Below are 51,426 nucleotides of genomic sequence, written 5' to 3' on the forward strand. Positions count from 1 at the left end.
TTGTAACGGGCATTTTAAGGCGAGTTGTCATAATTATTCAAAACAGAGGTGTAACTTAAACTTTACGGAATTCTTTAACCAAGCATTTTTGAGTGAAAGTATATCGTTTATCTAGAAAATTAATGTGCATAGTGAACAGACGGATTGATATGTTGAGAATAATTTACGATTGGATAATAAAATTAAAAAATTAAAAAGATCCTCGAATTTTAAAATTCATCAATTTTTTTTTACTACTTTTATTTTTTGATTTTAATCAGATTTAGATTAAATTAAGTGTCTGAAAAAATAGTCAATCGTTTTTTGAGCGTTTTGGAAAAATTCATCTGTTTTTTCCTTTACTATCTTAGGAATTAGTTGTTCCCAGGTTAAATCCAATAAATCTGAAGGAGTTTGAATTTGTCTAGCTATTTTTTTTATCTCACTTATTGCTTTATCTACATCAATTAAAGATTTGTTTGAAGATGATTTTTCATTTATCTTATCTTTCTGCGAAATAGAAAAGTTATTGTTATCCATGATTAAAAACCTTTAATTTAAAGTGATTAGTAAACCGCCCATTTACCGCAACGATCTCCCCAGCGGGCAACTAATTCTTTCTTCTCTTCTCCAGTTTCTTCGTCTTTTTTATGCATATATACAGAAACCACTTCACAACGATTTGGGCAACCTTGACATTGAAATGCTTTTGTTTCAAAATCAAAATGTAAAAGATCGAATCCTCTGAATTTAGTTTCCCAAGTTCCTATCATTTTTTGAGTTCGTTCTGCTTCTTCTTTAACTAATAACGCCGCACCGTAAGCTCCCATCATTATATTCAAACCATTTTCTGGAACAATTACTTTTTTATGTAATTCTTCTTGAAATGCTTTAATCAAACCTTTATTAAATGCTACTCCCCCTTGAAATAGAATTGGTTCTTTTATTTCTTTACCTTTTCCAACATTATTTAAATAATTACGAACTAACGCATCGCATAATCCGCGGATGATGCTTTCTTTTGAATATCCCATTTGAGCTTTATGAATCATATCACTTTCGGCAAAAACACCACAACGACCCGCAATTGTAACGTTTTCACTCGCTCGAAGTGCAAATTCCCCAAATTTTTCAATTGGAATACCTAATCGACTAGCTTGATGATCAAGAAAACTACCTGTTCCTGCTGCACACACAGAATTCATTGCAAAATCTGATACAATCCCATTTCTAAGTAAAATTATTTTTGAATCTTGTCCACCAATTTCTAGAATCGTTCGAACATCTGGATTATAATGAATGGCTGCTACAGCGTGAGCAATAATTTCAGTTTTTGCAATATCACCACCAATGACACTTTTGATAAGATATCGTGCAGAACCTGTAGTTCCTACTCCAATAATTCGAATTTTATTTAAAATCCCATGTTCTTCCAATTGTCTTTTTAACTGAGCCAAGCCCTTTTTTGAAGATTCAATTGGGCTACCTTGATTTCGCAACCACAACCGTTCAATAATGTTTTCTTGTTCATCAAGTAGTAAAATTTTAATGGAAACAGATCCAATGTCAATACCCATATATACATTACGAATTTCTTTAAATTTTGAGTCTTGATTTATTTGTGCTTTTACTGATTGTGTATCAAGACTTACTGTAGTAATTTGTTTGGTTTCTTCCAATTTTTGTTTTTCCATTAAGTATTTCTATCTCCCTTTGTATTTTGTTTTGTGGCTTTCATATTAAAAAGCTCCGATATTAAAATATTCAAATTATTAGCAAATGGGGTGAGAATCTCAGAAAATAATGGCGAAGGGTTGGTCAAAGAGATATTATTATCAAAAATTGCTTTGATTTCTGGTGGTTCTCTATATCTCTTTTGAAATTTTGGATTTCCTTGTCGATTTGAGTTCATTAAGTCAATAAAGCTTTCCAGGCGGGTTCGCATACCTTCATAACCTGTATGTTCATCAATACTGTAAAATTGAATTGGTAGATAAAAAGGATCAGGACTTTGTCCTTCCAGTATTCCTCGGGCAGTGTTTTCAGGCATACAAGTAAATGGATATAAGTGAATAAATCCGTCAAATCCCTGGTTTTGACCTTCAATGTAATGTCCAACCACCCATATTGCCTCACCACCAATATCCAGTGGAATGTATGGTTTGGATAGTTTCTCCAATTTTTTACGTTCTGCATTTATGTGAAGTTTATGTAAAATCCAACCATATAAACTATTTGCCAAATGAACTTCTACACCCTCTTCACCAAATTTTCGGACAATATCCATATTGATAAAAGGTTCCATAACGATATGATTTTCTCCTGTAACTATTACCCGTAAAGGTTCGATGTCGCGTTTTATTCTAATTTTTGCAAAAGCTGTTTGAATTATCTTATCAAAATGATGAAGAACTTGAAGATCCCATTCATTATCAAGTTGATCCATTAGATTTTTTACTACACGAGTTGTATCTCCCTTGTGTATTTCTCGACATCGGATTAAACCTTCTAATCGGGTAATATCTGCAATATAACTCATTTTTACTAAAGCAAGACGAGTGCAACGGATAACGTCGTAGTATTTCATAATTGGGTTTGTTACATTTGACAATTGAAGTAAAGTTTTGGTCCACTTGAAATTGAGTAAATCATCTTGTTGAATTGGAATGATTTCCACATCATAACCCAAATCCTTTAAGATTTTCTCTTGGATAGGTGCATAAAAACCCAAACGGCAAGGCCCGCAATCTATTGACATTACAAACGTATGAATATCATGATTTTCGATCATATTAACAAATTCGCCAAGAGTTACTTTAAAGGGAAAACATACGAATTCAGGAGAGATTTTGGCTCCCATCTTAACAATATCACGGGTAACTGGAGGAGGAGGAAATACGATGACGCCAGGTAATTTTTCAAACAGCGCGCGAAAAGCAATTCGACTCCATCCCATAGAAGGAAAACTAATAATTTTTGTCATTATCTGAAAATCTCCCATAATTTTTAAGAAGGTGATAAAGAATCATATTTTTTACGGCGAATCATATCAACCAAGGACTCTATTCTGGTAACCATTCCTGATTCCCCAGAATGTTCGTCAAGTATCAAGGTTAAAAATGGAATTTTACGTGTTTTCATATCCCGCATAACCAATTCTTCGATTAAACTATCTGGTCCACAAGCAAATGAGATAAGAAAAATCACTCCATCTATTTCTTTCTTTCCCTCATTCAAATAATATCGGGCAGTTTTCAAAATTTCATCTTCACTCTGCCAGTATTGCTCGTATATTTTATTAATTTTCACCGGTTTTTTGAATTGATCTGAGTGGGTATCTTCAATTGTAAGAATATGGCAATCTAATGTCTTCAATCGCTCTATTAGATGCATATTTATATATGATTCGTAAACGTTGTAAGGATGTCCCAAAATAAGGATGGATAACGGAAATTTTCCTCGAATTTTTTTTGGAATAACTTCGCGAAATTTCCTTTTCTTTACTACATGATTCGGATTTTTATCAAGACTTGCTAATATATCAATGTAGTTTGAAGAATTCATTTTGGATTTCAGCTGATTAAACTTTTTAAAAGCAACCATCCAAGCTTTTCCAGAATCTTCAAGAGAAAATCCAAGAGTTTTACCCATTTCGATTGCTCCTTCGATCCCATAATGTTTCTTTGCATTAACTTCTAAGGTCAAGATTGGAACCGATAATTTCATACCGTACTTAATGGTTTCGGGTAAAGTAAGGAATTTTGGACAGTAATACTGGTTTTTGTGGATAGAAACATATCGAGGAATAAAAATATAGTCTAAATCTGGATATTCATCTAAAAGGGCTTTAACATGTCCGAAGTAAAGTTTCATAGGAACACATAATTCTGAAATAGCTTGTTTTGCCCCATCTTCGACAATTTTTGCTGAAGTTGGTGCAGAAATGACTACATCACATTGAAATTGACGTAATAGATATACCCATAGTGGGCCATATCGATAAAAATAAAGTGCCCGAGGAATTCCTACTTTTATTTTTCTGGTGGGAATATTCGATTTGTTCATTTTTCTTCTTTTAAGCTCTTGTTCTTATTGGTATTATTAAGAATTATCTTTCTTTTTTTTTATCTTCTTCTTCCGCCCAAATATCTGACCAAAGATTTTTCACTTTTCGTTGAATTTTTTTGTTAACTTTTTCCAATAGGCGAAAATCTAAGGAGATCACATCTTTAAATAAGTTTTTATAAAATAATGGCTTACCAAACCGAATTTTAATGTTTCCCTTCATGGCTGGAATTTTCATTTTTGGTCCGAATACACGATCTGTTCCAAAAATGGCCACTGGAATCGTTGGACATTTACTTTCAAAAGCAACTTGAATATATCCTGGATTAAATGGTAAAAAAGCACCATTTCCTAAATTTGGTTGCATTTCAGGATAGAAAAAAATTATTTTCCTTTGTTCTAATGCTATAAGACATTCTTCTATTGTTTCCTCTTCTAAACCAGATGTGCGCGAAAATATTGTTTGGTTCATTCTAACTAAATTCATTATTGGAGAATCTACACCCAATTTTAATGGTAACACATGATTGGGAATTTTCTTTGTAATATGCATTACAGATACTCCAGAAATAAGTGGATCTATTGCTGATTGGAAATTTGATATTAATAGGCAACCATTTTCCATGTGTTGTTTTAGATTTTCAGTTCCTGAGATTTCAAACTGATAATTGCTGGTGAGGAGCTTCAACATTAGTGGTTCTTCTATCCCTCGAAGAAATAGACCATCAATTGCTTCTAAATAGCCGATTTTTTTAGTAACTTGGCGCAATCCATAAATACTGTTATTTATCGGCTCAATTATGAATTTTGAAATAAAATTTTTTTCAGAATTTTCAGTAATCGTCAATCTCCTCCAGATGAAACTAAACCAATTTTTCTATTATTTTCATGCTAATTTTCTAAGATTAACTGTGATCCAGATGAAAGTTTAGATTTTCTTTGAATATTACAATTATCACAATTCTTGAATTAAATTAAATAAAATAGAAAACAACAAAAAACTTTTGATTATAAAGCGCAACCCAATTATTTTTTAGGAAATACTTAAATTGTCTGAATTTGCTTCTAATTGCATCCGTTCTTCTTTAGAAATCGAGTTACTTATTCGATCCACTTGTATTTCTTCACGAACTAATGAATTAAGATCTGGAATCTGTTCAACTGGTGCAATATCTTTTCTTGTTCTCAATACTCTGGATTTATTCATCAATCCTGCTTTTAATAAGATAATATCATGGCGCATTGCATCTTTCACCATTTCAGCATTTTCAAAATTCGATTCTAAAGAAGGGTCAATATAAACTGGGTTTCCAATTACAACTGATATCTTATAACCCTTATTCCAGCGTATACCGGTTACATTCACATGCTTAGGAAAAACTCGATATGCTCCGAAAATTGCACAAGGAACATAAGGTACACCTGTTTCTAAACATAATCGTGCTGCACCCTTATGAAAAGGGCCTAATTTTCCATCAGGAGAACGGGTTCCTTCTGGAAACATACCCACACATCCTCCTCCTTCTAATACAGAGCGAACTTTTGCTAAAGCTTTTTCATCACTTTGTCCTCGTCTTAATGGAATAGTACCAAATGGTTTGATAATTGAACGAAAAATAGGGATTTCAAAATTTTCTGCTTTTGATAACCACTGAACTTTACGATGCACTGCAGATCCTACTAAAAATGGATCAAATTCTGATTGGTGATTGGCTATAACCAAAGCGCCCCCATGTTCTGGAAAATTCTCTTTACCTCGAATATCATAACCCCAAAATGTTCGGAAAAATTGGATAAAATTAGCTCTTCCAACATTCCAGTAAATAAATTCATCGTAAATATCCAATATTCCTAAATCTTGCATTACTTTCCGAGACCAATCGCAAATTGGATCAAAAGGGTTGTATTTTAGAAGCATTTTTAATACTTTCGAACTAACAGATGATAACGAGGTAGAAGAAGAAGGAGAAATCAAAGATTTGGATGTTTTTAGAGTTTTAATTTTAGAATTTTGTAAAGAATTTTTATTTTTTTCAGTCATATATTCAATCACTTAGTAAAATCATGTAGGAATTTTTCAAACAACTTAACGTTGGGTTTGCTTAGATAATTATTTGATCAAGTGCGAGTTAAAATTTAAAATTCAAGGTAATTTATAAATTTCGCTTAAGGGTGTTAAAACTTCCAAAACTTCTTGAAATTGAAAATCAGAAAAAAAATAACATTTTAATTATGGTGATATCGACTACATTGCAAGGATGAATGTGATAAAAGTATTAGATTTGGATGAATTCACTTTTTGTTAGAATTTCTACCTTTCCATTCACGATTGCCACATCGTTCTCCAAGCGTTGTCCTCCGAATCCCTCTTTATAAATTCCAGGTTCGATAGTAAATACCATTCCTTCTTCCAATTTCACCTCTTTCCAATACTTCAATGCATATTCACTGCTTGGTTTTCGACTTATAAAAGGTGAATCATGGACTGTTAATCCCAAACCGTGACCTAATGAGTGAGGCATATCAAACCCACCTGCTTTAATTACATCAATGGCAGCTTGATTTACTTTCCATAAGGGAACTCCTATTTCTAACATGTCAATGGCTGCTTGATAGGCTTTAAATGTTAATTCGTGCATTTTTTGCTGAGTTTCGTTTAGTTCTCCAAAACTAAATGGGACTGTAATATCTGAGTGATAACCCTTATATTTTGCCCCAAAATCAATTAATCCTAAACCTGGAACGGCCAATTTTTGACTTGATGCCCATGGATGGCAGTGTATCATATGTGCTCGATTTGCATTTCCAACTAATGTGGGAAAAGCTAAATCTTCTGCTCCTTTATCTGCCATTTTTTTATGAACATAAAAAGCTAGATCGTTTTCAGTTTCATCCACGGCATTTTTCAAGAAATGTTTGATATCTTGAACTGTTTCAGTTCCAATTTGAGCTGCTTTACGTAAAATCTCAATTTCCTTATGTGATTTTGTTGAGCGTAAATCACTGATAAATTGGGATATTTTAGGAATTTCTCGGTAAAATGAGAGATTTGGAATGCTTTCTTCATATCTTATCACACTTGAATAAGGAAAATTATCAGTAACAGCCATCACAACATTTGATTTATTATAGTGCTTCTCTAAATATTCTTTTACTGCTTGAATATAATTGTATTTATAATTAATTGGATTAATTATTTCATCAACTTGTGCTTCTTTTTGAGCCAAAGGAACATCCCAAGGAATTAAAGCGTTTTCACCAGAGTTAGTTACAATATATAATGCATCCATGGGATGGCCGCTGAGATATTGCAAGTTAACATTTTTCGAACCTTCATTGTCTACAATCATTAAAATATCAATTTTCTCATCTTGCATAAATTTCAATAAATAGTCAAATTTTTCATTTGTAATTGAACGCATGATAATTCACTTATCCTTGAAAATCAACATTCTTTAAAAAGCCTTCTTTACCAACTTTGAAATTGTTCAGAATTCTTTGCTCTTAGCTAATCAAGATTAAGTGGCTAAATCTATCAGTTGTTAATTTGTCTCAAATCGAAAATTTTTTTTTAAATGTCGGATTTTTCTTCATATTACGATTTAATTAAGTTGAGAACTATGGTTAAACACAATGGATACAGAGCCAAAACAAGACGGATTTTTCGAAAAAATATCCGAAAACGCGGATTACCCGGATTATCCCGTTTTATGATTGATTATTATCCAGGTATGAAGGTTGATATTTTAGGAGATCCTTCATTTCAAAAACGAGGTTTACCTCATCGAAGATTTGTTGGAAAAACAGGTATTGTTATCGGTCAGCGAGGACGATGTTTTGAAGTTCAAGTTAAAGACCAAAATAAACTTAAGACTTTATTTATTGGTCGGGAACACATTCGAATTAATAAAGACTGGAAATTGAAAAACCAACCAGCAGAAGTATAATTTGAACTTTTCTAACAATTTCAATAATGAAAATACTTATACTACATCCGTGAAAACTAAAAAACAAGCACAAATTGTTATATGATATTCTTTTTTTTTAAAAAATTATATTATAATAAATAATCATCATTTTCAATGTTCTTTAACTGCACAAAATTATCAAATTTAAATTTCAGAATTTTCACTAAATCAAGAAAATTTGCAAAAATTCAATTCTTATACTCTTCTTTACTCAACAAAGGTGTAAAAAACATTGGTAAAAAAAATACTAGAAGAAAAAAAAATATCTATTCCTGAAGTGAAAGAAATTCTTGACAAAGTATATGCCCAAATGGAAAAACTCGAAACACCAGTTGATCCTTTTACCGAAGCAACCTATGAATATTGTCATAATTTCAGCAAAATGCCTGCAGATGTCGCACGAAATGTCATTAACATGCTTAAAGATGAGTATGATATGGATGATTCTCATGCAATTCAAATAGTTAATATCGATCCTAATTATCCTCAAGAAGTACGGGTGATATTGGAGAAGGATCCAGTTCTTCGAGATTTATCTGATGAAGATATTGTGATCATGATTCAAAAAATTAGAGAATTGCAAGCTTAATCAAATAAGAACTTAATAATTTTTGATTGAATTAATAAAAATCGACAAAAATTATTCCAATGATTGATCAGCTTATTCATATTTTTCCATGAAGAATGATCACTTTTTCATTAATTTTATTAATTCGTTTTGAACTATATTAGGTATAACTAAATTTCTTCGAGTGAATGCATAATGAACCTCAGTTCCAGTTCCAGTCCTCCATTTCGAATTGATTCAACATTATTCATGGGATAAATCAAATACCATAAATCTTGTAGATTGGTTCCTTTTTTTTAACTGAGGTATTTTTCTACCCCCAATAGACCCTAAATCTTATAATAATAGATATATATAAAAAAAAACAATTGTGAATGTAAAAATGAGCGGTCCAGAGCGAAGATATCCAAAACAGTCAAGGGATTCTCATTCAAGAAATTCACCTCGAAAACCTGGTTTTCGGGGCCCTCGTCGAAGTAGTCGTCGATCTCATCCCCGTCCGAATGTATATATCAAAAAAGGGACACAATTATATCTTCTTGATATTTTACAACACGGTGGGGTGGATAAAGCAGGTCATTCTTGGCACCCCATTTGTCAAGTGATTGAAATACCCTCTTTTCGCCTCTTAGAAGTTAATTTAAATAAAAAACTGATTCCTAATCTCGAAGTTCAGCAGAAGATAATTTATGAAGGAAGCGAAGAAAGTCCTCTAGGACGAGTTAACAAGGTTTTACATTATGATGATCTTACTCCCACATCGATAAATACATTATCTTCAGTTTTAGAATCTTATGTGAAGGAAAATGAGGCAAAATTTCTTCATTTCATAAATAATGCTGGACCTATTACTTTGAAAAGACACTCATTAGAAGTTCTTCCAGGAGTTGGAAAAAAATTAATGTGGGAGATTATTAAATATCGCGAAAAGCATCCATTTCAAAGTTTTAAAGAAATTCACGAAAATGTTCCTGGATTCAAACCAGTTGATGTATTTGCGAAAAGAATCATTGAAGAAATCAGTGATCCTGATCAAAAGCATTTTCTGTTCGCGAAAAGACAAAAGAAGCAATCTGGATATAGACGTCAAGAAGATCATAGGCGTTATCGCCCTGATGATCCACGTCGCCGTCGATGATAATACTATTTTCTTTTTTTATCTTTTTTTTAATAATAAATATCTTAGGTGTTTCTCTTGCCATATTTTACTCCCCAAGATTTGAGAGCGATGCAACAAAAATTGGGAATAAAGTTGGATAAAAATCGTGGACAGTGCTATTTAATTGATAAAAACATTATACAGCTTATTCTTCAATATGCTAAATTAATTCCTAAAAGAGATTGTGTAATTGAAATAGGTGCAGGTCTTGGAATTCTCTCTGATTTTTTAATTCAAAATAGCAAAAAAGTATTTTTAATTGAAAACGACCGAAAAATCGCTAAATTTCTATATTCTGCTTATAAAAATATTTATTTATGTGATTATTACGATATAGATAAATTAAACGGCGAATTTGAGTCACCTATAGCACATATTTCTACATCTGAAGCGAGAGTAGTTATTATTTTCGGAGATGCTCTTAAAATCCCCTTTCCAAATGCAAATCGTGTGGTTGCTAATATACCATATCAAATTTCAGCTCCACTTATATTTAAATTAATTGAAGAGTGGCAGTTTGATCAAGTAAATTTAATGGTACAAGCTGAATTTGCTGATAGGTTAACCGCATCAGTAAATAGCTCGAATTACTCTCGTCTTGCAGCCAGCGTTGGGTTATTTTTAGATGTTCATATTAATCATCTTGTAAATCCTAATTCTTTTTATCCATCACCCAGAGTATCTTCAAAACTTATTACTTTGAATAAGAAACCGCCAATTTCTGTGGGAAAATTTCAAAGTTGGGATAACAAAGAGTTGTATTTGACTTTTTTAAGGGGAATTTTTCCTCATAAAAATAAATCTATAAGAAATGCTCTAAAGCTCTGGTTAAAGCATTCTGATGAAATTTGTAAAACAAATTATCAATATTTTAATGAACTTATTGAAAATCCTTCTCGTTTTACTTTTTCTAATGAAAAAGTGAGAAACTTGACCCCAAAAACTCTTTTTAAATTATGTATTTTTGGAATCACTGGAGAATTTGCTGATGGAGAAATTTAAACCTGTTATTCTTGATGAAAATGATGCATTTGATTATTTTAATTTACAATTAGTTGTTCCGAACCAAGTCTATACTCCTTCTGATGATACAGATTTATCTATTGTATTTCTAAAGAAATGGATTCAAAATATTGATCAATCTCCTTATTCTCTTGAAAAATCTCAAAATATTAGGATTTTTGAAATGGGAGTTGGGAGCGGGATTCTTTCACTGTATCTTGCATCACGTTTAATTCAAAAAGGATATTTACCTGAAATAATTGGAGTAGATATTAATCCAATTGCAGTTCAAACTGCTCAATTTAATGCAGAACTTAATGGATTAGAAAAATATATTACATTTTATCAAGGTGAGTTTTTTTCTCCATTAATTAACCATCATAATTCTGCACCCTTTGATTTTATTCTATCAAATCCACCTTATTTAGCAGGTGAACCTCAAATAATAGATCAGAAAAACCGCCAATTAATTGATTTTGCATGGGAAGGGGGAATTAATGGATATGAAGTTACTTTAGCCTTTTTGGATGAGATCTCACTTTTTCTAAAATGTCCAGGGGATTTCATGTTAATTTCTTCAAGCAATATTGATCAGACTCCAATAAAATCCCATTTAAAGAAATTAAATATTGAAATATTGGAGATATTGAACACACATAAATTTTTTGAAGATATCTTGTTATATCATGGGAGAAGAATCAGAAAAATCGGATAAAAAATTAGAAAAGAAGAAAATAATATCTGATTTTTATCCCATCTCCGCTTCAGAAACAAGTTCAATTATTTTCTGTGTTTCTTTAGCAAGTTTTTCTGGAAGTGGGCTTGTATCTACATCGAGAAATCCACTTACAATTAGATTAATGCTCTCACTTTCAGATAAACCGCGACTCATTAAATATTCTATATGTTCATCTGCGATTTTTCCTACCGAAGCTTCATGAGTGAGTGTAACTTCAGGGTTTTTTGCTTGAATTTCAGGAATTGAGTCAACACGTGATCGATCAGAGAGAATTAAGGCAGAACAATCAATATGGCCAGTAACTTCTCTCCCTTCTCCTATAATCTTTCCTCTGGCTTTCACATGAGCACCATCTACTGCCAATACTCGTGAAATTATTTCTGCTTTGGAGCCCTCCCCGATTAAATGTGCTGTTGCACCAGTATCAAAATAACTTTCCCCTTTTCCATAAATTAAAGTTTGGCCATAATAAGATGCATTTTTTCCAACCAATTTTATAACAGGATTTGTTTGGAGATTCTTTACTGCTGACATAACGATATAAAAATTGGAAAATTGTGCCTCATCTTCCAAAATTATACCCGTTCGTGGTCTAACATTGGTATCATCTGCCCAATTATGAACCATAGTAAAAGAAACTCTTGCATTTTTCTTTACGTAAAATTCAGAGACTCCTAAATGCAAAGCTTTTCTGGCAGTTTTATGTGTTGAACAACCTGTAATAATATCTAATTCAGAACCTTCTTCAGCAATAATTATATTATGAACAACTTGTTTCATACCAGGTAAATTTACAAACAAACATGATTGTAAAGGAAAAACTGTTTTTTGACCCTTTTGAGCATAGATAAAGTATCCTTGAGTGATTTCTTGAATGGCTGCTTCAGCTGTATATTGATCTTTGTCATATGGTACTGCTTTCCATAAGTATTCTTGTAAATTGAACTTACCATTTGTTCCATCATATTTTTTAAGTGCTTCTTTTATTGGGAGTAATTCTACGCCAGGTGTATTGCTAACGCAGAGGTCGTGTTTATTTCCTGTTTGTAGATATATTCCACTTTTGTTTTCTTCGATGTCAATTCCAACTTTATCCATAGATTCTTTTAATTCATCAGGGATATCTGCTTCTGAATGCAAAGTTGCTTCTGGTTCATTAAGATCTCCTAAAGTATATGCATCTAAATCAATTCCATCATCATTATTTAGTTTTGCTGCTTCAATTATTTCTTTTGCGCGCTTTTTGATTTCTTCAGATGAAATTTGATGTTCATTATCACTTTTGGTCATATTTTGCTTTGTATTCATAGTGTAAAATCAACCTCTTTTAATATACTTGAACTTTCAACGCAACTAATGCACTCACGACATGCTTCAAAACCATTTTTCATAATTGAATGAATAATTAACGCAGGATCGCCTGAACAAGTAATTGTTCCCTCCATCATTATATGTGCTCGGGAAATATGACCAAGAAATTTCAGAATATAACCTAAATGAGTAATTATCAATCCGGATTTTGTTTGTTTTGATGGAACTTTATCTCGATCGAGTAATTCTCGCATGATCTTGGCGATTAACTCAACATTTTCGACATCGACCCCTGAATCAGGCTCATCAAAAAGTAATAATTCTGGTTGCAACACCATCATTTGGAGAATTTCTGATCGCTTCACCTCACCACCACTAAATCCCATATTTACATCTCGATTCAAATAATCAGGAGAAAATTTTAAGCGATTAGCTAAATTTTGAATATATGGGGGAAATTCATCATCACAATTAGCAGATTCTATTTGTTGGTAATTACTTCTTTGTGCTTCACCTTTATGATTCCCTCGTTTTTCACCACAAACTGTTAATAATTTTGAAAGCTTTAAACCATTTATTGCAGGTGGATGTTGAAAAAGAACACCAATTCCCATTTGAATGCGCTCATTAATTGGTAAATGTGTGATTTCTTGATCTTTAAAGAAAATATGTCCACTAACTACGCGATAATTCTTAAAACCTAATATTGATTTAATAAGTGTCGTCTTTCCGGCTCCATTTGGACCAAGTAAAACATGTACCTCACCTTGATCGATATTCAAATTGAAATCATTTAAAATTCTCTTTCCTTCTACTTCAACAGTGAGTTTTTCAATTCGCAACCATGACATTGATTTTCAATTTAAATAAGTTTGCGTTGTGTATAAAAATTATGAAAGCAAAGATTAAGCAAATTCGGAATTATATTTTTAAAAGAACAGAAATACTAGTATTGAGCCTATATATTGAAATAATTATCATTTTAACATCATATTTTCTGCAAAATGAGTGATTCAAATATCTCTTTAGAATTTTTTAATCAAAATAACGATGTATCTAAAAAATAATGTCGGTTATTGATGTTAAATAGAAGGATGTTCCTTTCTTAATAATGAACTTCAAATAACAATTTGTGTTACTAATTTATATTGGAAAAAAAACCCAAATAATAGATTGTCCCGAAACAAATCGGAACAAATCGAAGAAGGGAGATTTTATGGTTCAATCAATACCACCTGAAAAAAATAATATTAATTTCTCATTAGAACGTATTTTCCCCCGACATGTAAAAAATGCTCGGGGAACTTTCAAACCCTTTAATCCAGATAAGATGGTAAAAAGTCTTAATAAAGAAACTGGGCTTGATTGGAATGAATGCATTGAAGTAGTGAAAGATTCATTAAAACGAATAACAATTTTAGGATTAGATACGATTCAAACATCCATGGTACGAGAGATAATGTGCCTGGATCTTTTAGCTCGAGGTCATGAACGGGAACGAAATATCTACGCTAAATTGATTAACAGCAGTGTGATTAAATTTAAGCTAGATCCCAAATTCATGGCTCAATATGCTGGAAAACAACCTCAATGGGGCCCATTAGGATATATTACATATAAACGAACTTATGCTCGATATTTAGAATCTGAAAATCGTACCGAAGAATTTTATGAAACCGTACAGCGTGTAGTGGAAGGGGTTTATAGTATTCAGAAAGAACACTGTTATAATCTTGGTTTACCGTGGGATCCTGAGAAAGCTCAAAAATCTGCTCAAAGAATGTTCGAAAAAATCTGGACATTTAGATTTTTACCCCCTGGTCGGGGTTTATGGATGATGGGAACTGAATTTATTGATAAACATGGTTCAATGGCGCTGAATAATTGTGGTTTTGTCTCTACTGAAGATATTCAGATTAAAAAGACAAAAGCTTTTGAATGGTTGATGGATGCATTGATGTTGGGAGTTGGTGTTGGTTTTGACACGAAAGGAGCTGGTAAATTAATTATCCAAAAACCAAAAGACGAAACTTTTGTGTTTGAGGTGCCTGACAGCCGGGAAGGGTGGGTACAAGCACTTCGTCATTTGCTAAATGCTTACTTTGAAGGAGATGCGATGCCGATTTACGATTTTTCAAAAATTAGACCTGCAGGATCGCTTATTCGAGGATTTGGTGGTGTAGCATCAGGTCCTGAACCTTTAAAAGAAATGTTAAACAGTCAAAAAGAGATTCTCGATCAACGTATCAATCAGTCTCTCTCTTCTGTTGATATTGTCGATATGATGAACTTAATTGGTAAATGCGTAGTTGCAGGAAATGTTCGGCGCTCTGCTGAAATTGCACTAGGTGATTTGGATGATGAAGCTTATGTAAACTGCAAACAAGATCAAAAAGCACTTTATCATCATCGATGGGCTTCAAACAACAGTATCATTGGGCATAAAGGAATGGATTACAGTAAAATTATTGATTCTATTGCAAAAAATGGAGAACCGGGAATTATATGGCTAGAAAATTCGCGAGCATATAGTCGTATGGGACATCCACCTGATTATAAAGATAAAAAAGCCGTTGGGGTTAATCCTTGTGGAGAACAAACTCTAGAATCCTTTGAATTATGCTGTCTTGTTGAAACATTCCCTTCTTTACATGAGTCTTATGAGGAATTTGAAGAAACACTTAAGTATGCTTATCTATATGCTAAATCTGTTACTTTAGTTAATGTTCATTGGAATGAAACAAATGCTGTTATGGGAAAAAATCGACGTATTGGAACAAGCCAGACAGGAATTATTGATGCATTTGCACGTCATGGGCGACATACCATATTAGAATGGGCAGATAAAGGTTATAGATATTTACGTGAACTAGACGAAAAATATTCTGATTTTTTCTGTGTTCCTCAATCTATCAAAATAACAACAGTAAAACCTAGTGGAACAGTCAGTCTTTTACCTGGTGTTGCTCCTGGCATTCATTATCCTCATTCAGAGTATTACATTCGTCGGATCCGAATTTCCAAAGAATCCACGCTCCTTGATATTCTCAAAGAAGCAAATTATCATATTGAACCTGACGCTTATTCAGATAATAGTATGGTTGTGGAATTCCCTATTCATGAAAAGAATTTCTTGCGTGCGAAAAAGGACGTTTCGATCTGGGAACAATTGGCTAATGCAATTGATTACCAACATTACTGGAGTGATAACCAAGTATCTATTACAGTTACATTCAAAAAAGAAGAAATCAAAGATTTAAAATATGCATTGCAATTCGTTGAAGATAAACTGAAAGGATTGAGCTTATTACCACTCACAGATTCAGGATATAAGCAAATGCCATATGAAGAAATCACCAAAGAAGAATATGAACGTCGAATTCAAGGTTTAAAACCAATTAAAACTTGGATTACTCACGAAAAATCTGCTGGTACAGTCTACTGTGATGGTGATAGTTGCCATCAAGTGGAAGAAGCCAGTGTATTGCGCGACATGGAAAGCATTTTGCATGAAAGAATTCCTTCGATACAAAATATAACTTCTAATTCTTTTGGGTTTCATGTAAAAAATGGTACCATCATCGAAGTAGGTCTTTATAACAAAAAAATTTCAGAGCTTCCGTCAAATTTCTCACATCTGGTGAATTTACAAAGGCTCAGTTTGAAGAATTGTGGGTTATCAAATTTACCTGACGGAATTATACATTTAAAGAAAATTAAATTTCTTGATTTATCTGGAAATTTGTTAAAAGCTTTAACTGAGGAACAGAATAGGTGGCTAAATGAACTGAAAGAATCTGGGTGTATGATTCTCTATTGAAAACTGATTTTTTAGTTTTGTTTTTGTTTTCCATTCCATATTTTTTTTATTTTCTTCCCGCACCAAGTTTTTTTTTAATTTTGTAGATCATTATATATAAATGACATAAGGATGGACGATGTATTTTTTCTAATTTTTCGTTTTGAGTTCTCCTTGCTTTTTAATAACATTTCTCATTGTTATTATATAGAATCCCGTAGTGTGATTCACATTGTGCCATAGAATCAACACTGATATCTGTATGATATTAATTGATTCATCGACACGAGTAAATTAAATCACTCTATTCGGGAAAATTTCATAACAATCATATACATACCTTACATACCTCACAAAAAATTCATTTTCCTTTCATTCATACATCACAACTCACAAAATACAGTAAGTTTGAAATAAAATCCCCAAAATTTCAACCCCAAACCTAAAAAAACCCCACAATGCGTGAAAACGCGCCCCCCTCTGAATAGAGAGGGGGTTATCTTTTCTTCTTTTACATGTTCAGTCTTAATTTTACAAGCTGCATGAATTCTTCTCTTTTCTCTTTTAAAAATCAATTTTGTACATGATGAGGTAGATTGCTGCATTATCATAATATTTTTTATGAAATATAGATTTAGTTATAAATCAATATAATTGTTAACTTTAAGTTGACAAAAATTTAAATAGATGGAAAACCTTATAAATTATAGAAAGTAAATTGTTAAAATTATATTTAAACTTAATAAAAAAGGTGAATACACATGGAACTTAATCGATTCACAGTAAAACTACAAGAAGCTATTATGCGGGCAAAAAATATTGCTCAAAATCATCATAATCAGCAAATAGAAATAGAACACATCTTCAAATCTCTTTTATCTGATTCTACAGAAATCGGAACACTTATCCTGCAAAAATTGGGTGTTAATCCACAACAAATCAATACCACATTGGATAAAGAAATAAATCGGATTCCACAAGTAACTGGAAATACAGGAGAAGTATATCTATCAAGAGATCTTAGCCGTTTAATTAATGAAGCTATGGGTGAGATGGATTCACTTAATGATCAATATCTAAGCGGTGAGCATCTTTTTCTTGCTTTGGCTAAAGGAAACGATTATTCTTTATCCAATCTATTCAAAAAAAATGGATTATCTTATGAACGCATTTTAAGAGCACTTTCTGAAATTCGTGGGAATACTACAATAGATTCACAAAATCCTGAAGGAACTTATAATGTCTTAGCAAAATATACCAAAAACCTAAATGATCTTGCACGACAAGGTAAATTAGATCCTGTAATTGGCAGGGATGAAGAAATTCGCAGAGTAATTACCATCCTTTCACGGCGTACTAAAAATAATCCTGTATTAATTGGAGATGCAGGGACAGGAAAAACTGCAATTGTAGAAGGTATTGCCCAACGAATCCACAATGGAGATGTTCCATCTTCTTTAAAGGATAAGATTGTAATATCACTCGATCTTGGTCAACTAGTTGCTGGAGCCAAATATCGTGGAGAATTTGAAGAACGCTTAAAATCAGTGTTGAAAGAGATTACAAAAAGTAATGGGAAATATATCCTTTTCATTGATGAATTACATACTTTAGTTGGAGCAGGTGCTGCAGAAGGTGCTATGGATGCATCAAACATGCTAAAACCCGCTCTTGCACGAGGAGAACTAAGATGTATCGGTGCAACAACTGTAAAAGAATATCGTAAATATATTGAAAAAGATACTGCCCTTACACGCCGATTTCAACCCGTATTTGTGAATGAACCTAGCGTAGAGCAAGCTATTACAATCTTGCGCGGTTTGAAAGAAAAATATGAAGTTCATCATGGAATCCATATTAAAGATGAAGCGCTAATTGCAGCCGCAACATTGTCTCATCGTTATATCACTGATCGGTTTTTACCAGATAAAGCTATTGACTTAATTGATGAAGCTGCTTCTCGACTAAGAATTGAATTGGATTCAATGCCGTTAGAAATGGATAACATTCATAGACAAATCATTCAACTACAAATTGAAAAAGAAGCTCTTAAAAAAGAAAATGATGAAGCTGGGCAGAAACAACGGCAAGCTTGCGATGATCGGATTCAAGAATTGCAACAACAATATGAAAGCTTGAAAAAACAGTGGGAAGAAGAAAAGAAAATTATCAATGCAATTTCAAACATCAATAAACGCATTGAAGAATCTAAACTTGAAGAAGAACGCGCTACTCGCGAAGGTGACTTGGAAAAAGCAGCAAAAATGCGCTATGGAGTCAGATTAGAATTGCAAAAGGAGAAAGAACGCCTGACCCAAAAATTAAAAGAAGTATCAAAGGAGAAACGCATGCTCCGCCAAGAAGTCACTGCAGAAGATATTGCACAAATCATTTCACAATGGACAAACATTCCAGTTTCGCGTCTTTTAGAAGGAGAACGTACTAAACTACTAGAAATGGAAGATCGACTTAGAAAGCGGGTTGTAGGACAAGATAAGGCTCTTTCGACCTTAGCAAATGCAATTCGTAGAGCGCGTTCAGGAATCCAAGATCCAAACCGTCCCATTGGTTCTTTCATATTTCTAGGGCCAACTGGTGTGGGAAAAACAGAAACAGCTAAAGCCTTAGCCGAGTTTCTTTTCGATAGTGAAGATGCATTAATTCGAATTGATATGTCAGAATATATGGAGAAACATAGCGTCGCCAGGTTGATTGGAGCTCCTCCTGGTTATATCGGATATGACGAAGGAGGGCAGTTAACTGAAGCTGTTCGTAGACGTCCCTATTCTGTTATTCTTTTTGATGAAATTGAAAAAGCTCATTTAGAAGTTTTTAATGTACTTCTTCAAGTTTTAGATGATGGTCGTCTAACCGATGGAAAGGGAAGAACAGTTGATTTCAAAAACACAGTACTAATCATGACTAGTAATATCGGAAGTGCATTGATTGCTGAGAAAAATAAGAGCGGAACACCTATAACTCAAGAAGAAATTCATAGTCTACTAAAACAATACTTCCGACCAGAATTTTTAAATCGAGTAGATGATATAATTACTTTCAATTTCCTCAAAGTCGATCAGATAAAAGCAATTGTAGATATTCAAATTAATGATTTAAACCGAATACTCGAAAACCGACATATTAAGGTGCGATTGAGCGAAAAAGCTAGAGAGAATTTAGCTGAAATCGGATTTGATCCAGAATATGGCGCTCGTCCTCTGAAACGAGCAATTCAACGATATATACAAGATCCATTAGCGGTGGCAATTCTTGAAGGTCGTATTCAAGAAGAGCAGGAAATCACAGTGGATGTTGATAAAAACGGAAAATTTACCTTTTCAGCTTAAAATCATAATACTGCTCTTTTTTATTTTTTTTTTACTACTATTTTACGAAAATTCGAATTAGATCTATAGTGTGTGAATAAGTACGAATAAGTTTATTTTTTGATTTAATTCAAAATTTTAAAATTAAAGGAAAAAAGAAGAAATTACTGACATATTTCTAACTATTTAATCGTAAATTAGACTAGTGAGGCCCTTTCGATAAAATTTCACGTGCGAGCTCAATATATTCATTTTTCCTTTCATTATGATCTTGAATATGATCTAAAATGATTTGAACTGCTTCTTTTTTGCATTTTCCACATAACATTCCACTTCTACAACGTTGATATCGATCTTGGAGTTTAACATCATCTTTTTGAAAATGAATTTCAAGTAATTTATAGATCATACAATTCTCAGGAATTCCACCAAGTTTTTCTTGCTCTTCTTTATTCTTTCGGCCACCAGTGTATGCCCCCATAATTTTCTTTTTAATTGATTTGGGTTCATCTCCTAAGTTAAAATAACTGTTGGGGCGGGATTTACTCATTTTTTTATGAATATCGTCTAATCCTGGTAGCAATTTATGATACGTCGCACTAGGTTTAAAGAAGGGGATATATTCTTCCTGGCCGGTTTTTGGATTTATTTCTGTTCGTTTAAAATGTTTTGTCAAGTCTCGTACTAATCTTAAATGAGGGTCCTGATCGATACCTACTGGAACAACTGTTGGCATAACTGTATCACGCAACTGAGGCATGAAAATATCTCCTACTTGAACCAATGCTGCGAGATACAGTGCAAAATCTCGTTCTCCATAAATTGCACGCATCATATTGCTGGTTACATATCGACCCGCTCGAAATGGCATTTCTTTGACTCGTGGTTCCCTTGATTGAAGCCAAATATATGCCTTCTTAGGATCCAATCCAAGTGTTAATACATCTGCTAGATTATCAACAGCATATTCAAAACTTTGTTTGTAAGGCATTCCATTATCAACAAAAGATTCAATATCAGCAATTGAATAATAAACAAAACCCCCCATTTTTTGGAATTCAACAATTTCTGATGCCGTTGTTAAAGTACCTAAGTGAAAATGCCCGCTTGGTTTGATTCCACTCATTATTGCCCAAGGTTTTTCATGTTGAATTGCATTGACAATTTGGTTAAAATCACGATGTCCATAAATCACTTTTCGCCGCAAGAAACGATTTTTTTCAAACATCGAATAAGGAATCTCCAAATCTTGAATCAACTCAATTCCAAATTCACGAGTTAGCCTTTCATAATCTTCCTCTGAGAATAATCCTTGACCCCATGGATCAAGTTGAATATTTTCCTTTTCTTTAGGTTGAGGATTTTCCTTTTCATCGATTGGTTCTTTATTCATTATTAAATGCAAAATTCCAATCAATTTGAGTTTTTTGGACAAATTAATTTTTTAATAGAAAGGAAGATAAAATAATTGTTAGTAATTGCACTTGCAATCATGATATAAGTGTGTGTAGATTCGTTTTTGTGATTATTCTAAAGAATATTTTCTTTTTGCGAGATCAAATTCAAGAGTGATCAAGATTATGATTGATGATTTTATTACATTTATGCCCATTCATCAATTGCTGTATAACAAAAATTTTATAATATTGTAAATTTTGCTTCGTAATTCATTAATTAATGTCTATTCTACTCGGACTCACATTATAAGGTTTATAAACAATGGCAGGTCGCTTCTTAAAATTATTCTCACCGTTTGTACGTATTACTCCAGAAATTAAACAGCCAGATAGAGAAATTTCATTTAAGGATAAACTCATATATACTTTTATCGTTTTATTACTCTATACAATCATGTCCAATGTTCCTTTATACGGAATATTGCAAAGTGCAAGTGCCGATTACTATTATTGGTTACGGGTAATTCTTGCAAGTAATAAAGGTACTTTGACAGAACTTGGAATAGGTCCAATTGTAACTGCTGGTTTAATTCTTCAATTATTACAAGGTAGTAAACTAATAGAAGTTGATATGTCTTCACCAGAAGATCGAGCCCTTTTCACTGGTGCTCAGAAAGTAATCACTGTATTCTTAACTATTCTTCAAATTATTGCATATATTTTTGGAGATGCTTTTGGTGATTCTGCCGAACTCGGTGCTACCAATATGATCTTAATCTTTCTCCAACTAATTTTTGCTGGAATCCTAATTATGATGATGGATGAAGTCCTTCAAAAAGGATATGGTTTAGGATCTGGTGTTTCATTATTTATTGCTAGTGGTGTGGCAGGTCAAATTTTCTGGAATTCATTTAGTTTCTTTGGCGATCGATCAGGAGATGGATTGCCAACAGGAATTATTATTGCCTTCTTCTCAGTTTTGTTTAAACCAGGACAATTAGATGCAAATGGGGATGTTATTCGCTTACGAGATTTATGGATTCGGGATGCTGGAGATCCAGGATTACTTGGGTTGACTACAACTTTAATTATTTTCTTTGTTGTAATATATGTTGAAACCATGCGTGTTGAAATTCCTCTGACTTATGCAGGATATAAGGGATATCGAGGGAAATATCCAATGAAACTCCTTTATGTATCCAATATTCCTGTTATTCTTGCTCAAGCACTATATGCCAATTTGCTATTTTTCGGTCAACTACTTTGGAAATGGTCAGAAAAGACAGGAAAACTTAAATGGTGGGTAAATTGGTTTGGTGTATTTGAACAATCTGATAATGCTCAATATTATAAACCTATAAAGGGTTTATTGAAATATATCACTGCTCCGCAAGGTTTGGGATCAATTATAACTGCATTTAAAGAAGGAGAAGGTGGAAGTATTATATTTCAATCTCTAGTCTACATGGTCATTTTCATAACTATCTGTATTGTTTTTGGTCAAATTTGGGTAGAGGTTTCTGGATTAGCACCTCGAGATATTGCAGGACAAATTTTAGGCTCAAAAATGCAAGTTCCTGGTTTCAGACGTAGTGAAAAGATTATTGAAAAGATTCTTAAACGTTATATTGGCCCATTAACCATATTGTGTGGTTTTATTGTTGGTATGCTTAGTTTCTTAGCCGATTTCATGGGTGCATTAAGTTCTGGAACAGGACTACTTCTTACTGTTGGTATTATTCAAAATTATGCAGAAACAATTTCACAAGAAGCTGCAAAAGAACAATTCCCTGGAATGGGGGCTCTTTTAGGTTAGAATTTTAATTTTTCATTTCTTATTTTTTATTTTTATCTCTGTATTTTTTATTTTTTAATTTGCTGATCTTAGATAGATGAAGTTATTGCAGCAATTACTATATCAATTTTTAATAAAAAATTAGATTTCAATAAAAATTACGAAATTAGGTCAAATTGGAGTAGGGATATTTTTAAAAACAAAAATTTTACAGAAATGTTTTTTGAATATTATTCAAATCAACAAGGATTCTGTATTAAATGAAATATTTCTTAATTTTGAATGAAAAATGAGTAAAAAAAATGAACAAAAATATATTAAAAAGATATTAAAATAATGATCAAATTTTTAAGCACTTTTTTTAAAATATCTATCATGATTTTTGAAATTCCCTCTCATAGCCGAATTCACCCTGTAATTGTTGCAGTAAAGTTTTTTGTTCTTGTTTTTTATCTTTTCTCTGCTTATAAAGTATATAAAAAACAAAATTCCACATTAAATAAATGTTTTGCAACTTCATTTGTTGCTTGGGCTGGATTTAATTTTTTTGATATAATTGTTTTATACATTGCTCCAATCAGTTATACTGCTTTTATAATCGCTCAAATTTTTTGGAGAATTCAATTACTTATGCTTTTTATCCTTACTTATTTTACCTACAATACTGCATGTATTATTCAATCAAGCTCATATATAATGAAGGAAAAGAAACAATTATTGCTTCAAATTTCGATTCTTACAGTAAGCTTTATTATTTTAGCAATTTTTTCAAATATTTCAATTCAAAATACAAGCGGTGCTCCTTTAGATCTTGTGACAGATTTACCACCTCAGGAAGAATTTATTGTAAAAGATGTTTTTGGGGTTTTTGCAGTTATTTTTATTGTCCCTTTAAGTTTTTACCTTATTGCTTCATTTCGATTAGGTATTATTGCAAAATCTATAAAAAATAAAGAATTAAAGCGAAAAGTTATATTTACTATCATTGGAAACTTGTTGATTCCAATTGGGTTAATTTATTTCTTAATTCGAGATATATTTTGGGATGCTACTATTTTGAATACAGCTTTAGGGCAGGTAATTTTTATTTTTTCTCCCATTTTTATATTTCTTTCTCAGCGTTCGAAATCCACTTGAAATTTTTAAGTATTTTTTCTTTAATTTTTGTTTTTTTTAATGTTATATCAAATATCGAAGAATTAAAGAATACAAAAATGTGAGTTATTATCACCTAATTACTTCGAAAATTTTTTTACATTCGTTAAATTCAAGTGATTAATGTTGGTTATGATTTTAACATGGAGTGATTTTATCACTCTTGTTTCCCGACCCCCAAATTCACTTTGGTTTATTTTTCTTATCTGTTTACTTGTTTCTTTAGTTTCTACTTTTCTAAATAAAACATTGGTTGATCACAATAAAGCTCGTCGTATCCAAGAAGTTGTGGCAGAACATAATGCAAAAAAGAAAGCTCTTCTAGAATTATCAAAAACTAATCCAAAGCGCTATGCAAAAGAATATGGAAAGTGGCAAAGACGAGACGCAAGCGTTCAAAAAATGCAGCAATCTATTCAAATGGAGAAATTAAAACCTACTTGCATTACCATCATTCCATTTATGGCATTTTTCTTTGTCATCAGGAGTATCTATACACCATCATGGTCATCAATACAATTACCTGTAGCTCGACCTCCAATTAATCCTATGGATGATTTTCCTGCATTCATCGTTACCATGATGCGTTCACAATTATTTTCTGCAGTTGGAAATCTTCCTGTAGAAGCTGGATTTTTAGGGTATACAGGATGGTACATGTTGTGTTCTTTTGCATTAGGAACTGTTCTTCAGAAACTTCTCGGAGTGTCCCAATCGACACAAGGTCAAGCTTCTTCATTGTTCGATAGTTCCTCAACAATTGAATTACCTAAACCCAGTGATCTCTTATAATATAGCAAAGAGTGTAAATTTTCTGTTTTTTTAAACTTATTTTTATCTGAGATTTATTTCATCAATTAGATCTGATTAAATTCACAGAAAAGGTATAAAGGGGAGCATTCTTTCTTTAAGAGCATTGGAACTCGAATAAATATTATAAAATGAAAATGGTAATGAAAAAGTGAACAAAAATAAGAGAGAAAATGGGCAATCTAAGGAAATGAAAAATAATTTTAAAGATGGGTATCGCAAAGAAATTGAAAATAAAGAAGAATTCTTAGATAGAGAAGAAAATAAAAATCATGAAAAAAATAAGGATAGAAAAGAAAATGAAAATCCTGAAGAAAATGAAGATGAAGATAATAATAAAGATGAAGATGTTCACATAATAGATGTAAGTAATTTCTTTAATTATCAAAAAGCATTGAATTCATTAATGGATTACTTAAATGTGGCAATTGATGAAACAATTTCTGGGTTCACACGTTCAGATCAACTACTCTTTTCCCATGCAAATAAAAAACTAATTTTAAATGCTATTTTAGAGTCTGGATTTTACGACTTTTGCAAAATGAGGTTAGCAGAAGTGGCAGAAAGCAATGCAATAGAAAATCAAGATAGTTTTATGGCAATGATGACGCAAGTCCAAGGTGAAATCGATTTATTGGCTTATCTTTTAGTAAATACGCGATTAGCTCATCGAACTTTGAATTTTGACCTTTTTTTAAGTTTATTAAAAGGTGGATTATTTGTTGATATTTTGGAAACTCACGATAAAATTGTTAAAGATATGCGAAATCGAGCACAAATTTTGAATTCCCAAAATATAAGGGAAAATGTAAAAGTTAGTGATAATTCATTTTATATCTAATTTAATTCAATCCAGTAACTTTCTTATTTTCATTTTTTCGATATTTTATTCTTTTTTAAAATATTTTATTCATTTAGCTTTTTTGCCATTCCATATGCTTTTTTGGAGACTACTAAATACAAATCTCGAAAAACTTGATAAAATTGATCTGGTTTTTCTAAATTTGGAGCCAAGTTTAGCGTATCTAAAGTTTTTATATCAGTTCCTGGCTTTAAAAATCGAAAACCTATATTATAAGGAGTCGTTGGTTTTAAGAATGAATTTACGTTTAATTCTTGAACAGGAAGAATAGGTACTTCAAAACTTTTATCAGCTATATTAACCATTTCTCGAATCTTTTTAACAGAAATTGAAATTGGCTCATTTGCGCAACTTCGTGCATTCTTTATCGTACGTAATAATTCCTCACGAGCTTTTCCCCGTAATTTTAATAAGAGGAATGGATCATAATCAAATACACGAGCAACATATAAAACTGTCGCAGCTATGTGTTTGCAGGGAATTTCTTTATCAGGACAAGAACATGATGCATTTAAACTTGTTGTTGGATCTGGAAACAATTCATATCCCACTTCTTCAAAAATTAATTCAAAATCCTCCGGAATGGTATTTTCTAACAATTTTATTGTATAATATGCCTTTTCTGCAATTTTCATGGCAATTTGATACCAAACATCTTCCGGAATTGTTTCAAATCGGACTTTTACTAAATAGGGGGTTGGAGCAGTTCCTTGAACTGTTGCAAAGATCATTCCTGGAGAAATAGTGATATTAGACACTCTTTCTTCTTGTGCATAGCGAATACCTCTTTGCATTCGAAATGGACGACCATATTCTAACATATGATCCACCCAGATTTGTCCCCATTTAGTTTTTGCAAATCCGTGCAATTCTCTCTTGATTTCTAGTACTTCTTTCCGCACATTTCGATTATTTCCTGGATAACGTCCTTTTCTTGTTTTATGTCCATTTCTAGAATTATGGCCGCTTTGTGCTTTTTTTGGCGTTCTAGATTCTTTAGTTCGACGTTGCATCAATATCCCTCCTCAATTTGCGAAAGACTGAATAATTCCTTCAATTCGTTATTAGAAAGAGCGGTGATCCAAGTTTCATCCTTTGCAGCAAGAATTCGATCGGCAAGATCGCGCTTTTCTTCCAACATCTGATCAATCTTCTCTTCTATTGTCCCTGTAGTTATGAATTTATACACATTAACAGTCTTTTTTTGACCTATCCTATAAGCTCGATCAGTGGCTTGATCTTCGACAGCTGGGTTCCACCATCTATCATAATGAAATACAGTAGATGCTTGTGTAAGGTTCAAACCAGTTCCTCCTGCTCGAAGAGACAAGATTAGAATTGGAATGGAATCCAAAGCAGTAGATTGGAAGTTATCTACTAATTGTTGGCGCTGTCGTTCCGGAACACCCCCATGAAACCATCCGACTGGAAGGTGATATTTCTGTTCTAAAAATTCTTTTAATAAATCGCCCATTTGTTTGAATTGAGTGAAAATTAACAGTTTTTCGCCGTCTTCCAAAACTTCTTCTACCATTTCTGACAATCTTTCCAATTTTTGAGATGCATGTAAAAATTCAGAATAAGATATTTCAAGATCATCAGATTGTTTTTCATATAGATTTTTAGTTAGTTTTTCGGATTGATTAATGGGTGCTGATTTTGGTAGAATTCTCACTTTATGTTTCGTTTTATAAAGAAATTGGACAGGATGATTGCAAATTTGTTTAGTTGCCGTTAATAGCTTCAAAATTTGACCTTTTCTTTGAATATTTGATTTTTCAAGATTTTCAATTTTCTGCAAGGTTTCACGAACAACTTTTGCATATAATTGTGCTTGTTTAGGACTTAATTCCAAATAGATTTTAATTTCGTTCTTTTCTGGTAAATCTTGAATAATGTTAGTATCAGTTTTGAGTCGTCGTAGAATAAAAGGTGAAATAAAGCGCTTTAATTTTGCTGAAATTTGCTCATCATGATATCGTTCAATTGGAAGGATGAATTTCTGTTGAAAAATGCGTCTTTTACCTAATAATCCTGGATTTAGGAAACTAAAAAGTGTCCATAATTCTAGTAAGCGATTTTCAATTGGTGTTCCACTTAAAGCAATTTTAAATTGGGATTTTAACCGTAGAATTGCTTTTGTTTTTTGTGCCTGGTAATTTTTGATATTCTGAGATTCATCTAAAATAATTCCTGCAAAATGGATTGTTTCTAAAAATTCACTATCATTTCTGACAGTTCCATAGGTTGTTAAAATCAATAAATGGTTTTGAGAAAATTTCTGAATGGCTTGTAAATTTTTTATTCGATTTGAACCATGGTGGGTATAAATCTCAAGATCAGGTGCAAATCGATTTATTTCCCTTCTCCAGTTAAACAAAACTGATGTAGGGCAAATAATTAATATTGAACCAGGTGCATTAGGGAAATCCTCTTTACGTCTTTGCAAAAAAGAAATTATTTCAACTGTTTTTCCTAAACCCATATCATCTGCCAAACACACACCAAAATTTAGCGAAGTCATATGTGTTAACCACGTAAGTGCTGATTGCTGATATGGTCTTAGAGTTCCTTGGAAATTTGATGGAATTGGTATAGGCGAAAACTCTTGAATATTCTCAAGTGTATCGATGATATTTCGAAATTCACCTTCAACTACTACTTCATAATGATTGGATGTTTCACTTAATTGAATATCTCCAATCATTCCCAGCTTTAATGCTTCACTATATGGTATTTCTCCTTTTATTTTCGATTGTGTTTCAAATATTGGTCGTAGATTTTCCATATCTTCTGGATCAACTAAGATCCAATGATCTCTCCAAAAGATCAGGGGTTCTCGATTATTCGCTAGTTCCAAAAATTCTTTTTCAGTTAATCGATTTCCTTCAATCATACCTTCCCAATGGAATTCTAATATCGAATCCATATCAAATAAAGCTGATTGTGGACTTGTAGAGGCAAAATGAGTTCTTTTTTTGGATTCTTGCGATTTAGGTCTAATAACTAAACGTGCACTTAACCTTTGTTGACCTTTTTCAGTAAATTCATCTGGTAATACGACATTGAAACCTGCTTGAATTAAAAGATACATGGAATATCTCATGAAATCCATTACTTCTGCAGCTTTAAGTTTTACTTGTGATGGACTTTTCCCAAATAACGCTCTTTTAATCGGTGGGAAAAGTTTTGAAGCAGTACCTAATGCTCGTAAGGTTTCTTCTTGAAGTCCGTTTTCATCATCGCAAACATTAGCAAATTCCGCATTATGTGTTAATATTCCCCCCCATAATTCTTGTAACGGAATAAAATAATCTGGATCATGTAGAGGTTGCAAATAAAAACCTAGTGTCCAATCAGATTTTTCTGTTTTTGGATATTCTAACCGAAATGTAAATGATAACCCATAAGAAAATGAGAATCCTTGAATATTTTGAACCCAATTTCTAAGAATTCCTGGAATAGGAGTATCACAAAAGCGAGTGATTTTGAAATTTCGATGTTTACTGATGCAAGAATGTAGAAATCTTAGATCCCATGGTGTATCAGGATCGTCTAAGCAAGCATTTTCCATTTCATAAGAAGAATAATTATAAATTGCAGAAAATTGAGCAAAAAACTTATCTGTTAATGAATTTCGAATTAAATAATCTCCAACTGTGTCCATATATTCAATAAATAAATAGGAGGGGTGCCATAGTCCAGATGTTTGGAATTCTTTGATTTTTCCATGTGGAGGAATAACATCAATTGGAATATTGAATGCACTCCAAGCACTATTCCTTAATATTAAGTGGAAACGTTGATAATCCATTTGACTTTTTAGTACTGTTTTCCATTGTCCAATAAACGTATTTGGTTCTATTTCTTTAAGAGTAGGGACAAAATTCCCACGAGAAAGTAATTCTACTGTTAATTTTGTTAAATATGCCCATGTTTTAATTGATTCTGAGTACTGTGGAATGCGTTTTGTTCGATCATTAGTTTCAATAATTTGGAGATAAAAAAGCAATTTAATTGCAGGAGGTATTGGAATGATTTTTCCAAAAATAGGGCGAAGTTGGAAAACTTTTTGAAATTCTCCAGATTTTAATTTGCTATTATATGGAATACTAAGAAGTATCTCGCACTCCAATAATTTATTGGCAGGGATGTTTGGAAAATACCACTTAATTTCCTTTTCTAAGTTTTTTCGCAATAATATATAATCAGTTTCAAGAATTGATGAATTAAGTTGTTCATTCATACTCCACATTATAAAAAAACTAGAATCTTTAGGGGGTTTTGCTGTTTTAGACATTAATTGAAAATGAGATGCTGGATCGTTCCAATATTTTGCAGGAAGATATGTTAATTGTAAATTCATTTAGTGAATACCCCCAATGAAAAAGAATAGTGAGAGTAAATTTTGAATTAGTATTCAATTTCTTCAATCATGCTTTCTCCTTAAAAATTGTGATTATTGTATTTTTTTTATGCATGTAAAAGTATTATAACGAGATAAATAATTGTACCAGATTTTTACTTTTAATAAATCATATTATATCTTTCAATATATCATAGAATTTTTACAATTGAATGGGAAGTATTTCTCCAAAAATATTAAAAAGATTCTCAAAACGTAAAATAAAAAGACTTTTTTTTTATATTATTTTTAGTACTCAGAAAGAACATCATGTAAAAATTGCATGAAGATTCTTTAATGAGTTTGATAATTACAAACAAAGAAGCTTCTTTTAATCTATTTAGGGAGGAGAAATTAAATATGAGAAAAATATCACATAGACTTATTCCTTTAATATTGGGTTTTCTTCTAATAATAGTCAGTCTCCATGTAACAATAATGACTAATGTTCAAGCTGCGGAGCCTGAAGATATTTATGAGGAAAATGATACTTTCTTCACTGCATATAATATATCGTGGGGATATTATGATCTATCCTTGTATGATGAAGATTTTTTCAGAATAAATGCAACAGCAGGATTTATTTTACATATTCAAGTTCAAACAAATGCAACCAATGAAACTGTAAATATTGAGCTTTATAATTCATCCTACATACTAGTAAAAGGAAATTATGATTGGCAACCAGTTAAAGACCTGTTTTTCACAGTTCCTAGCTCAGACTATTATGTAATTAGATTTTATAGTAATGGTGGCCTATATAATTCAACTTACAGTTTGAATGTGAATGAATATGCACCAGGTAGTATTGATGATAAATTCGATGATTTTGGCGGAAATGATGATTTTTCTTCTGCATCAATAATTTGGCCTAATTACTATGCCGATTTATTAATGAATGACAGTGACTATTATCGTGTTTTTGTTTCAGCTGATGAAGATTTTGAAGTTAAGATAAAATTCGATGAAGCTTATTCTTGGATTGATTTTGATATTCTTAATGAAACTGGAAGTATTATTGCCTCCGGAATTCATACTGTTTATGGGCAAGTTGAAGTATACTTGAATGCAACAGGTCTTGATCAAAATTTAACGATATATGTATGGGAAGTTCCTTATTCTGGCTATATATATGACATGGATATTTGGACTTATATTGGAATGGGTCCAACTGATGATCCTTATGAAGAAAACGATAATATCAATGAATCATTCTATATTGGATATGGATATTATACTTATCTATCGCTTGCTGATGAAGATTGGTTCACATTCGATGGATACAATGGAACATTAATAGAAATTGAAGCATATTTCAATCATACTGAAAATGACCTTGATTTCACCGTGTATGATGGTAACAATAATTCAATTGGAGGATCATATGGAGTAGGAAATTCTGAAAATTTTAGTTTCTATTGTTATGGATATGAACAGTACAAAATTCAGATTTATAGCACCAATGGATATATGAGTCCACAACCTGGATTCTACAATCTTTCAATAAAATTGGTTGAAGACAGTTGGGAAGATAATGATTACATCGGAGAAGCTCCAGAATTAGTTCCAAACTATTATGATCATCTAGTTCTTAACGATGAAGCAGATTGGTACGCTATTTGGGTGAATGGAAATGACAACATTTCTATCTATTTATATTATGATTCATGGGTAAATGTCAGTTTTGAATTATACGATCAATACAGTAATTTAGTGATAAATGCAACAAAAATGTGGGATGGTGCGATGTGGATCAATTTCGTGAATGGCAATTATTCCCAATATTACTACATTGAAGTTGCTGGTGATTACACTATGTATAATTTAAATTTTATCATTGAATCATCCGGCGATGATTGGGCAGAACCAAATGATTTCATCTATTCGGCTTATAGTCTTGGTTTTGGATATTATATGGATTTATATCAATTGAATGATGATTGGTATCAGATTCCAGGTTTGGATACTGATCAAACGCTTCATGTAATATTAAATTTCGATAAAAACGAAACTAATTTATATCTTGAATTATATAACGAAACTGGCTATCTATTAACTGTTGATTACTATGAAAATGAATTTTCAAAAGAGATCACGTTTAATCCTGCACAATATCACTCATATTTATATATTATAGTTTCTGGACCAAATTCTGGAGATTGGTACAATCTGGATATTTGGTGGGAGAATAATTCCGTTTCTGATGATTGGGCAGAAGAAAATGATTTTATCGGTGAAGCATATTCTCTTGGATGGGATTATTATTCTGGTCTAAATCAATGGGATGATGATTGGTATCAAATTCCAGGAATGGGTACTGATCAAACACTTCATGTAGTGTTGAATTTTGATAGAAATTATACTGAGTTATATATCGATTTATACAATGAATCAGGTTGGATACTGAGTTATAATTATTATTCAAACGATGATTCAAAAGAAATTATTTTCACACCTGAAGAATATCATTCATATCTCTATATTTTAGTTTACGGACCAAATTCTGGAGATTGGTACAATTTGAATGTTTGGTGGGAAAATAATACCGTTTCTGATGATTGGGCAGAAGAAAATGATTTTATAGGTGAAGCATATCCTCTTGGATGGGATTATTATTCTGGTCTAAATCAATGGGATGATGATTGGTATCAAATTCCAGGAATGGGCACTGATCAAACACTTCATGTAGTGTTGAAATTTGATACAAACGATACTGAGCTATATATCAATTTATACAATGAATCAGGTTGGATACTGAGTTATAATTATTATTCAAATGTTGATTCAAAAGAAATTATATTCAAACCAGAAGAATATCATTCATATCTCTATATTTTAGTCTATGGACCAAATTCTGGAGATTGGTACAATTTGGATCTATGGTGGGAGAATAATTCCGTTTCTGATGATTGGGCAGAAGAAAATGATGAACAATGGTCATCAAGATGGCTTGATATCAATAATTATTATCCCGATTTATATCAATGGGATGATGATTGGTATTATGTTTGGTTAGAACCTGGTGATTTCTTTACAGTTTCGATATGGTTTGATAATAATGCATGGACACCTTCACTTTCTTTGTGGGATTCTAATGGTGATTGGTTAGCTAATGGTATCTATTCAGATGATTATATTTATGCAGAATTTTCAGACCCTGGAGTAGGGCAATATATTTACATCAGAGTCTTAGGACCTAACTATGGAGATTGGTATAATTTAGAAACGAAAGTCTCTTTTGGTGGAGATGACTGGGCTGAAGAAAATGATATTCAATCTGATGCTGAATGGCTTGATTGGGGATATTATTCATCATTTTATCAATTTGATCAAGATTGGTTCCAGATTCCAGGAGTAAATTCAGGAAAGACTGTCCATGTTTATATCATTTTTGATCGATATAATACTGATTTGAACATTGAACTAATAGATCAATATGGAAACCTACATGGTTATGTTGTTACTGATTATAGTGACGGAAAAGAGTTAGTCTGGACAGCAGCTGGGGATTATCCCAGTGAATATATCCGAGTTTCAGGGCCTGATATTGGTGATCAGTATGATTTAAATATCTGGTGGCAAGATGAAAATTCACAAGATGATTGGGCAGAGGAAAATGATGAACCTCAAAATGCTGCTTGGATCGATGCTCCAGGACAATGGAATGATTTGGTTCAAGGAGATCAAGACTACTATCGATTCCATGTTCCAGTTGGAAATATTACTATTCGGATAACATGCGATTCGATGGGATCTTTCTTTGCTGAATTGATGAGTTCTGACGGAAGTTCGACTTTAGTAAGTGATTATTCATCTAGTGACGGAGAATTGTATTTATGGTTCTCTAATAATGTTGAACAAGATTTAATCCTTTTAGTAGGTGGAGATGATGGATTTCGATGGTATAATTTGGAAATTCAAATAGACTCACAATCAAGTTCTTCAGACGATACAACACCTTCAGGAGATGATGATACTGGAACTTCTCCTACGGGAAATAATACAAATTCTTTCTCGAATTTAGATTTTAGTAGCATTCCTGGATACACAACACCGATTTTTGGTGGAATAAGTTTCGTTGCGATCGTAGCAATTGTCATCCCTGTATATCGTAAACGAAGATAAGGTGAAAGATTTTTTATTTTTTTTTCTTACTTTTTTCAATTATTTCTTTTATTTATTTATTATTAGCTTTTTTTAATTTTTCTTGCTTATCTGGATCGTTCTTAATTTGCTCTTCATTTTTTTCTGATTTCTTTACATTTAATCTCTCTCTACTTTCTTTTTTCTCATTTTTCTCCTCCAATTTCTTTTGATTAAGAATATAATGATAAATTCTTCGATCTTTCCTTTGATTCTGCAGTTGATCGCGCTTAATTTGGTATTCTGTTAAGAAAGATTTAAGAATTTTTGGATTAACAGGTGGTTCTATTTTTGAATCACCTTGATCTTCACCATATTTACGATTAACACGTTCCAACCATTCTTCAAGTGCACGGTAATTTTTTCTAACAATATTTTTTAATTGGAGCTTTTCTTCAAAGTATAAAGTAAAAATATTTGAATTATCAAAATTATTGACCATTTCCTCATATTTGGCAAAAATAAGAGGTGCAAATGAACGAATGTGCGCAATAAATCCTTGTGATTCAAAGTCCTTCATTTTATTTTCTAAATTCTTAATAAAAGTTCGTAATATTGCTTTTTCAAGTTGAAAAGGAAGTGGCTTTTTGAAGGAATCTAAGATATCTGAAGATGAAGATTTTTTAAAATCTTGAATTAATCTGCGATTCTCTGGTTTTTGTTCAGGATGAACTAAATAATAAGCACTTGAGATAGTACGAGAAAATTGGGATGATGAATCATCCAATTGTTCTACTACATCAGGTGAAAGATGGGTGATCAAACGGGTTTTTTGTTTGATTACTTGAATCTTGTTTTGAAAAAAGGATAAATACTGTTTTTTCTCTTGATTATATGATGAAGAATCATTATCTATAAAAGATTGTTTGAGTTCTTCTTTCTGGGATTGAAAATCATCATAAATGGAAATCAAATTTTGAAAATATAAAAGAATATCTTGAGTTTTAACTGATATTTCTACCCGAAACTTAGATGGATTTGAGAAATCATATTTTCGCTTAAAGGCTTCAATCTTTTCTTCCATCTGTCGATCTTGTGAACGAACTTCGTCTAAAAACCGAAAAAACTTGCTAAAATGATCTTTATCTTCACCTATTTTATCACACAATTCTCTAAATGTTGATCCGATGCGAATAATATTTAGCAGTTGAGGTGAATCATCAATTGCATTAATATCTTCTTTCACTTGTTCAGAGAAAGAACGAAAAGAACGAATTAATTCATGCTCTAATTTTTGATCAAGCTTAGTTAATTTTAACTTGAGCATGCGTTCCTTTATCTTTTGATTAATCAGTATTTTTCCATCTCCCATCTTTAATTGGTACGAAGTTGAATTCTTCCTTCTATTTATTTTTCATTATAAGTATGCGCTTCATATGAAAAGTTCACCATTATTCCAAACAAATTTAAGGAATTTTTTCTAACTGTGTATATGAGTGTGGTGGAAAGGAAAAAATATTTTGGAATATTTGTGAGTTTTATTTTTTTCTCAAGTTTAATTTGTTTTAATATTGTTGAAATTAAGAGTAATTCATCCCATACTCTTGTGGATCTTGCCGATCTTAATCGCATTAATAATTCTTCCTCATATTCAAAGAGTCTTAAGATTAACTCAGATCTTTCTACTTTGAAGAATACACACTTAAATGAAAATAATTCTAACAGTTCAGAAATATCAAATGATCTAAATATTGCGATAAATAAAAATAATAATCAAAATGAAGGCTTATATCTGTTAAATTCTTCATTTTCTGGAAAAGGTTCACCAATAAATTATACGACATCCATTAATGGAAAAGGAAACTACTCCAATTTTGTTTCACTTTCTGAAATTTTAAATAATCAAACAGAAGTTCATTTTTCTCTGCCTGCTGATAATAAAGTGACTTCATTAAATATAACTATTGATGATCTATGGCAGAGTACAACCCATGTTCTGCCTATAAATGAATCTATTATCGGAGATCCTACATATACAATAGTCTATACCAATAATTCTGTAAATACATCACTTCCCAGTGAAAACAGATATTTGAACTGGATTAATTTCACTATTACATCTTTTGAAAATGCACCTATAAGCCAGGCACAAATTTATATTGATAATTTACTGGTTCACACTTTTTCAAGTCTTGCAAATTACCAAAATTATTCATATGCACATAATTTTTCCAATTCCGACTCGGGCCAACATTTAGTCAATTTGACCCTAATTTATTCAAATTTAACTATTTATCAAAATCTTAATTTTTCTATTTTTCATACAAATAATTCATATTCCACAGCAGTTTTGGAACAGATCGGCACAATTGATAATCCTAAAATTACTCTCCATAAATCTTCTGTGTATTCTTATGCAAGCGTGAATTTTACAATTCAATCAGATATTTATCTTCAAAAATTACATCTATTTTGTGCTTTTTCAAGTGTGTTAGGAAATTTTGAGATATCTATTTTTCCAAGTAATGGAACAGGACCAAATTTAACTATCCCATTAGCAGTAAAAAGCTTCCCTAATGAAGTTCAACTTATTCATTCATGGCATGCTTTCGATTTTACTGAATTTTCCCTATTTCTCAGTCCTGGTGAATATTATTTTGTGATTAACGCTTCAATGTTGCAATTGAGCCCACCAACTAACTATTTTGATTTGTATACAACAATTTCCAATGTTGATGGAAGTCAAAATCCACTTGTTAGCGAGAATGGAACGCAATGGCAACCATACAATAAAAATTTTCTTTATAATATTGAGTACCTTGAATATTCTTCTTTGAATATCTCAGATATTAATGTTAATGCAAGGCTTTTTGATCAAGATGGATTCCAATCAATCAGGAATTTTTCAGGAAATCCGCTTCAAGTCCAATTTAATTCTGAATCTGATGGTGAGGGTCCTTGGCCCGTGTTATTTGGGCAGTTTACTATCCTTTTTCAAGCAAATTTATCTTGTTTCTTTAATTTTTCCCTAAGTATAATAATTCACGAAGAAAAATTCAGTAATTTGACTCAATTTATAATTCCTTCTCTAAGTAGTGAAGTTCAATGGATTTCATCTATAGATCCCGCTATTCCGATAATTAATTCAACTTTACTTGTATTTGATAACTCTTCTTTTAGATACAAGATCTATTTTCCTCAAAATTGGCGAAATATTACAATTACTCCTGAAAACAATTCATCATTTTCATGCACTGGGACTAATCTTTGGATTAATTCGACCCTCTCTTCTGAATCCATAAATATTGTTGCACTATCTGATAATGAACCAATTCTTTTCAATATCTCGCCCAGTCGACAGTATTATAGTGCAATGGATGAAATATATCCATACTGTAACACTTTGGGAAATGAAATGACAGTGTCACTTTCATGGTGGCAGACAAATGGTTCCTTTTTTGAAAGTGATTCTTCATATATTCTTACCGCGGCTGATTTTCTTGACTATAATCATTCAACTACATCCGCTTTAGCAAATGAGACAACACATCTACTTTCTTTCCCTTCATACGTTATTTCTGATCGAGTAAATAGTAACTTTTTAACTGCACGAATATGGTGGAATAATGGTTCTTCTGCAGGTTCTTTTCTGGTCCATTATTTCCTTAAAGAATTCGCTACCTTGATACTTTCACAGAAAAGTGTTGATGTGAAGATTAATTCTTTTAATGAGGATGATTCACTATGGGTACTTTATAATTCTCTTGAAAATACATCTATTTCAAATGCAAATATTACCCTCTCTTGGTTGGCGGGAAATTATTCCATTCGATATGATACAGACAGATATTTCTTTGATCTTTATGCTAACCCAGATTACTATCGTGCTGGAACTAACGTTAATTTAACAATCACCTTTTCTCATTATAAATTTCGTACCGTAACTTGCACTGTACAAGTTTTTATCCTTATTAATACTACATTTTTTTATACAATAAGCGATTCTCAAATATATTTCAATCAAAGTCTAACTATTCATGGAAAATGGTATACTTCTTCTGGTGAATCTTTAGGAAAGTCATTTTCACCTTCATCATTTAATATTTCTATTTATGTTGATCAGATTTTAATCGATTCTTCTTGGTGGTTGTTTGATTCTGAACAAGAAAATAATAGTTATAATAACTTTTTTTTGCGTATCTACACCGATCCTTTCAGTTATATGGATTTTTTGGGAGAACATTCGCTGTCTTTGATTCTTAAATGTCAAAATACCACTTCTAAATGTGAATCTCAATTTCGGGAAATATCAATAGAAATCATCGCACCCCCAACATATCTTGAGTTTATTGAATCAAACGCCTATTCTTCCAAAGTATTAGATTCAGGTCATGTTATTTTGCAAGAATTTGAGCAATTTAATTCGCTTTTTACTATAAAAATTAAATATCAATATCAAGCTACTTATTTAGATGACCCCAATAGTATTTTACCATTCAATTTCGGTTCAATTTTGGGATATATTTATGATACAACCAATAATTTGGCCGTTACAAATCTTACTCGTTTCACTCTTACTTCTTCGCTTTTTGGTTATTATCAGGCAAATTTCCTAATAAGCAATTTAATTTCTTTGAATTCATATCAAATTAGAATTTTTGCCAACACAACCAACTTGGCTCCTCAACAATTTAACCAAATAGAATTAAAGATTATACCAAAATGGGCAATATTGTTTGATTACAATGACCTTATTAATGTAGTTGAACAAGAACCTTTTGAATTTTCTGGCTCAATTCGATTCAATAATGGTACTCATGAATGGCCAGCTGTAAATCAAGAAATATCTGCAAAAATTGTTTTTGTTGGTAAAAATATTAATAATACTATTAAGAAATCGCTCTATACAGATGAAAATGCCGTTTTCACACTTTCAGGTTTTGATGTTCCTAAAAAGGATCAATTTGATTATATAATAATTAGTATTAGCTTTCCTGAATCCAGAACAAATTTGCCTAATTCATTCAGAATTCAAATAGAAATCACCCGTAATATTTTTCAACAGATCTTTATACCCATTATAATTATTGCAGGGATTGTTCTTATTGGAATACCTATTGTTATTCTGTTTGGTAGGAAATTTGCTAATAAATATCTCAAACATACCGCTGTATACGATTCAATGAAAAGTATTCCCTTATTAAAATCAACGTTTAAATTGGAAGATTATGAAAAAATAGATTCTGCTCAAGATTCCTTAGATAATATTACCACTTTACGCGTACCTAAAGTGGACATTCCTCCAAATTATCTTGAGTTAAGTAATTCAAAAAAAAATGAATTAAGTAATATAGATCTTGAAAGTTATGAAGAAATTTCAATTCCTTCTGAAGAAAACCTTGATAATCTTGAATCTTTACCAATTTTACATTATATTAATCGAACATTAAAAGACTTTCAAGAAGTATTTCTTCGTGGTCGTAAATCTTTGAACAAATCCGAATTCTTTGCTAGAAAAGATGAAATTTTTCGAAAAGGGGTACTATTTGAAAAAAATAAAGATTATTATTCTGCACTTATTTTATATTCAATTGTATATCAGATGGGTGTGAAGTTCCATGATCCTGAAGAACATGAACTTCTTCAACAAGCGATGAGCCGGGTAAAATCACAATTATCACCCAAAGAAATCGAACATTTTCAGCGAAGATATAGATGGATAAGAACCTTTTTTCAAAGACGTCCGCTTTTTCAAAAATAACTATAACTCATAACTGAAAAACTTTTAATCAAAACACGAATTACTTAAATCTAATATCAAGGGAATAATCCGCTCACATACTTTCGTAAGCGTTCATTTTTATCGCTCCCTCATAGTAAAGAAGTAATTCTTAAACACTAGATAAACTAGGTAATTGTTATGGTTGAAATTCTCAGAAAGACCACATCTGTTTGCCCAGAATGTATGGAAACCATTCCCGCCGAAATTTTTGTGGATCCAGACACTAACTGGGTATTAATGAGAAAAAAATGTCCAAAACACGGAGAATTTATGGACAAAATTTCTAATAATCCTGAATATTATAAATGGAAAAACCATGAGGCGGTGCAACTAGATTCTAATTTCTCTACAACACCTGAAAATATCTTAAAAATTCCAACACAAAAAGGTTGTCCATATGATTGTGGATTATGTGATAAACATCAATCTGCAGCAAATTTAATGATTATTGATATAACAAATCGTTGTAATTTAAATTGTCCAATTTGTTTCGCTAATTCAAATGCTGCTGGGCGAATTGTTGAATACTCATATAATGAAATTGTAAAAATAATGGAACATTTTATTAAACAAAGACCTTATCATGCTGTTATTGCTCAATTTTCAGGCGGAGAGCCTACCCTTCATCCAAGAATTCTTGATATTATTAAAAAAGCAAATGATTTAGGTTTTCCCCACACAATGTTGAATACAAATGGAATTCGAATGGCAAGAAGCAAAGAATTTTGCCGACAACTAAAAGAAGTGGGATTGGGGGCAATATATCTTTCATGGGATGCGTCAAGCGGGCAATCTCATCAAATATATGAAAAAATTCGGGGAAAGGATTTAACTGATATCAAACAGCAAGTGATAGATAATTGCCGAGAAGTTGGTCTTGATGGAATATTTTTAGTATCTACAATCGCCAAAGGAGTAAACGACCATGAAATTGGGCCTATTTTGGAATATGCTAAACAAAATAATGATATTATAGGTGGGGTTATCTTTCAACCAGTTTCATTATGTGGAAGAATTACTTTAGAAGATTTAATGAATATGCGATATACCGCCAGCGATTTAATTGATGAAATTATAAAAGTTACTGATGACAAGATTACTAAGTTTTATCCTCTGGCTATTTCAAGTAAATTGACTCAATTATTAGTATGGTTTTCCAATTTACCCAGATGGTCCATTTCTGCGCATGATGATTGCGGGTGGGCAACTTTTATGCCGATTCAAGATGGCGAATGGGTTGCTATGGAAGATCTGATAGATGTTGAAGGTTTTATTTCTTGGTCAAATCAATGCTGGGATATGGTCCTTAAAAGAGAAATTCCAAAACCTTCAAAGTGGTTACTCGGTCTTAAAACATTTGCCTATACACTCGGGATTGAGCGAGCATTTGATGTGCTTACTGATTTTTCTGACAAAATGACTGATATTGCATACAGAAATTTTATGAAATTGTATTGGGGTATAGGTGCGTTAAAATACGTGAAGAATCTCAATCTTTCTAAAATTATGAATGATCCAATGTATCGTTATATTTTGAATTTCTTAAATGATGTTCGGATTGAGAAATCTAAACAAATGTTACAACATGGGATGTTATTCGTTGGATGTATGCATTTTCAAGACGCTTATGACTTGGATGTAGCACGAGTTCAAAAATGTGTGGTTCATTATGGGGTTTTAGATCCCGATGATCCTGAAGGAAAAAGAGTTCTAGAAATTCCTTTTTGCACCTATAATACCATTCATCGGGAACGAATAGAAGAAAAACTTGCTAAGACGCATGGAAAACCTTTAGAATAGAATAATTCATAGAAAAAAAAACTTATTCGCACAAAGTGCCATCAACTGCTTTTTAGACTTTTTTAAATTTTTTTTCTATCTTTTAGCAATCAATATTTAATTGTTTTAATGATAGCTGGATAAAATTACGAAAAGGTGCCAATATGTGCGAGAATGGTAGGTCTTCGAAAAGATCTATACATTGTCGTAAATCAAATTCTACAATTTGAACCGTATACTTGAAAAAATCAAGTTTTTGAATAACTTCTCGAATTTCTCTTGGAACATCTCTAAGAAGTAGATCTCTTGGGTCTTCGACTTGATAATCTGCGAATTCTTGAAAAACTTGCAAAAGAAATACAATGAAAGTTAGATGTTGCAAATCTGCAGAAGTATAATGAGATTTTTTGATTTCACCTTTGAAAATTTTAATCGATCTTTTTAAATCATCGATAGATTTCTTAGCTTGATTTTTTACTTGTTCGATCATTCCTAAATGTCGATAGCACATCATTTTCAAAAGGTTAAATTCTGAAATCATATGGATTAGTCGAGTTAACACATTATTTTTTAGATACTCGAATGTTTGGCTAAATTCTTCAACATTTTTCAGACCTTGGCAGAGATCTCTGAAAAACTTCGCAATTTCTCTAAGTTCTTTTACAGCTAGTTCATATTTTTTAGTTTGAATCAATTTAATTAAAATTTGAAAATGATTAGGATAATCGAAAATACTTGTATTATTCATCTGTATTGCTTCAAACACTAATCTTTTTGCTCGTTCCATTCGATTAATCTTTTCAAAACATTCTGCAGCTCGAAGTAAAAACATTGCACTTGCTTGACGATATTCTTCCGGATCTATCGAAAAAAAAAGATCTGCTGTTTCTTGGTAAAGGTTGGCTGCAGTGTGAAAGTTTTCTTGTTTATATGCTAATACAGATAAAACTAGTTTCAATTTTGCGATTTCTTCTTGAAGATCTAAGTATTCAAGTTCAACAATAATATTTTGGACTTTTTCCATGATTAATAGAATTTCTGTTTCTTTTTGAACAAAAGTAACTAATTGATTAAATGCAGGAGATATTTGAAGATAAACACCAATATTCAAGTAAATCTCAATAGCACGCATAGTAAGGTAGATGGCTGCCTTAATATTTCCTTTTTGACAAAGTTCGAGTGCTTCTTGAATAATCTCGTTTGCACGTTCAATTTCTATTTCTTTCTCAAAAGATTCATTGTCCCAATCCATAGCCATCAATTTCCTACTGAATTTTTAATATGACGTTTCAATGTTTCAATAAAATTTAAGTATTAAAATTAATCACAATATAAAACTTAGAGGAATTAGAGGGCTTATTGGCTAAGTCGATGGTTTCAAGATGTTATATAGAAAATTAGTTGTTATCAACTTTCTCTAATATAAAGAAGTTCTTTTCAATAATAGCCCAAAATTTTTTACACTTATATTCATTATTCTCTATAATAAGTAATGAAGTATACTCTAGAGGCTTAAGAAACTATGATGAGAAAGGGCGATGATGCAGGCTACGATCGATCGATCACCATGTTTTCACCCGAAGGACGATTATATCAAGTAGAATATGCATTAGAAGCAGTGCGCCGAGGAACGCTTTGTATTGGAATTAAATCAAAATCAGGCGCAGCTATTATTACGCGGAAAAAATTTAGTAAATTAATGGATCCATCAACTATTCAAAAAATTTTCAAGATTGACCAACATATTGGATGTAGTATTTCTGGTCTTCATGCAGATTCTCGAATTCTTGTAGATTATGCACGAGTACAATGTCAAGTTCATCGATTAACTTACAATGAACCAGTTCGAATTCAAACGATTACTCGAAAATTAGCTGATATTAAACAGCAATATTCTCAACATGGGGGAGTCAGACCCTTTGGCTCTGCATTATTAATCATTGGAGTAGATCCCGATGGAATGCCCCGAGTTATGACAACGTCGCCAAGTGGAACATACTGGGCATGGAAAGGAACTGCCATGGGAAGAAATGCGGAGGATGCTCGTGAAAAACTCAATAAATCGCTTAAAGATGAGATGTCTTTAGATGAGTTAATTAAAATGGGAATTCAAGTCTTAAAAGAATCTACTGAAGAGGAAATAGAAGATGAAACCATTCAAATCGGATGTATCGATACTGAATCTAAGCAATTTCGAATCCTCTCGATGGATGAAAAAATGAAATATATGAATATTAAACCTGCTGAATAGACTTATTCGCACTAATTAATTTACAGCACTGCAAAAAATACTCACCTATTCACAGTGTTGATGTATAAATAATTAGATTTGATTAATTAACTAAAATTGCAAAATAAAAACTTGTTTTTTTTTTTTATTTACACTCTATAATTAATTATTTATTAATGATATTTTTATTCTTCAAATTTTGATAATATTTTTCTGTGTAATTGGTATTTTTTAATGATTTTAGGAAAATTCAAAATTTCATTAGAAGCAATAAGACCTACTCTTTGGAGAAATTCTTTTGGAAATTCTTCAATTTCCAATTTTAATTCACGAAATGTTTTAAATATATCAATTCCAACAGATTCTGGAGAAAATTGAATCTTGTTAGGATATCTACACGGTTCATCTGGACAAGTGCATTTATATCCCTTTTTTTTACAAATTCTGCATTCTGAGCAAAAATAAATTGTTTCCATGGCATGAGAATCACGAAATTTTTCAAGAAAATCATTCAAAATGTCTGTAATTAATTCAAATTGCTTTGAATCTTTGATCTTTGACCATATTTTTATTGGATGAGAATAAACAGAGATTTTAATGCGAATAAGCCAAAAGTACTGATAAGTAGAAAGTGTTGCTCGAGTCTCTTTAATTGTTGAACTATATGGTGGACAGCTCCAATTAAATCCAAAATTTGGACATCCATCTTTATGACCCTTGTAAGGAAGTTGGCAGTTTTGCTTTACTTTTTCATTATTTTCAATAAATTGAATTTGATCGAATTGTACTCGATATGCATCAATTTTAAAATTCATAATCAATATCCCAGTTCCAAATTAATTTGATTAATAAAATCTTTTTTTCCTGATGCAACTTTTATTATATTTTCAATAATATCGTCCCAGCGACGCAAATCATCAAAAGGTGAATCTGCTCTATGAGGGGATAACAATACATTTTTCAAAGTATTAAAGGGATAAGAATAAGGCCACAATCGATTAAATTTATCGGGTTTTGGATTATAAATATACCATACATCTAAAGCTGCTCGTGATATAATACCATCTTTTAACGCATTAAATAAATCTCGTTCATTGATGATTTTTGCGCGTCCAACATTCACAATTATTCCTTCCTTTCCCAATAAACGTAAATGCTTCATTTTTATCAAATTCTTCGTTTGAGGTGTTAATGGTGCAGCAATTATTAATGTATCAATTGATTTCATAAATAAATCAAGTTGTTTTGGGATATAAGTGTGAATTAGAGTAGGAAATGAATCATTTTGGTCAAAATTCCAATTTCTCTTCATAATATGGAATTCAACAGGCAATCCTTGGAGTAATTTGTGCACTTTTTGATTGATTTGGCCGTAACCAAACAATCCAATTTTCCTTCCCATAATTGGAATTGATGGAAATTGCTCTTCTACACCTTCTCCGCCTGGAATCCATTTTCCCTCCAACATTTCATTATGATGAATAACTAAATGATTCAGAATTCCAAATAATAATGCTACTGCATGTTGTGCGATTAATATTGCCGCTCCGTGAGCATTAACAATTGGAAAGGATGGAGGGGTTGAAAGCTTTTTAAAAGTTTCAACTAGGTAGCTTACTCCTGTATACGGAGTGATGTATAATTTTAACTTTTTTGCTCTTTTTAATAATTTTAAAGAACACTTCCACCCAATTAATACATCTGCAGTTTCTACTAATGGAATCATATCTTCTAAAGATAGGGATTTAGGAATAATTAATTCTATATTTGGAAAAGCGTGAAACTTTTTTTTCAAATAACGCAAAACCAAAGGTGAGATTGTGTTGTATAAGAATACAATCTTTAAAGAAGGCAGCAGAGAAGAATTTTTGTCCATTTTTGATGCACATATTGGTAGGTGAAATCGATATTCAGAACATTTTCACCATTTTCGAGCCACAAACTTTACACTGGTGATCTTTCAACTTATCATAGCACTTAACATGATAAATTGCATTACAAGTTCTATTACCACATTTGATTACTTTTTCATCTTCTTCAAAAATTCCTGAACATACAGGACAAGCAGAATATAATGCTTCATCTCCTAAATCCCTAGCATAATAAACAGATGCTTGGACTGTTTGAGTTTTAGTTTGCATTCCTTCGCTTCTCATTTCTTGCTTTAGATTTTGGTGCATTTGTACTGCAGTCTTAATTGAAGCAGGTATTTTTAATAAATAAAGACAATGAACACAACGAAATATTGTACCATCACCTTCTTTATTCTGATTTTTAGCCCACAAACTTGCACATGAATAATGCATAGGAGTACCACAGTTTGGGCAATAAGCACCACTAATACTGAAATCTGTTTTTGAAATTGGATCGTTAGTTTGAAAGCAAATTGAACATTTTTCGTATGATTTGGTTCCTCGAAGTCGGGCAATTAAATCTTGCTGATCTTTAGATCCTTTGGTCATTTGGGCTTCAGTCAATAAGGGTGATGCAATCTTTTTAAGAATTGGTTGTGGAATTCTAGATTTTGATGAATCCGTTGAACTTCCTGGTGGAAGAAAATTATTTTGTGCAATATTTTGAACAAAACGAATGATATTTTCTGTATTTTTTGCATGTAAAAATTGCCCATTTGCTTTTTCAGTTATCTGCTTTAAAATACTGTAAGCTTGCACCTCTCCGAGTTGCACTGCATTTATTTTCATTCCTAGTTGATTTGCAAGAGATGCCATTTTTAAGGGATCAATTTTTGAGAGAGTATATGCTCCATCTGAAAAAATGAAAATACGTGGAACTCGTGCTCCATTCGTTCGGATATCCTCAATTAAAATTTTAATTGCCATTCCCAAACCTTCACCCAAAGCACTTTTTCCACTACAAACTAAATCGGGTAAATAATTAGAAAACTCATCTAATTTAGCAAGATCAGTAAAATCAAAAATTTTTTTTGCTTGTGATTTTACAACCACCAATCCGAAAGCTGATGCTCCTGAGTTTTCGCTATCGTTTAATAAACGTGCCTGAATGAATTCAATAATTCCCAATTTGCATGCATCAAGACGATTAGGGCTATAATCTGTGCGAAACATCGATCGTGACGCATCTAATAGAAATACAATAGCTTCGGAGATCGTTTCAGGCATATAAATCATGTTAGTGAATTTTGATATATTATTATTATCTCTCAATTCTTAAAGAATTTAGTGTAGATTAGATTTCCAATGAAAAATTTTAACTCACCTAAAAGTCACTTCTCCGATTTTTCTTTTTTCTTATTCTTTAAAAGAGAAGATTTTTCAAAGATCACTCATTGACAAAAGTGACTACGAAATGGATCAACAACCGAGTTTCTTTACAAAAATCCAGTCGTTTTTCAAAGATGGGGTTGATTTTACTTCGATTAAAAAACCAACTGATGTTTTAGATCTTCCCTTCAGTACTTTAAATGCTTGGAATCCTCAATGGGAACCCTTCTTTGAAGAGTTAGATCTGGTCTCTATAAAAGATTTAGCAAAATATCGTGAACCTCTTGTATTGGAAGGATTAAATCCAGATGATACCAATAAACTAGCTATGATTTGTGAATTGATTTTTTGGTATATGACCCAAATCGCTGAACATGGTGAAGGGAAAAAGAAAATTATCTTTTTAGGATTGGGAAATGCAGGAAAAACTTCTGCACTTACTGCATTATCTGAAAAATATTCTGCAATAAAAGAATTACTCCCTACGCGGGGTTTACAGCGCCAAAATACAAATATTCTTGGATATGAGTTGGTTGCATTCGACTTTGGAGGACAAAGTCAATATCAAGACCAGTATTTTGAAAAGGCAGATATGTATTTTACTGGTGCAGATATGATGATTTACATTATTGATATACAAGATCCGGATAGATATGAAGAATCCTTGAATTATTTCAAGAAAATCTTAACAACTTTTGAAAAGTATAATTTAATTATTCCTGTTTTAGTTGTGTTTTCAAAATTAGATCCTGATATTGCAAATGATGAAAAATTAAATGAACAACGGCTTGAATTAATTGATAAAATTGAGAAAATTTCATCAAATTTCGATGTTGGATTTGCTGTAAGCTCAATATACGAGCGAAATTCCATTGAAAATCTCTTTTCATTAGCATTAAAGAAAATTTCTACTTCAGGAGGAATAATTCAAGAGCTTTTGAAAGCATATACAAAGGATATTAAAGCTCGGGCTTGTGTGTTAATATCTTCTACTGGATTAGTTTTTGGTTCTTATGGAGAAACTCATCAAGAAGAAGAAATGTTAAAAAATTCAGCAGCATATCTACAAAATCTTTATCTTTTCCATCTTACTACTGGAATACAGCGCGAAGATTTTTATGAATTAAATTACAAAAGAAATAATTTACATTTTATTTCTGAGTATATTACATCATCAGATAGCGGTATGGTCTATTTATGGGTTTTAACTACAGATTTAAGAGAAGAAGTATTAGGAATTAGAAAATTCAGAGAGGATCTTATTCCATTAGTTGATCTCTTTTTATAAATTAGCTCGTTATTCCATATAGTATTTGTACTCTTTTTTCAATTATCTTTTCTTTTTCATTAATTAATTGGTTGTTTTCATTATAGTTTTCATATAATTTTACAAGATTTTTGGACAAACGCGCAATCTCTTGTGCAATTTTGAAATTATTTTTGTTTATAATGATTATAGGAATTTTTGATAAATCATTAATATAAAATTGAAGATAATTACCCCGAACATGAGTATGTTTGAATATTAAACGATAATAATCTGAAATTAAATTTGAATTTAATATTCCAAGTAAAAAGTAAAATTCTTGTTCAATGTTTTGAAATACTGTATTTGATAGAAAAAGCTTTTTCTGTTTTTTAGGGAAAGAAAAGTTTTGGTCTTTTCTAAGAAGAATAATTACTGAATTGTTTACATAATACCGGGAGAAATCTATCGCTGCTTTAAGCCTAATTCCAAATAATTTTATAAAAATTTTAGGACATGCTTCAAAAATCCATTTATCTCGTAATGATCCATAATCTCCCTTAGTTTTATCAAATACATTATTATCATAATTTATCCATAATCCTTGCCATGATATCCTATATCTCTCAATTTTCTGGCGACTGGTAATTAAAGGCTTGAAATTTGGATTCATTTCATATTTATCTTGAGTATTTGAATAAATTAATTTTTGTCGGCAGTTTCCGGTATGAATTCCCTTTCGTAAGGTATAAGGACTTAAAGAGTCACCTAAAAAGAAATAAGAATTTGGAGGTAGATTCCAAAAATGAGAAAGAAATTTCATTTCATTCTCTGAAATATTAGTGATAAATGCAAATTGAGGTGTTGAATAGAAATAATTTTGTTGAATTCGAAATCCTTGAATTTTTCCTGATAATATATCTGATAATTCACTTAATTTTTTTAAATGAAATAATTCAATCCAAAAAGTGTTAGAAAATTGTTGTTCTTCTTTGATTGAATCATTTTCAATTTTTTTTTTAAAAAAGAATAAAATAGGGTAGGTTGAAACTTGAAAAAATACGGATAATTGAGAGAGATCGATAATTGCAAGGATTTGTACTTGAGTTAATAACATTTTTCTTATTTTTAAGCCATATTTGGATATTAACCATTTATTTGAGATGATTAATCCACAAATACCTCCTGGTTTAATTAAATTCAAGCATTTCTCTAAAAAAACAACTGAAAGATCAAATTTTTGATAAGTACTTTTATATTTAGCTTTTAATTTCTGCCAATAATTATCATCTATTGCGCTAGATTTAATATAAGGAGGATTTCCTATAAGAATATCAAACTGATTTGGTTGTTCTAGATTACTATCGAATAGAGAATCTGTCTTAAGAATTTTGAGTTTTTGCCATTTATATAATTGGGCAATTTGAATTGCAATTGGATCTTTATCATACCCGTACAAATTTGATTTATAATTCTCTTTTAAATTATGCTCTTTAATAATCCATTCGAATAAAAATTGACCAGGACCACATGCAATATCTGCAACTTTTAATGTACTAGTAGATTGTCCAAGATTATTCATTAGTTTTTTCATAATCCATTGTATTATGAATTGGATTATCTCTTTTGGCGTATAAATTACACCTAAATTTTCATTTTTCTTTTTATTTCGCGTAATTTCCCAACAATTATTTTTAAAACTTAATGAATTTATCAGATAAAATTGATATAATTGACCCAAATGTTCAATTAATGTAATTTTTTTTTGAATATTTGGTGTTGACTCTATTTTTTTTTTATATTTTTTAAAAATTGATTCAAAAGTTTTTTTCCAACACTTTTTTATCAATCTTTCGCGCTCTTTTTCTCTTATAAATGTATTCTCTTGAATTATTTCAAGATTATTTAAAAATTCATGAGCAAGATTGTTGTTGGAAATTTGATTTTTACTCAAATTTATCATTTATTAGTATTAATGTAATTTAATATTCTTATCGAATTTTTATTGATGTGAAAATTTATCCGTTTTTGTCGGATATGTTTAAGTAGATAGAGTTTATAATTCTTTTAGTAATAAGAAGGGGGTATTTATCTGATAAGTCAGACTTTTGTTAGAAAGAGTCAAATTGTTTTAAACGGGAAGGTATTTCATCATATAGGTAAAAAATTTCCCATTAAAGTATTAAGCACTGTGATGGGGGAGTACTTAAAACCATTTCATATTCATCTTAATAATTTATCTAGAAATGGAACTTTTCGGATAATTTTTGATAATTGTAAGTTTTTTGATTTTTTCTGCTCTCATTATTGGCCTGATTCAAAAATTTTCACTAAATCTGAAGAAAATCCAATTAAAGTGAATTTTACTATTGATGCATTACCTGATGAATTAGAAGAAAAATACATTATAGATATTATTAAGCAGAAATTGGAGAATATTGGAATTTCAATTGAAATGGATCTTCAAACTGGAATAATTATGGTTATTTTCCCAAATTCAGAGTTTATCTTTATTTTACTCGTTGCAATTTTACAAAGTTTAAATTCTAGTTGATTTTTTTAAAAGAAATACTTTTTTTGTTATCAAAAAAAAAAAAAATTCTTAAGTTTACAAGTTAATGATCCGACAAAAATATTTTCTCAAAAATAATTAAAAATTTATCGATGAATACCACTTACAACAAAAAAGTTAGGGGGCATGTTTTATTAAACTTTTAGTAAATT

At 31.5% G+C, this 51,426-nt stretch carries 35 protein-coding genes; 17 read left to right on the plus strand and 18 right to left on the minus strand.

All coding sequences use genetic code 11. The features are described from left to right. Positions 1–267 precede the first annotated feature (267 nt). The 7 genes from ACXLDF_RS02480 to ACXLDF_RS02510 form a co-directional block, all read right to left on the minus strand. A complete protein-coding gene (locus tag ACXLDF_RS02480) occupies positions 268–519 on the minus strand; it encodes a hypothetical protein (RefSeq protein ID WP_457556907.1) in 252 nt (83 codons plus the stop codon). Between the two features lie 26 nt (positions 520–545). After that, positions 546–1,571 (minus strand): acyl-CoA dehydratase activase, encoded by a 1,026-nt coding sequence (locus ACXLDF_RS02485; protein ID WP_457556941.1) that lies wholly within the window; start codon positions 1,569–1,571, stop codon positions 546–548. Positions 1,572–1,672: 101 nt separating this feature from the next. Then, entirely contained in the window at positions 1,673–2,962 is a 1,290-nt protein-coding gene (locus tag ACXLDF_RS02490; protein WP_457556908.1) for a hypothetical protein, read from the minus strand. Between the two features lie 23 nt (positions 2,963–2,985). Next, complete coding sequence (locus ACXLDF_RS02495) at positions 2,986–4,044, minus strand: acyl-CoA dehydratase activase-related protein (protein ID WP_457556909.1); 1,059 nt, start codon at positions 4,042–4,044, stop codon at positions 2,986–2,988. Positions 4,045–4,087: 43 nt separating this feature from the next. Next, entirely contained in the window at positions 4,088–4,891 is an 804-nt protein-coding gene (locus tag ACXLDF_RS02500; RefSeq protein ID WP_457556910.1) for a lysophospholipid acyltransferase family protein, read from the minus strand. A 186-nt stretch (positions 4,892–5,077) separates the two neighbouring features. Beyond that, complete coding sequence (locus ACXLDF_RS02505; protein WP_457556911.1) at positions 5,078–6,085, minus strand: lysophospholipid acyltransferase family protein; 1,008 nt, start codon at positions 6,083–6,085, stop codon at positions 5,078–5,080. 235 nt (positions 6,086–6,320) lie between these two features. Further along, positions 6,321–7,466: a M24 family metallopeptidase gene (locus ACXLDF_RS02510; RefSeq protein ID WP_457556912.1), complete on the minus strand. Its 1,146-nt coding sequence runs from the start codon at positions 7,464–7,466 to the stop codon at positions 6,321–6,323. A 198-nt stretch (positions 7,467–7,664) separates the two neighbouring features. Here ACXLDF_RS02510 and ACXLDF_RS02515 point away from each other — a divergent pair, with 198 nt between their 5' ends. The 5 genes from ACXLDF_RS02515 (at position 7,665) to ACXLDF_RS02535 (ending at position 11,456) form a co-directional block, all read left to right on the plus strand. Further along, a complete protein-coding gene (locus tag ACXLDF_RS02515) occupies positions 7,665–7,991 on the plus strand; it encodes a 50S ribosomal protein L21e (RefSeq protein ID WP_457556913.1) in 327 nt (108 codons plus the stop codon). Positions 7,992–8,244: 253 nt separating this feature from the next. Beyond that, on the plus strand, positions 8,245–8,601 hold the full coding sequence (locus ACXLDF_RS02520) for a hypothetical protein (RefSeq protein WP_457556914.1): 357 nt from the start codon (positions 8,245–8,247) through the stop codon (positions 8,599–8,601). A 361-nt stretch (positions 8,602–8,962) separates the two neighbouring features. Next, on the plus strand, positions 8,963–9,718 hold the full coding sequence (locus ACXLDF_RS02525; protein WP_457556915.1) for a DUF655 domain-containing protein: 756 nt from the start codon (positions 8,963–8,965) through the stop codon (positions 9,716–9,718). Between the two features lie 57 nt (positions 9,719–9,775). Further along, positions 9,776–10,741 (plus strand): 16S rRNA (adenine(1518)-N(6)/adenine(1519)-N(6))-dimethyltransferase RsmA, encoded by a 966-nt coding sequence (gene rsmA / locus ACXLDF_RS02530; protein ID WP_457556916.1) that lies wholly within the window; start codon positions 9,776–9,778, stop codon positions 10,739–10,741. Then, complete coding sequence (locus ACXLDF_RS02535; protein ID WP_457556917.1) at positions 10,728–11,456, plus strand: HemK2/MTQ2 family protein methyltransferase; 729 nt, start codon at positions 10,728–10,730, stop codon at positions 11,454–11,456. The genes rsmA and ACXLDF_RS02535 overlap by 14 nt, the downstream gene beginning before the upstream one ends. 33 nt (positions 11,457–11,489) lie before the next feature. On the opposite strand, the gene ACXLDF_RS02540 is transcribed toward ACXLDF_RS02535, so the two are convergent. Further along, the gene (locus tag ACXLDF_RS02540; protein WP_457556918.1) at positions 11,490–12,788 is read right to left on the minus strand and encodes a SufB/SufD family protein; all 1,299 of its coding nucleotides are present in this window, start codon (positions 12,786–12,788) and stop codon (positions 11,490–11,492) included. Continuing rightward, the gene (locus ACXLDF_RS02545) at positions 12,785–13,642 is read right to left on the minus strand and encodes an ABC transporter ATP-binding protein (RefSeq protein ID WP_457556919.1); all 858 of its coding nucleotides are present in this window, start codon (positions 13,640–13,642) and stop codon (positions 12,785–12,787) included. Before ACXLDF_RS02545 ends, ACXLDF_RS02540 begins: the two co-directional genes overlap by 4 nt. Positions 13,643–14,007: 365 nt before the next feature. Here ACXLDF_RS02545 and ACXLDF_RS02550 point away from each other — a divergent pair, with 365 nt between their 5' ends. Continuing rightward, entirely contained in the window at positions 14,008–16,611 is a 2,604-nt protein-coding gene (locus tag ACXLDF_RS02550; RefSeq protein WP_457556920.1) for a fused protease/ribonucleoside-triphosphate reductase, read from the plus strand. A 740-nt stretch (positions 16,612–17,351) separates the two neighbouring features. Further along, the gene (clpB, locus tag ACXLDF_RS02555; RefSeq protein ID WP_457556921.1) at positions 17,352–19,937 is read left to right on the plus strand and encodes an ATP-dependent chaperone ClpB; all 2,586 of its coding nucleotides are present in this window, start codon (positions 17,352–17,354) and stop codon (positions 19,935–19,937) included. 181 nt (positions 19,938–20,118) lie between these two features. Here the strand turns inward: clpB and trpS are convergent, their stop codons facing one another. Continuing rightward, the gene (trpS, locus tag ACXLDF_RS02560; RefSeq protein WP_457556922.1) at positions 20,119–21,309 is read right to left on the minus strand and encodes a tryptophan--tRNA ligase; all 1,191 of its coding nucleotides are present in this window, start codon (positions 21,307–21,309) and stop codon (positions 20,119–20,121) included. A gap of 326 nt (positions 21,310–21,635) precedes the next feature. On the opposite strand from trpS, the gene secY reads away from it, so the two are divergent. The 4 genes from secY (at position 21,636) to ACXLDF_RS02580 (ending at position 25,914) form a co-directional block, all read left to right on the plus strand. Further along, a complete protein-coding gene (secY, locus tag ACXLDF_RS02565; protein ID WP_457556923.1) occupies positions 21,636–23,129 on the plus strand; it encodes a preprotein translocase subunit SecY in 1,494 nt (497 codons plus the stop codon). A 354-nt stretch (positions 23,130–23,483) separates the two neighbouring features. Further along, entirely contained in the window at positions 23,484–24,245 is a 762-nt protein-coding gene (locus tag ACXLDF_RS02570) for a hypothetical protein (RefSeq protein WP_457556924.1), read from the plus strand. A 141-nt stretch (positions 24,246–24,386) separates the two neighbouring features. Further along, positions 24,387–25,055, plus strand: a complete 669-nt coding sequence (locus ACXLDF_RS02575; RefSeq protein ID WP_457556925.1) for an EMC3/TMCO1 family protein — start codon at positions 24,387–24,389, stop codon at positions 25,053–25,055. Positions 25,056–25,224: 169 nt separating this feature from the next. After that, complete coding sequence (locus ACXLDF_RS02580; protein ID WP_457556926.1) at positions 25,225–25,914, plus strand: hypothetical protein; 690 nt, start codon at positions 25,225–25,227, stop codon at positions 25,912–25,914. Between the two features lie 65 nt (positions 25,915–25,979). On the opposite strand, the gene ACXLDF_RS02585 is transcribed toward ACXLDF_RS02580, so the two are convergent. Next, positions 25,980–26,948 (minus strand): SWIM zinc finger family protein, encoded by a 969-nt coding sequence (locus ACXLDF_RS02585; protein WP_457556927.1) that lies wholly within the window; start codon positions 26,946–26,948, stop codon positions 25,980–25,982. Next, complete coding sequence (locus ACXLDF_RS02590) at positions 26,948–30,301, minus strand: DEAD/DEAH box helicase (RefSeq protein WP_457556928.1); 3,354 nt, start codon at positions 30,299–30,301, stop codon at positions 26,948–26,950. Before ACXLDF_RS02590 ends, ACXLDF_RS02585 begins: the two co-directional genes overlap by 1 nt. 399 nt (positions 30,302–30,700) lie before the next feature. Here ACXLDF_RS02590 and ACXLDF_RS02595 point away from each other — a divergent pair, with 399 nt between their 5' ends. Next, complete coding sequence (locus tag ACXLDF_RS02595; protein ID WP_457556929.1) at positions 30,701–34,465, plus strand: hypothetical protein; 3,765 nt, start codon at positions 30,701–30,703, stop codon at positions 34,463–34,465. Between the two features lie 52 nt (positions 34,466–34,517). Here ACXLDF_RS02595 and ACXLDF_RS02600 read toward each other — a convergent pair whose 3' ends face one another. Next, positions 34,518–35,795, minus strand: coding sequence for a hypothetical protein (locus ACXLDF_RS02600; protein WP_457556930.1), 1,278 nt, complete (start codon positions 35,793–35,795; stop codon positions 34,518–34,520). 126 nt (positions 35,796–35,921) lie between these two features. On the opposite strand from ACXLDF_RS02600, the gene ACXLDF_RS02605 reads away from it, so the two are divergent. Both ACXLDF_RS02605 and ACXLDF_RS02610 read left to right on the plus strand, forming a co-directional pair. Further along, positions 35,922–40,184, plus strand: a complete 4,263-nt coding sequence (locus tag ACXLDF_RS02605) for a hypothetical protein (RefSeq protein WP_457556931.1) — start codon at positions 35,922–35,924, stop codon at positions 40,182–40,184. A gap of 159 nt (positions 40,185–40,343) precedes the next feature. Further along, positions 40,344–42,005 (plus strand): radical SAM protein, encoded by a 1,662-nt coding sequence (locus ACXLDF_RS02610; protein WP_457556932.1) that lies wholly within the window; start codon positions 40,344–40,346, stop codon positions 42,003–42,005. 82 nt (positions 42,006–42,087) lie between these two features. On the opposite strand, the gene ACXLDF_RS02615 is transcribed toward ACXLDF_RS02610, so the two are convergent. Then, entirely contained in the window at positions 42,088–43,242 is a 1,155-nt protein-coding gene (locus tag ACXLDF_RS02615) for a hypothetical protein (RefSeq protein ID WP_457556933.1), read from the minus strand. A gap of 264 nt (positions 43,243–43,506) precedes the next feature. Between ACXLDF_RS02615 and psmA the strand changes: the two genes are divergently transcribed. Next, entirely contained in the window at positions 43,507–44,235 is a 729-nt protein-coding gene (gene psmA / locus ACXLDF_RS02620) for an archaeal proteasome endopeptidase complex subunit alpha (RefSeq protein ID WP_457556934.1), read from the plus strand. 164 nt (positions 44,236–44,399) lie between these two features. Here the strand turns inward: psmA and ACXLDF_RS02625 are convergent, their stop codons facing one another. From ACXLDF_RS02625 to ACXLDF_RS02635, 3 genes are read right to left on the minus strand one after another with little or no spacing between them, the layout of a single operon-like run. Continuing rightward, the gene (locus ACXLDF_RS02625) at positions 44,400–45,029 is read right to left on the minus strand and encodes a DUF2284 domain-containing protein (RefSeq protein WP_457556935.1); all 630 of its coding nucleotides are present in this window, start codon (positions 45,027–45,029) and stop codon (positions 44,400–44,402) included. 2 nt (positions 45,030–45,031) lie between these two features. Then, the gene (locus tag ACXLDF_RS02630) at positions 45,032–46,090 is read right to left on the minus strand and encodes an NAD(P)-dependent oxidoreductase (RefSeq protein WP_457556936.1); all 1,059 of its coding nucleotides are present in this window, start codon (positions 46,088–46,090) and stop codon (positions 45,032–45,034) included. A gap of 34 nt (positions 46,091–46,124) precedes the next feature. Then, positions 46,125–47,354, minus strand: a complete 1,230-nt coding sequence (locus ACXLDF_RS02635; RefSeq protein WP_457556937.1) for a VWA domain-containing protein — start codon at positions 47,352–47,354, stop codon at positions 46,125–46,127. Positions 47,355–47,541: 187 nt separating this feature from the next. Here ACXLDF_RS02635 and ACXLDF_RS02640 point away from each other — a divergent pair, with 187 nt between their 5' ends. Beyond that, complete coding sequence (locus tag ACXLDF_RS02640; protein WP_457556938.1) at positions 47,542–48,744, plus strand: Rab family GTPase; 1,203 nt, start codon at positions 47,542–47,544, stop codon at positions 48,742–48,744. 1 nt (position 48,745) lies between these two features. Here ACXLDF_RS02640 and ACXLDF_RS02645 read toward each other — a convergent pair whose 3' ends face one another. Continuing rightward, positions 48,746–50,656: an Eco57I restriction-modification methylase domain-containing protein gene (locus ACXLDF_RS02645; RefSeq protein ID WP_457556939.1), complete on the minus strand. Its 1,911-nt coding sequence runs from the start codon at positions 50,654–50,656 to the stop codon at positions 48,746–48,748. Between the two features lie 240 nt (positions 50,657–50,896). On the opposite strand from ACXLDF_RS02645, the gene ACXLDF_RS02650 reads away from it, so the two are divergent. Continuing rightward, positions 50,897–51,256, plus strand: a complete 360-nt coding sequence (locus ACXLDF_RS02650) for a hypothetical protein (protein WP_457556940.1) — start codon at positions 50,897–50,899, stop codon at positions 51,254–51,256. Positions 51,257–51,426: the final 170 nt, after the last annotated feature.

The organism is Candidatus Harpocratesius sp. (assembly GCF_054039255.1).

Excerpts from the sequence above, each read along its gene's own strand:
- ACXLDF_RS02480 (WP_457556907.1), bottom strand. The coding sequence starts at position 519 with ATGGATAACAATAACTTTTCTATTTCGCAGAAAGATAAGATAAATGAA.
- ACXLDF_RS02490 (WP_457556908.1), bottom strand. The coding sequence starts at position 2,962 with ATGACAAAAATTATTAGTTTTCCTTCTATGGGATGGAGTCGAATTGCT.
- ACXLDF_RS02495 (WP_457556909.1), bottom strand. The coding sequence starts at position 4,044 with ATGAACAAATCGAATATTCCCACCAGAAAAATAAAAGTAGGAATTCCT.
- ACXLDF_RS02505 (WP_457556911.1), bottom strand. The coding sequence starts at position 6,085 with ATGACTGAAAAAAATAAAAATTCTTTACAAAATTCTAAAATTAAAACT.
- ACXLDF_RS02510 (WP_457556912.1), bottom strand. The coding sequence starts at position 7,466 with ATGCGTTCAATTACAAATGAAAAATTTGACTATTTATTGAAATTTATG.
- ACXLDF_RS02515 (WP_457556913.1), top strand. The coding sequence starts at position 7,665 with ATGGTTAAACACAATGGATACAGAGCCAAAACAAGACGGATTTTTCGA.
- ACXLDF_RS02525 (WP_457556915.1), top strand. The coding sequence starts at position 8,963 with ATGAGCGGTCCAGAGCGAAGATATCCAAAACAGTCAAGGGATTCTCAT.
- ACXLDF_RS02535 (WP_457556917.1), top strand. The coding sequence starts at position 10,728 with ATGGAGAAATTTAAACCTGTTATTCTTGATGAAAATGATGCATTTGAT.
- ACXLDF_RS02540 (WP_457556918.1), bottom strand. The coding sequence starts at position 12,788 with ATGAATACAAAGCAAAATATGACCAAAAGTGATAATGAACATCAAATT.
- ACXLDF_RS02545 (WP_457556919.1), bottom strand. The coding sequence starts at position 13,642 with ATGTCATGGTTGCGAATTGAAAAACTCACTGTTGAAGTAGAAGGAAAG.
- ACXLDF_RS02550 (WP_457556920.1), top strand. The coding sequence starts at position 14,008 with ATGGTTCAATCAATACCACCTGAAAAAAATAATATTAATTTCTCATTA.
- clpB (WP_457556921.1), top strand. The coding sequence starts at position 17,352 with ATGGAACTTAATCGATTCACAGTAAAACTACAAGAAGCTATTATGCGG.
- trpS (WP_457556922.1), bottom strand. The coding sequence starts at position 21,309 with ATGAATAAAGAACCAATCGATGAAAAGGAAAATCCTCAACCTAAAGAA.
- secY (WP_457556923.1), top strand. The coding sequence starts at position 21,636 with ATGGCAGGTCGCTTCTTAAAATTATTCTCACCGTTTGTACGTATTACT.
- ACXLDF_RS02570 (WP_457556924.1), top strand. The coding sequence starts at position 23,484 with ATGATTTTTGAAATTCCCTCTCATAGCCGAATTCACCCTGTAATTGTT.
- ACXLDF_RS02575 (WP_457556925.1), top strand. The coding sequence starts at position 24,387 with ATGTTGGTTATGATTTTAACATGGAGTGATTTTATCACTCTTGTTTCC.
- ACXLDF_RS02585 (WP_457556927.1), bottom strand. The coding sequence starts at position 26,948 with ATGCAACGTCGAACTAAAGAATCTAGAACGCCAAAAAAAGCACAAAGC.
- ACXLDF_RS02590 (WP_457556928.1), bottom strand. The coding sequence starts at position 30,301 with ATGAATTTACAATTAACATATCTTCCTGCAAAATATTGGAACGATCCA.
- ACXLDF_RS02595 (WP_457556929.1), top strand. The coding sequence starts at position 30,701 with ATGAGAAAAATATCACATAGACTTATTCCTTTAATATTGGGTTTTCTT.
- ACXLDF_RS02600 (WP_457556930.1), bottom strand. The coding sequence starts at position 35,795 with ATGGGAGATGGAAAAATACTGATTAATCAAAAGATAAAGGAACGCATG.
- ACXLDF_RS02610 (WP_457556932.1), top strand. The coding sequence starts at position 40,344 with ATGGTTGAAATTCTCAGAAAGACCACATCTGTTTGCCCAGAATGTATG.
- ACXLDF_RS02615 (WP_457556933.1), bottom strand. The coding sequence starts at position 43,242 with ATGGCTATGGATTGGGACAATGAATCTTTTGAGAAAGAAATAGAAATT.
- psmA (WP_457556934.1), top strand. The coding sequence starts at position 43,507 with ATGATGAGAAAGGGCGATGATGCAGGCTACGATCGATCGATCACCATG.
- ACXLDF_RS02625 (WP_457556935.1), bottom strand. The coding sequence starts at position 45,029 with ATGAATTTTAAAATTGATGCATATCGAGTACAATTCGATCAAATTCAA.
- ACXLDF_RS02630 (WP_457556936.1), bottom strand. The coding sequence starts at position 46,090 with ATGGACAAAAATTCTTCTCTGCTGCCTTCTTTAAAGATTGTATTCTTA.
- ACXLDF_RS02635 (WP_457556937.1), bottom strand. The coding sequence starts at position 47,354 with ATGCCTGAAACGATCTCCGAAGCTATTGTATTTCTATTAGATGCGTCA.
- ACXLDF_RS02640 (WP_457556938.1), top strand. The coding sequence starts at position 47,542 with ATGGATCAACAACCGAGTTTCTTTACAAAAATCCAGTCGTTTTTCAAA.
- ACXLDF_RS02650 (WP_457556940.1), top strand. The coding sequence starts at position 50,897 with ATGGGGGAGTACTTAAAACCATTTCATATTCATCTTAATAATTTATCT.